The 56,684-nt window shown below is 73.2% G+C and carries 49 protein-coding genes and 1 pseudogene (1 of these 50 running past the window's edge); 17 read left to right on the forward strand and 33 right to left on the reverse strand.

Annotated elements, in window-relative coordinates; translation table 11 throughout:
- The 6 genes from BMW99_RS28720 to BMW99_RS28745 all read right to left on the reverse strand — a co-directional run.
- Positions 1-230: helix-turn-helix domain-containing protein (locus tag BMW99_RS28720; RefSeq protein WP_218159322.1), on the reverse strand; the 230-nt coding region annotated here is incomplete at its 3' end.
- A 316-nt stretch (positions 231-546) separates the two neighbouring features.
- Positions 547-1,923 carry an IS1380 family transposase gene (locus BMW99_RS28725; RefSeq protein WP_069462214.1) on the reverse strand — a complete coding sequence of 459 codons (1,377 nt, stop codon included), beginning with the start codon at positions 1,921-1,923 and terminating at the stop codon, positions 547-549.
- 122 nt (positions 1,924-2,045) lie between these two features.
- A complete protein-coding gene (locus tag BMW99_RS28730) occupies positions 2,046-2,429 on the reverse strand; it encodes a nuclear transport factor 2 family protein (protein ID WP_245791668.1) in 384 nt (127 codons plus the stop codon).
- Positions 2,430-2,799: 370 nt separating this feature from the next.
- Positions 2,800-3,144 carry a hypothetical protein gene (locus tag BMW99_RS28735; RefSeq protein WP_069462213.1) on the reverse strand — a complete coding sequence of 115 codons (345 nt, stop codon included), beginning with the start codon at positions 3,142-3,144 and terminating at the stop codon, positions 2,800-2,802.
- 46 nt (positions 3,145-3,190) lie between these two features.
- Positions 3,191-3,823, reverse strand: a complete 633-nt coding sequence (locus tag BMW99_RS28740; protein WP_069462212.1) for a TMEM175 family protein — start codon at positions 3,821-3,823, stop codon at positions 3,191-3,193.
- A gap of 264 nt (positions 3,824-4,087) precedes the next feature.
- Positions 4,088-4,402 (reverse strand): hypothetical protein, encoded by a 315-nt coding sequence (locus BMW99_RS28745; RefSeq protein WP_075017834.1) that lies wholly within the window; start codon positions 4,400-4,402, stop codon positions 4,088-4,090.
- Positions 4,403-4,672: 270 nt separating this feature from the next.
- Between BMW99_RS28745 and BMW99_RS28755 the strand changes: the two genes are divergently transcribed.
- Both BMW99_RS28755 and BMW99_RS42315 read left to right on the forward strand, forming a co-directional pair.
- A complete protein-coding gene (locus BMW99_RS28755) occupies positions 4,673-5,512 on the forward strand; it encodes a hypothetical protein (protein ID WP_069462210.1) in 840 nt (279 codons plus the stop codon).
- Between the two features lie 81 nt (positions 5,513-5,593).
- Positions 5,594-5,800, forward strand: a pseudogene (locus BMW99_RS42315) (transposase); the annotation flags it as partial.
- Here the strand turns inward: BMW99_RS42315 and BMW99_RS28765 are convergent.
- Together BMW99_RS28765 and BMW99_RS40885 are read right to left on the reverse strand one after the other, a co-directional pair.
- Positions 5,793-6,200 (reverse strand): hypothetical protein, encoded by a 408-nt coding sequence (locus BMW99_RS28765; protein WP_245791671.1) that lies wholly within the window; start codon positions 6,198-6,200, stop codon positions 5,793-5,795. The pseudogene BMW99_RS42315 and the gene BMW99_RS28765 sit on opposite strands and share 8 nt — an antisense overlap.
- Before the next feature lie 248 nt (positions 6,201-6,448).
- Positions 6,449-6,655, reverse strand: coding sequence for a hypothetical protein (locus BMW99_RS40885; protein WP_141726005.1), 207 nt, complete (start codon positions 6,653-6,655; stop codon positions 6,449-6,451).
- A 346-nt stretch (positions 6,656-7,001) separates the two neighbouring features.
- On the opposite strand from BMW99_RS40885, the gene BMW99_RS28770 reads away from it, so the two are divergent.
- On the forward strand, positions 7,002-7,490 hold the full coding sequence (locus BMW99_RS28770) for a hypothetical protein (RefSeq protein ID WP_075017836.1): 489 nt from the start codon (positions 7,002-7,004) through the stop codon (positions 7,488-7,490).
- A 294-nt stretch (positions 7,491-7,784) separates the two neighbouring features.
- Here the strand turns inward: BMW99_RS28770 and BMW99_RS28775 are convergent, their stop codons facing one another.
- The gene (locus BMW99_RS28775) at positions 7,785-9,134 is read right to left on the reverse strand and encodes a pentapeptide repeat-containing protein (RefSeq protein ID WP_079138188.1); all 1,350 of its coding nucleotides are present in this window, start codon (positions 9,132-9,134) and stop codon (positions 7,785-7,787) included.
- Positions 9,135-9,326: 192 nt separating this feature from the next.
- On the reverse strand, positions 9,327-10,223 hold the full coding sequence (locus BMW99_RS28780) for an alpha/beta fold hydrolase (protein ID WP_069462068.1): 897 nt from the start codon (positions 10,221-10,223) through the stop codon (positions 9,327-9,329).
- Positions 10,224-10,734: 511 nt separating this feature from the next.
- On the opposite strand from BMW99_RS28780, the gene BMW99_RS41510 reads away from it, so the two are divergent.
- Entirely contained in the window at positions 10,735-11,610 is an 876-nt protein-coding gene (locus BMW99_RS41510) for an alpha/beta fold hydrolase (RefSeq protein WP_069462067.1), read from the forward strand.
- 13 nt (positions 11,611-11,623) lie between these two features.
- Here the strand turns inward: BMW99_RS41510 and BMW99_RS28790 are convergent, their stop codons facing one another.
- Both BMW99_RS28790 and BMW99_RS28795 read right to left on the reverse strand, forming a co-directional pair.
- Positions 11,624-12,730: a hypothetical protein gene (locus tag BMW99_RS28790; RefSeq protein ID WP_075017837.1), complete on the reverse strand. Its 1,107-nt coding sequence runs from the start codon at positions 12,728-12,730 to the stop codon at positions 11,624-11,626.
- Positions 12,731-12,905: 175 nt separating this feature from the next.
- A complete protein-coding gene (locus tag BMW99_RS28795; RefSeq protein WP_075017838.1) occupies positions 12,906-13,892 on the reverse strand; it encodes an ArsR/SmtB family transcription factor in 987 nt (328 codons plus the stop codon).
- Between the two features lie 249 nt (positions 13,893-14,141).
- Between BMW99_RS28795 and BMW99_RS28800 the strand changes: the two genes are divergently transcribed.
- A complete protein-coding gene (locus BMW99_RS28800) occupies positions 14,142-14,714 on the forward strand; it encodes a hypothetical protein (RefSeq protein ID WP_075017839.1) in 573 nt (190 codons plus the stop codon).
- A gap of 266 nt (positions 14,715-14,980) precedes the next feature.
- On the opposite strand, the gene BMW99_RS28805 is transcribed toward BMW99_RS28800, so the two are convergent.
- The 7 genes from BMW99_RS28805 to BMW99_RS28835 all read right to left on the reverse strand — a co-directional run bounded on the left by BMW99_RS28805 (position 14,981) and on the right by BMW99_RS28835 (position 20,509).
- On the reverse strand, positions 14,981-16,351 hold the full coding sequence (locus tag BMW99_RS28805; RefSeq protein WP_069467286.1) for an 8-oxoguanine deaminase: 1,371 nt from the start codon (positions 16,349-16,351) through the stop codon (positions 14,981-14,983).
- Between the two features lie 34 nt (positions 16,352-16,385).
- Positions 16,386-17,294, reverse strand: coding sequence for a factor-independent urate hydroxylase (gene pucL, locus BMW99_RS28810; RefSeq protein WP_069467287.1), 909 nt, complete (start codon positions 17,292-17,294; stop codon positions 16,386-16,388).
- Between the two features lie 5 nt (positions 17,295-17,299).
- The gene (gene uraH, locus BMW99_RS28815) at positions 17,300-17,743 is read right to left on the reverse strand and encodes a hydroxyisourate hydrolase (RefSeq protein ID WP_079139059.1); all 444 of its coding nucleotides are present in this window, start codon (positions 17,741-17,743) and stop codon (positions 17,300-17,302) included.
- Positions 17,740-18,249, reverse strand: coding sequence for a 2-oxo-4-hydroxy-4-carboxy-5-ureidoimidazoline decarboxylase (gene uraD / locus BMW99_RS28820; RefSeq protein WP_069467291.1), 510 nt, complete (start codon positions 18,247-18,249; stop codon positions 17,740-17,742). Before uraD ends, uraH begins: the two co-directional genes overlap by 4 nt.
- A gap of 150 nt (positions 18,250-18,399) precedes the next feature.
- Positions 18,400-18,867, reverse strand: coding sequence for a helix-turn-helix domain-containing protein (locus BMW99_RS28825; protein WP_079139060.1), 468 nt, complete (start codon positions 18,865-18,867; stop codon positions 18,400-18,402).
- The gene (locus BMW99_RS28830) at positions 18,864-19,127 is read right to left on the reverse strand and encodes a hypothetical protein (RefSeq protein ID WP_069467288.1); all 264 of its coding nucleotides are present in this window, start codon (positions 19,125-19,127) and stop codon (positions 18,864-18,866) included. The genes BMW99_RS28825 and BMW99_RS28830 overlap by 4 nt, the downstream gene beginning before the upstream one ends.
- 47 nt (positions 19,128-19,174) lie before the next feature.
- The gene (locus BMW99_RS28835; RefSeq protein WP_075017840.1) at positions 19,175-20,509 is read right to left on the reverse strand and encodes an amidohydrolase; all 1,335 of its coding nucleotides are present in this window, start codon (positions 20,507-20,509) and stop codon (positions 19,175-19,177) included.
- A 323-nt stretch (positions 20,510-20,832) separates the two neighbouring features.
- Here BMW99_RS28835 and BMW99_RS28840 point away from each other — a divergent pair, with 323 nt between their 5' ends.
- Complete coding sequence (locus tag BMW99_RS28840) at positions 20,833-21,018, forward strand: thiazolylpeptide-type bacteriocin (protein ID WP_075017841.1); 186 nt, start codon at positions 20,833-20,835, stop codon at positions 21,016-21,018.
- A gap of 164 nt (positions 21,019-21,182) precedes the next feature.
- Here the strand turns inward: BMW99_RS28840 and BMW99_RS28845 are convergent, their stop codons facing one another.
- From BMW99_RS28845 to BMW99_RS28885, 9 genes are all read right to left on the reverse strand, one after another.
- Positions 21,183-23,225, reverse strand: a complete 2,043-nt coding sequence (locus BMW99_RS28845) for a TOMM precursor leader peptide-binding protein (RefSeq protein WP_079176218.1) — start codon at positions 23,223-23,225, stop codon at positions 21,183-21,185.
- The gene (locus tag BMW99_RS28850) at positions 23,222-23,977 is read right to left on the reverse strand and encodes an ABC transporter permease (RefSeq protein WP_069462064.1); all 756 of its coding nucleotides are present in this window, start codon (positions 23,975-23,977) and stop codon (positions 23,222-23,224) included. Before BMW99_RS28850 ends, BMW99_RS28845 begins: the two co-directional genes overlap by 4 nt.
- Positions 23,974-24,900: an ABC transporter ATP-binding protein gene (locus tag BMW99_RS28855; protein ID WP_069462065.1), complete on the reverse strand. Its 927-nt coding sequence runs from the start codon at positions 24,898-24,900 to the stop codon at positions 23,974-23,976. Before BMW99_RS28855 ends, BMW99_RS28850 begins: the two co-directional genes overlap by 4 nt.
- Positions 24,901-26,420: 1,520 nt before the next feature.
- Positions 26,421-27,488 (reverse strand): lantibiotic dehydratase C-terminal domain-containing protein, encoded by a 1,068-nt coding sequence (locus BMW99_RS28860; RefSeq protein WP_069463165.1) that lies wholly within the window; start codon positions 27,486-27,488, stop codon positions 26,421-26,423.
- The gene (locus BMW99_RS28865; RefSeq protein WP_075017842.1) at positions 27,485-30,493 is read right to left on the reverse strand and encodes a lantibiotic dehydratase; all 3,009 of its coding nucleotides are present in this window, start codon (positions 30,491-30,493) and stop codon (positions 27,485-27,487) included. The genes BMW99_RS28860 and BMW99_RS28865 overlap by 4 nt, the downstream gene beginning before the upstream one ends.
- Positions 30,494-30,507: 14 nt before the next feature.
- Positions 30,508-32,163, reverse strand: a complete 1,656-nt coding sequence (locus tag BMW99_RS28870) for a nitroreductase family protein (protein WP_075017858.1) — start codon at positions 32,161-32,163, stop codon at positions 30,508-30,510.
- Between the two features lie 104 nt (positions 32,164-32,267).
- A complete protein-coding gene (locus BMW99_RS28875; protein WP_075017843.1) occupies positions 32,268-34,349 on the reverse strand; it encodes a TOMM precursor leader peptide-binding protein in 2,082 nt (693 codons plus the stop codon).
- Positions 34,339-36,693: a TOMM precursor leader peptide-binding protein gene (locus BMW99_RS28880; protein WP_079138244.1), complete on the reverse strand. Its 2,355-nt coding sequence runs from the start codon at positions 36,691-36,693 to the stop codon at positions 34,339-34,341. Before BMW99_RS28880 ends, BMW99_RS28875 begins: the two co-directional genes overlap by 11 nt.
- A 5-nt stretch (positions 36,694-36,698) precedes the next feature.
- Positions 36,699-38,111: an AfsR/SARP family transcriptional regulator gene (locus tag BMW99_RS28885; protein WP_075017844.1), complete on the reverse strand. Its 1,413-nt coding sequence runs from the start codon at positions 38,109-38,111 to the stop codon at positions 36,699-36,701.
- Positions 38,112-38,694: 583 nt separating this feature from the next.
- Here BMW99_RS28885 and BMW99_RS28890 point away from each other — a divergent pair.
- The 4 genes from BMW99_RS28890 (at position 38,695) to gcl (ending at position 43,526) form a co-directional block, all read left to right on the forward strand.
- On the forward strand, positions 38,695-39,474 hold the full coding sequence (locus BMW99_RS28890) for a TIM barrel protein (RefSeq protein WP_407640332.1): 780 nt from the start codon (positions 38,695-38,697) through the stop codon (positions 39,472-39,474).
- 79 nt (positions 39,475-39,553) lie between these two features.
- On the forward strand, positions 39,554-40,453 hold the full coding sequence (locus BMW99_RS28895) for a 2-hydroxy-3-oxopropionate reductase (protein WP_069462484.1): 900 nt from the start codon (positions 39,554-39,556) through the stop codon (positions 40,451-40,453).
- 223 nt (positions 40,454-40,676) lie between these two features.
- Positions 40,677-41,423, forward strand: a complete 747-nt coding sequence (locus tag BMW99_RS28900; protein ID WP_069462485.1) for a hypothetical protein — start codon at positions 40,677-40,679, stop codon at positions 41,421-41,423.
- 318 nt (positions 41,424-41,741) lie between these two features.
- On the forward strand, positions 41,742-43,526 hold the full coding sequence (gene gcl / locus BMW99_RS28905) for a glyoxylate carboligase (protein WP_107451479.1): 1,785 nt from the start codon (positions 41,742-41,744) through the stop codon (positions 43,524-43,526).
- Here the strand turns inward: gcl and BMW99_RS28910 are convergent.
- Together BMW99_RS28910 and BMW99_RS28915 are read right to left on the reverse strand one after the other, a co-directional pair.
- Positions 43,510-45,162, reverse strand: coding sequence for an AMP-binding protein (locus BMW99_RS28910; protein ID WP_322899543.1), 1,653 nt, complete (start codon positions 45,160-45,162; stop codon positions 43,510-43,512). The genes gcl and BMW99_RS28910 overlap by 17 nt on opposite strands.
- Positions 45,159-46,841 carry an AMP-binding protein gene (locus BMW99_RS28915; protein ID WP_069462487.1) on the reverse strand — a complete coding sequence of 561 codons (1,683 nt, stop codon included), beginning with the start codon at positions 46,839-46,841 and terminating at the stop codon, positions 45,159-45,161. Before BMW99_RS28915 ends, BMW99_RS28910 begins: the two co-directional genes overlap by 4 nt.
- Positions 46,842-46,981: 140 nt before the next feature.
- On the opposite strand from BMW99_RS28915, the gene BMW99_RS28920 reads away from it, so the two are divergent.
- From BMW99_RS28920 to BMW99_RS28930, 3 genes are all read left to right on the forward strand, one after another.
- Complete coding sequence (locus tag BMW99_RS28920) at positions 46,982-47,818, forward strand: helix-turn-helix transcriptional regulator (RefSeq protein ID WP_069462492.1); 837 nt, start codon at positions 46,982-46,984, stop codon at positions 47,816-47,818.
- Between the two features lie 126 nt (positions 47,819-47,944).
- Positions 47,945-48,595, forward strand: a complete 651-nt coding sequence (locus BMW99_RS28925; RefSeq protein WP_069462488.1) for a LysE family translocator — start codon at positions 47,945-47,947, stop codon at positions 48,593-48,595.
- Positions 48,596-48,840: 245 nt separating this feature from the next.
- Positions 48,841-50,367 (forward strand): MFS transporter, encoded by a 1,527-nt coding sequence (locus tag BMW99_RS28930; RefSeq protein WP_069462489.1) that lies wholly within the window; start codon positions 48,841-48,843, stop codon positions 50,365-50,367.
- A gap of 192 nt (positions 50,368-50,559) precedes the next feature.
- On the opposite strand, the gene dmpI is transcribed toward BMW99_RS28930, so the two are convergent.
- Together dmpI and BMW99_RS28940 are read right to left on the reverse strand one after the other, a co-directional pair.
- The gene (gene dmpI / locus BMW99_RS28935) at positions 50,560-50,742 is read right to left on the reverse strand and encodes a 4-oxalocrotonate tautomerase DmpI (protein WP_069463485.1); all 183 of its coding nucleotides are present in this window, start codon (positions 50,740-50,742) and stop codon (positions 50,560-50,562) included.
- Positions 50,743-50,858: 116 nt separating this feature from the next.
- Positions 50,859-51,788 (reverse strand): LysR family transcriptional regulator, encoded by a 930-nt coding sequence (locus BMW99_RS28940; protein ID WP_069463486.1) that lies wholly within the window; start codon positions 51,786-51,788, stop codon positions 50,859-50,861.
- A gap of 252 nt (positions 51,789-52,040) precedes the next feature.
- Here BMW99_RS28940 and BMW99_RS28945 point away from each other — a divergent pair, with 252 nt between their 5' ends.
- Together BMW99_RS28945 and BMW99_RS28950 are read left to right on the forward strand one after the other, a co-directional pair.
- Positions 52,041-52,697, forward strand: coding sequence for a hypothetical protein (locus BMW99_RS28945; RefSeq protein ID WP_069467559.1), 657 nt, complete (start codon positions 52,041-52,043; stop codon positions 52,695-52,697).
- A gap of 356 nt (positions 52,698-53,053) precedes the next feature.
- Positions 53,054-54,604: an MFS transporter gene (locus BMW99_RS28950; protein ID WP_075017845.1), complete on the forward strand. Its 1,551-nt coding sequence runs from the start codon at positions 53,054-53,056 to the stop codon at positions 54,602-54,604.
- Here BMW99_RS28950 and BMW99_RS28955 read toward each other — a convergent pair.
- Positions 54,582-55,187, reverse strand: coding sequence for a TetR/AcrR family transcriptional regulator (locus tag BMW99_RS28955; protein WP_069467779.1), 606 nt, complete (start codon positions 55,185-55,187; stop codon positions 54,582-54,584). The two genes, BMW99_RS28950 and BMW99_RS28955, sit on opposite strands and share 23 nt — an antisense overlap.
- Before the next feature lie 107 nt (positions 55,188-55,294).
- Between BMW99_RS28955 and BMW99_RS28960 the strand changes: the two genes are divergently transcribed.
- Positions 55,295-56,428, forward strand: coding sequence for an FAD-dependent monooxygenase (locus BMW99_RS28960; RefSeq protein ID WP_075017846.1), 1,134 nt, complete (start codon positions 55,295-55,297; stop codon positions 56,426-56,428).
- Positions 56,429-56,582: 154 nt separating this feature from the next.
- A protein-coding gene (locus BMW99_RS28965) for an SAV_915 family protein (RefSeq protein ID WP_245791670.1) crosses the window boundary here: on the forward strand, positions 56,583-56,684 show its start. The gene runs 285 nt beyond the window's last position; only the first 102 of its 387 coding nucleotides appear in the window; it begins with the start codon at positions 56,583-56,585; the stop codon falls past the right edge of the window.

Raw genomic sequence — 56,684 nt, forward strand, 5'->3', positions numbered from 1 at the left:
ACCGTTGCCGGCATCTCAGGCCACTGCTCAAGCAGTTCACGGATCTGCGGCTCGACCACATCTACGATCGAACCCTTCGGCGCCCGCTGATACTTCGGCGGCGCATCGTCCGCGATCGCCCTGCGGACAGTGTTTCTCGCGATGGCCAGCTTCCTCGCGATCGCCCGCACCGGCATCTGCTCGGCGCGATGAAGCCGGCGGATCTCCGCCCAGTCCTCCACGCTGATCACCCATCCTCCCGGCCTGACTCAACGAGCCAGACCCTTGAAGGGGGTCAACTTTCAAGCGCCGCCACTGGTCCACTTTTCAGCCGTCGCCGACACAGCGGTCCTTGAGGTGGCCTTCCACTGCTTCCTGAGCCGGCCCAGGGCCCGCCCGCCGTCTAGCCTCGATCTTTCGTGACGGTCCGTGGGATTCTGTGGGGGCTGTTTCGGTCGTTCAGGCTGATCACAGGCAGGTCTGTAGCCCGACTGTCGCGTCGGGTGGGCTCCGGGTTCCACGGCTCCGGTCGGGGTGGCGCTGCTCGTAGGGACGGGGAGTTGCTGGTCACCCAGGGTTCGGCAGGGCCGCGAGCCGTTGTTGGGCTGCGGTGATCAGCTCGGTCCAGGGCCAGTGCCTGGCGAGGCGGAGGTAGCGGCGGCGGCTGGTGGTGACGAGCTGGGCTGCGGCTGAGAACAGCCGCAGCCGCAGGCGTTTGGGTTCCCACAGCCTGCTGGAGCCGGTGAGGGCGAGCATCGGCATCCAGGCCAGCAGGTCCAGGGCGAGCTGGACGATCTCCAGCCAGATCTGGTTCTGGGCGAAGCCGTGGAACGGGAGGTTGCGCAGGCCGGTATCGCGCGGGTTTCGGATGCGGTCCTCGCAGCGGGCGCGCTGGCGGTGCCGCAGTTCGAGGGCGGCGATCGCCTCACCGGGGGTGTTGGTGGCGAAGCAGGTCAGGCGCATGCCGTCGGCGTTGGCGAAGCGGAGCTGGGCGCCGGGGTGCGGTCGTTCCTTGCGGACGATCAGCCGCATCCCCTTCGGCCAGCCGGTCAGGCAGTCCCCGGCGAGTTCGGCGACCCAGGCGCTGTCGCGGACCTCGCCGCCAGGCTCGACGGTGGGTGTCCAGGCCGATGCCGGGACGTGGAGCACAGCGTGGTGAATGGCGTCGGTGATGGTCATGCCGACCGAGTACGACAGCCATCGTCCCCGAGCGGTGAGCCAGTTGACGAACTCGTGGGTTCCGCCGCCGGAGTCGGTGCGGACCAGGGTGCGGCGCCCGCGCCGGTACTTCTTCGGGAGCTGGGCCAGGGCCAGTCGGGTGGCGGTGATGTGGTCGGCGGCGGTGTTGCTGCCCGCATTCCCCGCTCGCAGCAGGCCCGCCACCGGCTCACCGGCGCCGCCCGGCCCGTGGTCGACGAATCCCATGAGGGGGTGGTGGCCAAACGTCCGCTTCCAGGTCGCTGCGGCGTCCTGCTTGTCCGAGTGCGAGATCACCAGGACTCCGTCCAGGTCCAGGGTCACCTGCCCGCTCTGGTCGGGGGCTGCGTCCCCGGCCAGGGCCCACAGGTGTTCGCGGACTTGGGCGCGGGCCCGGCGGATCGCGGTCAGCGCACGCTTCCCGCTGCCGGCGAGCGTGTCGACCAGGCGTGAGACGGTCGGGTCGGAGGCCACCGGCCCGAACACCGCTGGTTCGGCCCTGAGCACCTCGATGTCGGCCAGGCAGTCTCCGCCCAACGCCACCGCCAGCGCCACGTCCAGCAGCATTTTGCCCGGATCGTGCACCGCCCGCGCCTTGCGCCACGGCGCCAGGGCTGCTGATACCGCCGTATCCAGACCGCTCTTGCGGACCGTCTCCACCAGCAGCACAGCCCCGGCCTGCGAGACCGCGCCACGACCGCCGCCCTCGACACGGACACGTGGATACAACCCGATACGCTTGTTCACCTGGGGAGTGCTTCTTTCCTCGCAACCAACAGGACTCTCGACAAGCCCTATCGTTGCAGGTCAGGGGCACTTCCCGCTTTTATGATCAAGTCTCGGACAACCCACCTCGCGAAAGCGCGGGTTTAGGAAACATCCTTGCGCAACGACGCGATGAGGAGGTCAAGGTCCCCGCGCGCCGTGTACCTACGGATCGGGTCGATGTAGTCGCGGGACTCGATGATCTGACCGTCCCGGACACGCATGACGAAGACGCAGGGCACCTTGGCCATGGAGTCGTCCGGCAACGTGAATTCATAGGCGAACTCAGCGACGATCACCTCAGGATCGGCGGTCTCGTGAACGACGACATCGACGACGCGCCTCTTCGGCAAGGACTCCCGAACTTCCGGCGGCACCGTGAAGTGCTCCTGGAGCGCACGCCGACTCGTCAGCGGCTCGGACTCCGGCGTCGCCATCGGGTGCCGGACATCGGTGACCTCGCCGTACAGGTCGGGCAACTCGTTCACGTTTCCGTCGGCGACCCCATGAACAAGCCGGAGAAACACCTCGCGCGGACTCAGACTCACAAGATCTCCCCAAGTAATACGCACAGACAGCCAGTGATCATTACCGCCTGATGCCGGTCGGTCTTGCGGACCGTCTCGACCAGCAGCACCCCACCCGCCCCCCGAACGACGGCCCCACGGCCGTCGCCCTGGACGCGGACATGCGGATACAGGCCAGTGGCTTCACCTGGGAGGTGCTCTTTCGACAGCAACCGACAAGACCCTAGAGAGGTCCTATCGTTGCAGGTCAGGAACGCTTCTCGCATGTCTGATCAAGTGGCAGACGGCGCCGCTCGTGAAAGCCCGAGGCTAGTGCGGTGACCGCAAAGGTTCACCTGGTTTGCTGGCCTCCGGGCGGGGACTGCTTCTTGCGCTGGCTCTCGATCTCGGCAGACAGCACGACCATGTTGTGCAGATGCGTGTAGTACTTGGCCGCGTACTCGTCGTCGATCGCCGGAAGTACCTTCCCGAACGCCGACGTCAGCCGCGTCAGGCGTGCGTGGGCCTGTTCGCTGAGCAGGTCCTCGTGGACGCAGGCGGCGTAGGCGTAGGCGTCCGAGTCGAGCATCACCATGTCCCGGCCCTCGATGTCCAGGCCGCGGAAGCCGGGCGGGAACGGCCTGGCCATGTGCTCTGCCATCATCTGCGCAAGCGCGTCGGGCTTCTCAGCAAGCATGGGGAGATCGTGCCAGGCAACCCGGCGAACCTTTGCGGTCACAGCACTAACTGCCAGAAGACGCCGAGGGCGCGGCCTCCGCCTTGGTCGGCACCGGGACCTGGTTGAACGCGTAGTAGACGGCGATCAGGCCGTGGACCGCGAGCGTCAACGGGGCCGAGACGAACGACAGTCCCACCGTGATGGGGTACACGATCGAGCCCAGCGCGAACCGTCCCCGGGTGGCGCGGGCCGCCTCGACGTCCACGCGGTCGTCGAAGAGATGACCCGTACGCGTGAGGTGCCACCACATCGCCCCGAAGACCAACGCGTGGAAAACCAGGAACAAGCTGTACACGGCCAGGGCGACATGCGCCGCGTTGCCCTCCCGCAGATACGCCGCGACCACCGACGCCGGCCATGGCAACGCCGCCACACCCATCAACAGCATCAGGTTGAGGAACAGCAGCGTTCGGTCCACCCGGGCGATGTACTGGAAGATCGTGTGGTGGTTGACCCACATGATGCCGATGATCAAGAACGTCACGACGTACGCCGCGTATGACGGCCACATCGCGCCGATCGCTGACCACAGGTGATCGGCCGCACCCTCAGGGACCTTGATCTCCAGCACGAGAAGTGTGATCGCGATCGCGAACACCCCGTCGCTGAACGCCTCGACGCGTCCCGACTCGTTCATCCTGTCCCCCTGTTGGAAGCGGCACGTGTCGCGGCCGCTCAGCCTCGCGTGATCGCCTCCAGAACGTAGCGGCTATCGCCGCGTCCGGTGCGCGTTATGTGTGTGGCCAGCGCTGGCGCGACGGTACTGGGTGGGAGACGAGGCACCCAGTGACCTGCACTTCGGCCTGCCGGGGCTCAGCGCTGGTCACGTTCCGCCGTTCGCCCCTGTTCCCCGTGACTTCCCGCCCGATCTGGCGTGGTAGTGGCACGGGCACTCACCTCGTCAGTCTTGCTCGGTATCGCAGGGCTCAGCCGCGGCCCGACGCCGCGCGTTCAGAAGGAAGAGCAGCGCAACAGTGACCGCCAGCATGAGACTCACCGAGTCAGCTATATCGACAACGGTGAAGGATGCCCCCAGCAGGTGCGGCACCTTGGCGATCATCATGCCGAAGCCCATGAGGAGGGGAGGCCACGCCGAGGAGTGGCGCATGACCTGGCCAGGACTCGCGCGTTTCTTCGCCCTCGCCCGCTGCCACCAGAAGAGGCCGGCAGACAGAAGGACCAACACACAACCCATCACGACGACAGACCAGTCCATGAACCCGAGCATCGATTCCCCTCCCTCGGGACGGCTTCCTCCTGCGGAGTATGACGCTGTAGGAGAAGCCCAACAGTGGTGGCGGGCCGTGGACGCACCCCACCTCGTCGCCCTCGCGCGCGCCGGGGCCCGATTCGAACGCGGAGTCCTGGTCGAGGACACCGGAACTCTGGTTGCCTGAGGAGGACGGCCGCGATGCCCCCGGAGGCGCGACTTGCGGCGGGCCCGTTCGTCGCTGGGATGTCAGTGGCATGAGGTTGACTGTCGGCCGTGGGAACCAAGGCATTCGTCGACAGCTTCTGGCGCCTCATCAACGGGAATCCCCCTAATCTGGATGCACCCGTCATCCTGGAGGCCCCGCCGGGCACTGACCTGCATGAACTCGTCGCGGAATTCGGCCGGTGGGCGGGGCAGCACCGGAATTTGGCAGCGGCCGGGTTCGTCGATCCGTCGCTCAGCAAACGCACCGGCCTGCCGCTGGCCGAGCCGTTCGGGGCTGGGGAATTGCTGGAGATGCGGGGCTGGGTCTACCGGAACCGCTGGGTGGGGTGCGGCCTGGTCGCGTCCCCCGACTGCCCACGGGCTGTCGCCGTGATCGCCCACCGCGAGGACCCGGCGGCTGCCGGTTTCCCGCAAGGCGCGTCCTGGGCCGAGAAGCTGCGCATCGTCACCGGTTGGGAACCGATACCAGGGCCGCGTGCGGACTGGGCCGCCATCGAGGCCGATCTCGACACAAGGCTACCCAGCGACTACAAGGAGATCGTCGACCTGTTCGGCGCGGGCAGCTTCGACGAGTACTTCGAGCTCGCCGTGCCCGGCGGCCCCGGCGCCGGCCGCAACCCGTGGAACAGGTACGGCCCCGACCTGGCATCCGGTGAACTCGTGCCTTGGGGCTGGTCAGAATACGAGCTCGGACTCATGTGGTTGACGGGCTCGACCGATCCTGACGAGTGGACTGTGGTCACGCAGCCGGAAGGCGACGACGAGCAGCAGTTCGATTGCGGAGTTGCTGAGTTCATCTTGCGCATGCTCACGGACGTGCAGTTGGGATACCCCATGAGCCTCGCCTCCGGGCACTTCTTCGTGAGCTATGGCCCGCTGCACTCCTGACAGCGATCCCGAGCCGGGCGTTGTTCCGGGATCGGCGGGGCGAACTATCCACAAGATTTGACTAATGTTCGTTGATCCGATGTGTCCGTCCGGTTATTGATCAGTGATGCGATGTGGGACCGGATCGAGCCGCTGATGCCGGCCGATCCGGTCCGTGGTCGGCGGTGGGCCGATCACCGCCGGACCTTGGAAGCCATCGCGTGGAAGTACCGCACCGGTCGCACTCCACCTCGCCGCCATCCTCATGTGGGCACGGCGATGACGACGAAGCGACGGCGATTCAGTCGTAGAAGAAGAGCTCAAGGTCCTCGACGGATCCCGGCCCGGTGAGAAAGCCCTCAGCCTTCGCGATCTCCCCTTCTGGCGGCAGCTCACCCTTCAGGAGCTGCCGCATCCAGATTTCTCCTTGCTCGCCAACCGCGTAGATGCCAGACAGCAGCTCGGCCATGCCAGCAGGGTTCGGCGGGACGTGTCCGGCGACGGGTTGGAGCACCCATCCACCTGATCGGGCAGCGAGCCGCAGTACCCCGGCCCAGTTCGCGATCCTCCCGATACGTACGTGCCACGAGTCCTCGGTGAACGGGTCCATCCGTCCGTCACGGAGAGGGTTCGTGGCGGCGCCGATGTCCTTGATGACTCGCCGTTCGACGGCGTCACGGACCCAGCGCCCCTCCTGCGCTTCTTCCATCGCGGCCTCCCACCACTTCCACCCGCCGTTGAGTCGGTCCGCGAATCTATCCATGTGGACAGGCTTCCATCCACGATGCCGCAAGCTTCAAGGGGGCGCAGATCAGTGGATCGCCCCATCAAGGAGACAGGCTCTATGGGGCCGACGGTCGACGGCGGTCGTTGACGTCGTCAACGGTGTGGGCACGGCTTCTCTGCATCACTGGGAGTCGGTGCGGTTGCTGTACTTCGCTGCTGTACCGCAACGGGTCAGGGCGCGCTCCTTTCCTTCTCGAACTTGCGTCCCAGGAAGTACGCGGCTCCGATCCCCGTGGCTGTGAGGATGACGCGGATGGCTTTGTCATCTTCGGTCACTGCCATCAGGAACACCACCGCAACGTAGGCGGCGTGCCACCCACGCCGGATCTGCCGCATGGGAGACCTACGGACTCGACCACGCCGCTTCAGTTCGATCAAAGCTGCCCACCTGCTTTCGCTCGCCGCACACCCTAGCCACAGACAATCCCTGGCCCGCGCGCGAGGAAAGCGGGCCGCGATGACGGCCCGGCCGGCTCAGGCGATACGGCGTCGGGCGGTGGAGCGCGCAGCGTCGCGCTTCCCCACACGCATCAGTGACCGAAGCGCGCAACGGTTGGCCCGGCTCTTCCGCAGTGATGGGGCAGGGCCCGGATAGGGGGACGCACACCGCAGCCTGGTAGAGACGCGCTGAGCGTGCCGGGAGAACTTGCTGGAGTCCCCCCACCCACCACCCTCAACTCAATCGGGGTGACCGGCGGGTCCGCCGCACTGTAGAACCCGACGTGTGACCGTCTTCTACTGCGCCAAGTGCGGAACCGAGCTCACCGAGGAACTGGTGGCATTGCCGGTCGTCCCGGACGTCGACGACGCGGATGACGGCCGGGACAAGGAGACCGGTCGGGCTCGTTCCACCGTCTCACGCGGCCACTACGCCATCGATCCCGGTCCGTGGGGTGCCCCGTTCGTCGCAGGAGCCGCACCTGGTCGGCCCGCCCGGGGCACCGGCCGCAAGCTGCTGCGAATCGGCTTCGGGGCGACCATATCCGCCGGCTGGCGTGACAGCGTCGTCGTACACCCGGACGATGTCCTGCCACGCCTGGAACCCTTCATACTCGGGGACAACTGGTCTGGGTGCTGCGGCCCTACCGCCGCCCACGGCCCCAACCTGGCGTGCCTCTGTGGATCTCGCCTGGCTACCTGGGCCGCCGACTGCATAGGCCCCCACGAACTCCACCTCGATTCGTTGCGCGTGTACGCCTGGCATCAGGACTGAGCAGCCAAGGACCCCCGAAGGTCGAACACGGCCATTGGACAAGGCCGCACCAGAGCGAGGCGGGCTCGATGTCCACCCGCTCATAGTCGAAGACACGGCCCTTGTACCGCGCAGGGCCGATGGTGACCGACGAGATGAGGAAGCGCAGGATGGCGTTGCGCCTCTCGTCGGTCATCGACTTCGCGAACCAGGCGTCGCGGGCTCCGGGACCGGTGGCCCCTCCAGGACCTCGAACGGCCTGACAACCGCGCGCCGCTGGAGCTTGGCAATCCGCAGCAGCTTCCTGAACCGTTGCTACCAGCCGGACGCGAGAACAAGCCCCGAAGGCAGGGGACCTGGACTCGACGAGGGCAGCCCCGCCGGCCGAGCACCCGAGACGCTGTCAAAGCTGACGGTACCGCCGCCGAACAGAGCCCTGTCAAAGCTGACTGCGCCGCCGCCGAACACCGCGCGGCCAAAGCTGACCGTGCCACCGATGAACTGCGCGCCGTCGAAGTCGATGGTGCTGCCGGCGAACTGCGCGCCGTTGAAGTCGATGGTGCTGCCGTCGAACTCTGCCTGGTCGAAGCTGACCGCGCCCCCGGTGAACGCTGCGTCGCCGAACGCCACCGTGCCACCGGTGAACGCCGCGCCGTTGAAGTCCACCTTGCCCTCGGCAAACTGCGTGCTGCCGAAGATGACCTTGCCACCCGCGAACCGGGCGAGGCTGAACGTGACCCGGCTACCGGCGAACTGCGCGAGGGTGAACGAGACCCTGCCACCCGTGAACTCGGCACCGATGAAGCTGACCAGGCCAGCAGTGAACCGCGCGCTTTCGAAGCTCACCGTACCGCCGGCGAACCGCGCTTCGTCGAAGTCCCCGCCGTCGAAGACGACGCCGGTGAAGTCCAGGTCGTGTCCACTCCAAGACCGGCGGGCGTCGGTGTCGAGGCGGAGGTGGTCACGGATGAGGCGGATGACGGTGTGGCGGACTTCGCGGTTGGCCAGGAAGTCCTGACGCAGGGCGGGATCCCCGGCGGGAAGGTCGGCTTCTGCCGTGTAGGGCAGGCGCAGGTAGGCACACAGGACCTCGATGCAGGTCTGCCGCAAGTCCCGGCTGGGCGCGTCGTCTGCGAGTCCGGCCAGCGCGTGCACCCCGCCCAGCCGTACTGCGGCGCTCGTGTCGCCGAGTTGGGAGACGGCGGCGGTGAAGCGTTCGGTGTGCAGGCGGGTGGCCTCACGTAGCGCCCCGTCCTCGTCCACGATCTGTTTGCGGAAGGCGACGACCAGGGCGACCAGGGCGCCGGAGCCGGCGACGACACCGAAGGCGAGCTTGACCAGGTCGAACAGGGTGTCGGAGGACAGGCGGTGCTGCGGTTGGAGGCCGTGGGCGTGCAGCAAGTGCCAGCCGGCGTAGAACACGCCGGCGGCTACGGCGATGGCCACCGCGAACGCCCCCAGCAGGACCGGGCCGACCGGGGCCAACGGCAGTTTCGGCGAGTCGGTCCGACGGCGAAGGAAGCGTTGCCTCACCCCCACAAAGACCTCCGGGACGCATTCACGGTTGCGGTTGCGACTGACGTCGGGGCAGCCACTGATCGGGGCATGCCCGGCCGCTCCAGAAGTGGGAAGTCTACGAGGCGTCGGCCGGCTGGTCGACGGCATGTGCGTGCCAGCCCGGGGCTATAACGGGGACCGTCCACTGCACCTACCGCCGGCCGGACTCCGCAGTCGGCGGCGGCGCGAGGCGACCGACGCAGAGCCCAACTCCCTGATGCGCTCCGGGCCGTCGGCATCGACAGGACACCCAACCGACGCCGCCGGCTCAAAGGTGACGGGGCCCGTGGGCCGGGCCGGTTACGCCCCACCGCCGGTGAATTCGCGCAGCTGCTGCACGACCTGCTCCGGCTGTTCTTCGGATATCCAGTGGCCCGAGTACTCGATGGGTCGGACGGTGACGTTCTCCGCGACCTCCGAGAGCATGTCCTCCGCTACGGGCAGGAAGAAGCTCGCCGTCCCTCCGATCGCGAGCACGGGCATCTTGAGCTTTCCCTGCTCCGACAGGATCCGCTGGTTGTCCCGTGCGTCCTGCTCGAACGCCCTGAAGAGCTCAAGACCGGCCCGCATCGCTCCGGGAGCCGTGTAGTCGGCTACGTAGTGCTCCGCCTCCTCTATCGGTATCGCATCGGGATTCGCGCTCAACTTGACGTAGAACGAACGGATGTACGCGAACTCGCTGCCGGCGATCAGCTGCTCGGCGGCGTTCCCGGGTGCGCCGTGGAAGTGGAAGTGCCACAGCGGGTCCTGACTGAACGTGGTTGTGGCCAGCACGCTCTCGTACGCCTGGGTGCCCGGGATCGGGGCCTCCGAGACCACGAGACGCTCGACTTCGCTGGGGAAGAGGGTGGCGTACGCGTAGGTGACCAGCATGCCGAGGTCGTGGCCGAAGAGCGTGACCGGGTTCTTCACACCGAGATGGTCGAGCAGCGCCTTGAGATCGCGTGCCATCGTCTGCTTGTCGTAGCCGCCCTCCGGCTTCGACGAGCCGCCGGCTCCCCGCACGTCGGGGGCCACCACGAACCAGCCGTCGGCCTGGAGGGGCTCCATGATGAGCCGGAACTCACGCCAGGTCTGGGGCCATCCGTGGACGAGCACGATGGTCCGGTCCTTGCCGCCCTCGCCCGGTGTCGCGCCCGCCGTCACGTAGTGGGTACGCACGCCGTCGTGGTCGAACATGTTGTGTCGCAGTGCCATGTCGCTGCCTCCGACGAGAACGGGCAGAAACGCGCGGGCCGACGTCGGCGGACCTCTGTCAGGGCGCCCGGAGACCGCATGCCGGATTCGAGAGCGGCATCATCGAATCTCCGACGGCAACCGCGCTGGCACATACGATCCAGGTCCGGCGCTGTCTGCCCTCCGGAGAGATACTTCTCCCCGCTTCGTCGAAGGTACCTCCGGAACAGCGCGCATGCGCGCGGGGAGCCCGCGCGAGAACTCACGCAACCTGCGCGGCATGCGGAGAGTCCTCACGGTTTTACACAGTGTCGCTGCTCAAGTCGTCGCTCCGAGAGGCACGGTGAGCGACGCCGGGTGTAGCCGTCCCTGCCCCGTCCGGGGCCACATGCGGGTCCTGTTCACCCGGGCTAGCGTGGTGAGAGCGGCCGGCCCCGGCGCGGCACCGACTCGGGACGGATGGCGCTGCGACGGGTCGACTCGCCCAAAAACCCAAAAACCCAAAAAGAGGTCAAGCGAAGAGGCGAGCACGATGCCGTTTTCTCAGCCCACTCAGGGCTTCCGGCTCCACTACGAGCGCTCGGGCCGAGGGACTCCCGTTGTGCTCGTGCACGGCAACCCGGGGGATCACATGGAGTACTCGCGGGTGATTCCCCTCCTCGGGGACCATGTGGACGCGCTGACTCCTGACCTCCGCGGTTACGGAAAGTCCGACAAGCACCTGGGGGAGGACATCGGCAACGCCTACTCGCTCACCGGCCAGGTGGACGGTGTCATAGCGCTCATCGATGAACTGGGCGTCAGCAACGCGGTCCTGTGCGGGTACGACGTGGGCAGCTTCACCGTCCAGACCATCGCGATGAAGCGACCCGACCTGGCGCACTCGCTGGTCATCGCACCCCCGACGTTGGGCGTCGGCCGTCGCATCCTTGAGGAGAAGGCCGTCAACGCCTTCCTGCACGCCATCCTCTACAAGACACGGCTGGTCGAGGACCTGATCGACGGAAAGCCCGAGGCCGTCCGGGCCGCCCTGCGTGAGAATCTGGAGAGCTGGTCGCCTCCTGGTTCGCCTGCGCCGGAGGCGCTCCTCGACCACCTCACCGAGAACCACTCCGCACCCGGCGAATTCGTTGCCAGCGCCATGTGGTTCCGGTACCCGGAAGGAAACCCCATCACCTTCTACGCCAACGAGACGAAGCCGGCGCCGGCAGACCGATTCTCCAAGAACATCACGATCCTCTGGCCGGACAGCGACGCACTCTTCCCGACGGAGTGGAGCGACGCGCTGGGTGACTACTACAGCGACTACGATCTCCACACCATGGAGAACACCGGCCACTTCAGCCCGGTCGACTCCCCGGAAACGTGGGCCGCGCACATCCGCAAGCATGTCGAGGCTGTGTCGTAGGCCCACGCCAGGGTCAGTCCAGGGTCCACGCGTGCAACGTCCTGCCGGCGTCGGCGAAGGTGTACCAGCTGCCCTCGCCGATCGCGAAGGGTGGGCTCGTGACCGTGAAGGGGTACTCCACCTGCACGGGCGCTCGTTCCAGGGACACGTCGATCAGCCAGTGCCGTCCCTCGCCCCACTCCTCGTCGCTCTCGACCGTCCCGGCGATCACGGTCGTCTCGTCGAGGAAGCCGCCCGCCCAGTCCCAGGCCGCGTACACCTCGTCGTTGTCGGCCTCGGCCTTCGGGTGCCGCGGGACCGAGGACTCGGCGAACGCCTCCGCGAGCACGGATCCGTCACGGGTGCGGTGGACCGCCAGACGGTCCTGGTCGTGCGTGACGCTCAGCAACAGGTCGCCCGACGGGCTGAGCCCGGTCAGCGCCAGGTCCTCGTCCTCGAAGCGGTACACGGTCAGGCTCTGCCCGTCCCAGCGCCCCCAGCGGGCCGGAGCGCCGTCCTGTCCCTCACCGATGCTCAGCCCCATCTGCCGGGGATCGGGGTGGGGCACGTGGACGCTGCCCACGGCCGCCGCCCGGGCGTCCGTCCGTGCGAGGACCCGGCCGTCACCCGCGTCCAGCACCACCCACTCGTCCAGCGTGTCCATGTCCAACCTGCCTGTGGGCAGCGGCCCGCGGACATGCGCCCACACGAGCGTCCCGTCCGCCGCGAACCCGGCGGAACCACCTCCCGCGTAGCGATGGTCCGGATCGTCCGCGTACTCGTCGAACGAGAGGTGCGTCTCCCGACAGGATCCGTTCCAGCAGCCGTGGCGCAACTGCCAGCGCACCGAACCGTCCGGGGCCACGGCTCGTAGCTCGTGAACTCCCGCGAAGACGGCGAGACGTCCGTCCGGTGCCACCGCACTGGTCCCGTAACGCGCCGGCCAGGGAGCGGGAAAGCGGGCCAGTTCCTCCGCCTTCCGCACGGGAGAGGCGCCCAGACGCCAGGCCACCAGCTCGGTGTCGCCGCGCTGCGCGAGTATGCGGTGTCCCGGCAGGCCCGTGACGGCCAGAGCGCTGGGCTGCGACGAGATCTGCGGGTCAGCGACCAGCGTGGCGGCGAGCTTGGCGGTGGAAGGCATGGGGCAACTCCCTGAGCGGTGACGTCGGTTGCAGACTACGCACGCCACCGACGGCCCCGGCCACCACGGTCCGCCGACGCCGTGCGCAGTCCGGTCGCGCGCCGTTCCGGCGGGGGGTCGGCGAGACAGGTAACGGCCGTTGTTCACGGGTACGGAGTGCGGGGGTGGGGACGTCTCACGCGGTGGCGCCCGCGAGGAGGAGGCGGCCGAGGGGGGTGCAGGTGTGGCGGACCTGTTTGCCGTCGCGGACGGTGGCGATCAGGCCGGCCGCGCGCAGCGTCTTGGCGTGGGAGGAGGCCGAGGCGGGACTGACGCCCAGGGCGTGGGCGAGGCCCGTCGTGGTGTGGGCGTCGCTGAGCACGTGGAGGGCGTGCGCGCGGGTGGCGCCGAGGAGCGCGGCGAGGCGGTCGGCGGACGGGCCGTCGGGCGCGGGGACCATCGGCAGGGGCGTCAGGGCGCTGTACACCAGCAGCAGTGAGCCGTCGGGGTGGCGGACCCGCAGCGGAACGCCGCGCCACAGCAGGGACGGCATCAGGGTCAGCCCGCCGCCGTCCAGGGGGACCGTCGCGGGGCGCCGGCCCGGCAGCAGCAGGTCGGCGCCGGACCATGTGGCGCCGGGTACGAGGCCGGCGAGCATCGCGCGCAGCCCCTGCTCCTGGAGGACGCGGCCGCGCCAGGCGACGTCGGCGGCGTAGCCCTCCCGCAGCCGCTGCCACCAGGGGTCGAGCAGTGCCCGCCGGCTCTCGGCGAGCGACCTCGTCAACTCCCGCCAGGCGGAGGCGTCATGGCTCTCCACCGCGGCGGTCCACGCGCCCGTGGCGGGCCGCCGGTGCCCGTGCCACAGGCGCGCCAGTTCGGCGGCGGCCTGCCGGCGGCCGGTCGCGGCGACCCGGTCCAGCGCCTCTCCGAGGTCGGCCACCGGCGGGTCGAGGAACGTCGGGCCGAGACCGTCGGGGCGCAGCAGCCCGAGCATCCGGCCGGCGGACGAACCGGCGCGGGCGGACAGCCTGTGCGTGGTGGTCGTGCGCCATCGCGCGAGGGACGGGTCGGGGCTGCCCGCCCGGAGCACCGCCAGCGCGAGGCCGGTCTCGATCAGCGGCGCGGGCTCGGGCGCGAAACGCACCCGCAGCAGGTCCTCGACGGTGAAGCGCAGGGTCGTCACGGCCCCTCCCCTCGGCCCTCCGGCACGGCCCGGCGCCCGACGCGGCCTGCCTCGTTTCCGGCTGGGCCGAAAGGTTGGCCGCCCTGCGTCCGGCGCGTCACGCTCGACCGTACCGGACCCCGTCCGGCATCACCGCGGGAAGGTCCACATCCGCTCGCGCACGCGCCCGCGTCAGCCGCGGGCCCACTCGGCGACCGGCCACGACCCCGCGAGCGAAGCCCAGCACCCCGAAACCCCTCGGAGCCACGTATGAGACCTCTCCACCGGACGGCCGCGCTCACCGCGTGCGTCGCCGCTGCCCTGGCCGCGACCCTCGCGCCCGCGGGCCCCGCCCAGGCCGCGACCCCCGCACCCCAGGTGACCGGCACCCTTCCGGGACCCTGGCAGCCGTACCGCAGCAAGCCGTTCGTGGACGCCGCCGGCGACGTCTGCGACTTCGCCCTGCGCGGCGACGTCGTGGAGGACGGCGAGCAGATCAGGACCCTGGCCGTGGACGCCGCGGGGACGCCCACCGCGCAGGAGGTCACGGGGCCGCTCGTGCTGCGGTACACCGACGAGGCGACCGGGGCGTTCGTGGACCGCGATCTGGCGGGCACGGCCTGGCTGTTCCACCACCCGGACGGCAGCCAGACGTGGCTGGTCGCCGGCCATCTCGGCCTGGGCATCCATGCGGCCAATCCCTACCAGCCGCGTGGCTACTCGGTGGTGGGCGGTGTGCTCGCGCTGAGTATCGGCACCGACCACTTCCCGCACGTCACCGCGCACGCCGGGCCGACGGAGGACGTGTGCGCGACGCTCACGTCCATGCCGCCCTCGTCGTAGACCACGACCACCCGCACGACCGCGGTCGTCCGAAGGGACCGCGGTCGTCCGAAGGGACCGCGACCGCATGTCGCCCCCGGCCGCGGGATCCGGTCGAGGATCCGCTGCCGGGGGCGACGGGGCCGGGCCCCGTTTCAGGCGCGGGGTCCGGCCACCGGCCGGGGGCCGTCCCTCCCCGGCCGGTCGCTGGTGGCCGCCGAAGTGGCGGGTCGCTGGTGGCCGCCGAACCGGCGGGTCGCTGGTGGCCGCCGAACCGGCGGGCCGGATCAGGCGATTCCGGCGATCTCCGCGAGCCGCCGCGCTTCCGCGCGGGTGAGCCGGGCCAGGTCGTCCTCGTCGACGCGGGTCAACCGGTCCTGCTCCACCACCGGTTCGCCGTTGACCAGCGACAGGGTGACGGGGGCCGCGGCGCCGAGGACGAGGGCGGCCACCGGGTCGGCGATGGAGGCGTGGGCGATGGTGTCGAGCTTCCACAGCACGAGGTCGGCGAGCTTGCCGGCCTCCAGGGAGCCGATCTCCGTCGCACGGCCCAGGACTTGGGCGCCTCCGTAGGTGCCCAGGCGCAGCGCCTGGCGGGCGGTGAGGGCCTTCTCGCCGCCACCGAGGCGGTTGATGAGGAGGGCGTTGCGCAGTTCGGTGTGCAGTTCGCCGGACTCGTTGGAGGCGGTGCCGTCGACGCCGAGGCCGACCGGCACACCGGCCCCCAGCATGGCCGGTACCCGCGCGATGCCCGCGGCCAGACGGGCGTTGGACGACGGGCAGTGCGCGACGCCGGTGCCGGTGCGCGCGAAGGCCGCGATGTCGGAGTCGTTCATGTGGACGCAGTGCGCCATCCACACGTCGTCGCCGAGCCAGCCGGTGGACTCGAAGTAGTCGGTGGGGCCCATGCCGAACAGCTCGTGGCAGAACTTCTCCTCCTCCACCGTCTCGCTGCCGTGGGTGTGCAGCCGCACACCTTTGCGCCGGGCCAACTGCGCGGCTTCCCGCATCAGTTCGGTGGAGACCGAGAACGGCGAGCAGGGCGCCGCGGCGATCTGCAGCATCGAGCCGAACGAGGCGTCGTGGTAGGTGTCGACGGCCTGTTCGGTGGCCAGCAGTGCCGCCTCGGTGGTCTCCACCGCGAAGTCCGGCGGGAGTCCGCCCTGGGACTCGCCGCGGTCCATGGAGCCGCGTGCCGCCGTGAAGCGGACGCCCAGCTGTCCGGCGGCGCGGATCTCCGCGCCGAGCAGGTCGCCGGCACCGCGCGGGAAGACGTAGTGGTGGTCCATCGCGGTGGTCACGCCGCCGCGGGCCATGACGGCGAGCGAGCCGGCCGCGGCCGCGTACACCATCGGCTCGTCGATCCGCGCCCACGTCGGGTACAGCTCCACCAGCCAGTCGAACAGGTTGCTGTCCTGGGCGAGCCCGCGGGTGATCCACTGGTAGAAGTGGTGGTGGGTGTTGACCAGGCCGGGGGTGACCAGGTGGCCGGTGCCGTCGATCCTGCGGACGACGCCGGTCAGGCCGGCGGGTGCGGGTCCGGCGCCCACGGACTCGATGACGTTGCCCGCCACCACCACGTGTCCGGTGGCGTGTTCGGTGTCGTGGGCGTCGACCGTCGCGATGGCGGCGTTGTCGATGACGATGCGCTGGGTCATGTGCGGTGTGCCTCTCGTCCTCGTCCGTCGCGGGTCAGTCCGTCACCGGGATCCGGGCGTCGGCGCCGTCGCGCAGCACCGTGCCCTCGATGAGGCCGTAGGGGCGGTCGGCGGCGTGGTAGACCTCGTTCTCGTTCTTCAGGCCGAACGGCTCCAGGTCGACGAGGAAGTGGTGCTTGTTGGGCAGCGACAGCCGCACCTCGTCGATGCCCGGGTGGCTCTCGATGACGCGCGAGCCCATCGCGTACAGGGTCTGCTGGAGCGACAGCGAGTAGGTGCCGGCGAAGGCGTCCAGGAGGTGGCCGCGGACCTGCTCGTAGGACTCCTCCCACGCGGGCGGTTCGGCGCCGGCCGGGTCCCCGGTCCAGGAGAACCGCCAGCGGGCGGTGACCTCGGTGGCCAGGATCCGGTCGTGGGTTTCCCTGAGCGTGGTGTACGGGTCCTTGGCGTAGCCCCAGAACTCGGAGTCGGTGGAGTTGAGCACCACCAGGTCCTTGAGGCCGGAGACGACCTGGAACCGCTCGCCGTCGTAGGCGACTTCGGTGGTGGGGGTCTCCTGGCCGCCGCGGGCGAAGGAGTGCCCGGTGGTGCCGATGCGCTGCCAGGCGTACTCCTCTATCCGGATGCGGGCCCGGTGGATCTGCTCCTGGCTGGTGACGAAGTGCCGGGCGAGGTGGATGCCGAACGCCTCGGCGGACGCGATGCCGTGCTCCTTGGCGAAGGCGAACACGGTGTTCTTGGTGGTGTCGGTCGGCAGCACGTTGGCGTTGGAACCGGAGTAGTGGACCGCGTCCATCTCGCCGGACAGGGCGACGGAGACGTTGAGGTCCTTGATGCGGTGCGTCGCGCCGTCGCGGACGACCCGCACCACGCGGTTCTCCGCTTTGCCGTACTGGTTCTGGCCGAGAAGGGTCGGGCGGGCAGGGCGGGGATCGGCGGTCATCGGTGCTAGCTCCCTCGGTATACGGAGTAGCCGAACGGGTTGAGCAGCAGCGGCACGTGGTAGTGCTCGCCCGGCGTGACGGCGAAGACGACCGCCACTTCGGGGAAGAACACCGCGGTGCCGCCGTCCCTTGGGCGGGGGGCGTCCTGCTGGGCCTCGGCTTGGTGGGTGAGGTACGGCTCGACGGCGAAGTCCAGCCGGGCGTGCGTGGTGTCTTCCGGCGGGGCGGGCAGGTCCTTGCAGCGGCCGTCGGCGTCGGTGGCCGACGTGCCGTGCGCCGCCCAGGGGGTGCCGGCCCCGGCGCGGACCGACAGGGTGACCGCGACGCCCGCCGCGGGCCGGCCGCGGCTGGTGTCGAGGATGTGGGTGGACACGGACGCGGTGTGCGGCGGGTGCGCGGGCGCGGCGTCCGCGCGGGCGGTGTCCTCGGGCTGGGGCGCGGCGGTCATGCGGGGTCCTCCTCGGGCGCGGCGAGCCGGGTGAGCCGGATCCGGTTGATCTTTCCCAGTTCGGTGCGGACGATCTCGCGCTCGGTGTCCGGGGTGTTGCCGATCCGCTCCTTGAGCGCGGCGAGCATCTGCGCGCCGGTGCGCCCGGTGGCGCAGATGAGGAAGACGTGCCCGTGGGCGTCCTGGTACGCGAGGTTGAGCCGCAGCAGTTCCTCGCGCTCGGTGTCCGCCACGCCGCGCTGTTCGCGGGCCGAGGTGGGGTCGCCGGGCTGGGGGCGGCCGATCGGGGGGTGTCCGGCCATGGCCTCGCCGAGGTCGTCGGCGGTGAGGGCGGCCATGGCGGTGTCGCTCGCCGCGAGCAGGTCGTCGAGGCGGGCGTAGGGCCGGCCCGCGGCCACCGCCGCGCCCCAGGCCGCGCTGCCGCACACGTCGTGCAGGAGGGCGGTGGCCTCGGGAGCGGTGGCGGCGTTGAGCCGGGACAGTCCCGGCGGTGCGCTGGAAGTCACACCGGCAACGTAGGAGCCGCCGCCGCGCAACGTCAACAGTTTGTTGAAAAAACGTGGCCGGAGGGAATCCTCTGAACGTCGCACGGGGAGGCGGCCCCCGCCGCCGTCCGGGGCACGGCGGGGCCGCCGTGGCGCCGCCGCGGGCTCCGGTCACCGCTCGTCGCGAGCGGCGTTCTCCCTGTTCAGGTAGTTGTAGACGGTGAAGCGGCTGACGCCGAGCGCGGACGCGACGGTCTCCACGCCGTGCCGCACGGAGAACGCGCCGCGCTCCTCCAGGATGCGCACCACGTTCTGCTTCTCTTTGCGGCCGAGCTGGGCGAGCGGGCCGTGGCGGCGCTCCATGTCGGCGAGGATGTGGTCGAGCGAGTCGGCCAGGTGGGGCAGGCGTACCGCCACGACGGGCTCCCCTTCCCAGTCGAGCACCACGTCGTCGCCGCGGGCCTCGGCGGGCGCCACCAGCTCGGCGCCGATCGCGTCCGCGAGCGGCCGCACCGCGTCGGTGAACGGGTGCCGGGCCGGGGCCGCGGGGCCGCCGCGGGCGCCGCGCCCCCCGGCGGCGGACGCGGAGCCGGAACCGGCGGCGGACGCGGCGGCGGGCCCGGAGGGGGAACCGGTCATGCGAGCCCCTCGCCGTCCCGCTCGGGCAGCGCGTTGACCTGGAGGGACACCCGGGTGGCGCCCGCGGCGAGCGAGCGCCGCAGCACCTCGGCGACGGCGTCGACCACGGCGTCCACCGACCCCTCGGCGGTGTTGCCGAACGGGCCGACGTCCACCGCCTCGAGGGCGCCGCTCTCCACGACCTCGCGGGCGGCCAGGGCGTGCTCCGGCGGCTCCTCCAGGTCGAACGGCTCGGTCGTGAATTCCAGCCTCAGTCTCACCAGGGCCCCCAGGCCGGGCTGCGTGCGGGGCAGCCGGCGACTCGCTCTCAGCCCTCCACCGCGGAGGGCGTCTGAGAGGCGACCTTAACCGACCCGGCGGGAGCCGCAAGGTGGGTGAGAGCGGCCGCGGACAGGGCCCGGACGCCGGTGCGCAGGGTGAGCCCGACGTGCGGCCGGAACCGCGGGGAGTGGTTGCCCGGCACGGCCGCGAGACGCTCGGCGGCGGTGGCACCGGCCGCCGCCCACTGCTCGGGTCCCACCGCGCCGAGCATCCAGTAGCAGGTCCTGATCCCGGCGACGCCGTGCAGGTCGCGGCCGGCCGGTCCGAGCAGCGGGAAGTCCTCGGTCGCGGTGGACGGCTGCCAGCGGGCGACGCGGCCGGCGCCGAACGCGTCCTCGTGGGCGCGGCGCACGGCCGTCGCCGCCTCGGGGTCGTTGACGGTCGTGCCCGAGCGGTTGACCACCCGGATCCCGGGTGCGCGTCCGGAGCCGGACGCGGCCGCCTCGGCGTGCACGATGCGGTGCACCGCGGCGAGCGCACGGTCCAGCGTCTCCGGGGCGAACGCCCGCAGCGTCACCTCCAGTTCGGCCCGGTCCGGGATGACGTTGCCGGCGCCGCCGGCGTGCAGCCTGCCGACGGTGAGCACCAGCGGCTCGCCGGGGCCGGTCTCCCGCGACACCACGGTCTGCAGCCGCAGCACCAGCGCGGCCGCGGCGACCACGGGGTCGACGGCCAGCTGCGGGGCGCCGGCGTGTCCGCCGCGGCCGTGCAGCACCACCTCGACGGTGGCGCCGGCCGCGAGCACGGGGCCGTCGCCATGGGCGACCATCCCGGCCGGGAGCGGCACGGTGTGCTGGGCCAGCACCACGCCGGGCGCCGGAAAGCGCCGGTACAGGCCGTCGGCGAGCATGGCGGCCGCGCCGGTCAGCGTCTCCTCGGCGGGCTGGCCGACCACGACCAGCGTGCCGCTCCAGCCCGAGGCGGTGCGGGACAGCAGCGCGGCGGCGCCGGACAGGCAGGCCAGGTGCATGTCGTGGCCGCAGGCGTGCATCACCGGCCGCGGCGCGGTGACGGCGCTGGCGTACGGCAGACCGGTGTCCTCCCGGACGGGCAGCGCGTCGAGTTCGGCGCGCAGCAGCACGACGGGCCCCGGGCCGTTGCGCAGCACGCCGACGACGCCGTGCCCGCCGACCCCGCGGGTCACCTCGTAACCGTCGGACGCCAGCCGCTCCGCGAACCGGCCGGCGGTGCGCGCCTCGACGCCGGACAGCTCGGGGTGGCGGTGGACGTCGAGGTAGAGCTCGGCGGCCGGACCGAGGACGTCGGCCAGGCCGGGGAGTTCGGCCGACGACGGGGTGGTGGTGCCGGGTTCGGCGGTCAACGGGCCCTCCGGTGCGGTCGGTTCGGAGCGGGGCTGCGGTACGGGGGACGGCGCGCGATGCGGTGGCGGAAGGGGCGACGGTGCGCGGTGCGGTGGCGGAAGGGGCGACGGTGCGCGGTGCGGTGGCGGAAGGGGCGACGGTGCGCGGTGCGGTGGCGGAAGGGGGAACGGTGCGCGGCGTGGGGGCCGGAGGGCCGGCCGGGGAGTGCGAGCGGAACGGTGCGGACGTGACAGCGGGATGACAGCGGATGTGCCAGTGGACGCGCGTAGAAAAGGGTGCGCAGCCCGGACCGGGCCGCGTTCCCTGCCGGAAAGGGGTCACCATGGCCGACATCAAGACCACCGCGCCGCTCGCCTCCCTCGCCCAGGAGATCCTGGAGCTGGAGTCCGAGACCTTCGAGATCACCGACTACTCCGACGCGAGCGAGGTCATGCTCGGCTCGTCGACCAGCTGCTCCAGCACGAGCACCTGCTCCAGCACCACCAGCACCACCAGCTGCACCGCCTGATCCCAGGATCGGCCGTCCGGGCCCGTGGCCTCGCCCTCGCGAGGCCACGGGCCCTTCGCCGTGCGCGCGCCGGGCACCGTGCCCGCGGCGGCGAGAAGGCCGCCGCGGGCACGGTCCCTGCGCGGCCGCACCGGGGAGAGCCCCGGGGCGGGCCGCGGGGACGGTCACGGGAACGGGTGCGGGACCCGGCGCAGGTCCTCCTCGCGCAGGTCGCGGTCGCGCAGACCGCCGCGCCGCTGGGCGGTCAGCAACCGGGGCATGGTCAGGGCGCGTTGGCGGGCCCAGCCGAAGTCGATCGGCAGCAGCCCCGGCACGATGGTGCACACCGTGTGCAGGCCGGCCGCCCGCTGCTCGGGGGCGGTCTGGTCGACGACGATGACGTCGAAGCCGGCGTCCGCCAGCTCTCCGGTGAGCCACCGCACGTCCTCGCGCAGGTCGGTGCCGCGTGGCCGGTCCCGTTCCCAGGAGGCGTAGGCGTCGGCGAGAGTGCGCACGGCGGGCGGCTCCAGGTAGCCGCGGACGTGGGCGGCCATCTCCGGCAGCCCGAACAGGGCCGCGTGGTCGGGGAGTCGGCGCACCAGGCTGAAATCCTGCGCCATGGCGGCGAGTTCGGCGGGACGTTCGGCGACCTGGCGGGGCAGGTGCGGCAGATAGGTCAGGATCTCCGACACCGCCGACTCCACGGCCGTCTCCGGGTCCAGGGCGGCGCCGGCCGCGAACGCCAGCGTGCCGGGCCCACCGTCGCGGCGCACCGCCAGGCCCGTGGCGACCGGCACCGGCAGGTCGATGCGGTTGTCGTAGACGTGCACGTCGTAGCCGCACAGTGCGGCGCGGTCGGTCATCGCGCGGATGACGGGGCTGCCGCAGGAGGCCAGGTCGATCTCGTCGAGCGGGGCGTCGCCGTACCAGGCGAGCAGGAAGGCGTCGCGCTCGACGAGTTCGAGCAGGCCGAAGAGGACGGCCTCCTCCAGGCAGCTGCCGGTGGCGCAGCCGTTGGAGCACTCGAAGACGAAGTGGTCGGCGTCGGTGCCGGCGCTGTAGTAGACCAGCCGGGCGGGGACGAGCACGGGGCGGCCGTCGCGCAGCGAGTGCCCGCGGACCCAGGGAATCGGGCGCGCGGGGTCGAACGGCGCGATCATCGGGTCGTCGCGATACGTCTCGGGCGCGTACAGGCCGCAGGTGCGCGGGTCGAGGGCGCGGTCGCCGAGGTCGTCGTAGGAGGCGGTGACGATGCCGCCGAGGTGCCGGCGGTGGGTGCCGGCGTACCGCTCCAGGCCTTCCAGGAAGGCGAGTTCGCGGCTGGCGGCGAACGAGTTGGCCTGCCCGCTCCAGGTCACGTCGGTCAGTCCGGCGTAGCCGCGCATGAAGACGGTGCCGGCGACGGGCGCGGTGGTCGGCGAGGTGACGTCGTTCCAGGTGCCGGCGCCGAGCACCCCGCACACCGGATTGGCGAGGGCGGCCGTGGGCAGCGCGTAGTCCGAGGGCGCCCGCAGCCGGTAGCGGTCCGGCGCCGTCTTGGGGCGGGGGGACAGCGTGAACGGCGTCTCGCCGGTGAGCGCGCCGGGCACGTCGGGCCCGTGCGACCCGTCCGCCCCGTCCGAGCCGTCCGACCCGTCATGGTTGCCGCACAGCGGCTCGGGCAGCAGCGGCACGGTGTGCACCAGGCCGCTCTCCAGGTCGTAGCGGGTGACGCGGGCATGGCCGTCGGCCGCCGGGGTGCCGCCGCGTCGCATCGCCCACGCGTACAGCGCCGCCACGGCGTCGACAGCGTGGGCGGGCAGCACGGGCCAGGTGCCGGCGGGGGTCGGCGGGCGGCCGGTCTCCAGCGCCTCGCGTTCGGTGCGGGTGCGCAGCCGCTGCCAGCGGACGCCGAGGCATCCGCCGCACGCGGTGCCGGGCGCACCCGGTGCGCCGGGGTCGCCCCAGGGCCCGATGAGGACGGACTCGGCCGTCAGGTGGACGGTGGCCGCGGCCCGGTGCCGGGCGCGCTCGGGAGGTTCGGGACGGAGCACGTCGCGGGCGCCCAGGACGGCGACGGCCGGGGCGGGCAGTCCGGCCGCGGCGGCCGGGCCGGCGAGGACGCGTTCCAGGTGGCGCCCGGCGCGCTCCAGCGGGGAGTCCCCCGCCGGGTCCGGGGACGCCTCCGCGCCGGGGGCGTCCTGCGATCGGCCCGCGCCCGTGGCGCGTTCGGCGGTGTCGAGGGTCATGTCCGGTTGCTCCAGCGGAAGGTGCGGGCGGCGATGAGGCCGAACAGGGCGGTGAACGCGGCGAGGCCCAGGCAGTCCAGGGCCAGCGGACCCGGATCGCCGCGCCCGGCGAGGACGTTGGTCAGGCCGTGGTCGAGGTAGCGCAGCGGCAGCACCCAGGAGGCGTCCTGGATCCAGCCCGGCAGCAGGTCCGCCGGGTAGAACGCGCCGGACAGGAACGCCATCGGCACCATCACGCAGTTGGCGATCGCGGCGACCGCCTCAGGGGTGTCGGCCAGGCTGCCGACCACCAGGCCGATGGAGAGGAACGCGGCGACGCCGAGCACCAGCAGCGGCAGCGCGTACGGCCATTCGCCAGACAGGTGCAGCCCGAACACCGGCAGCAGCGCGACCGCGGTGAACAGCACGGCCTGGGCGAGACCCACGCAGACCGCGACGACGAACCGCGAGCCGAGCACCGTGAACAGGGGCGTCGGGGTGCGCCACACCAGCCGCAGGATGTCGTCGCGCCGCCAGTGCATCAGCGCGAACGCGGGCCCGAACAGCGCGGCGTTGCCGACGCCCCACGCCAGCACCCCGGGCGCCACGTAGTTGATGTACGGCAGGCCGCCGTTGACGTTCTGGCCGCGGAAGAGGAGCCCGAACACCAGCAGGAACACCAGCGGGAAGGCGAACGTGAAGAAGACCGTGGTCTTGTCGCGCACGGACGCCAGGGTGGCGGCCCTGGTCAGCGCGGCGTAGGCGGTGCTCATCGGGCGTGCTCCGATCCGGTCAGCCGCAGGTAGGCGTCCTCGAGGGTCGCGGTGCGGGTCTGGACGGCGTCCATGTCGACGTATTCGCCGACGGCGACGAGGACGCGGTTGGCGGCGTGGGTCTCGATGACCAGCTCGCCGCCCTCGACCAGGACGCGTTCGACGCCGTCGATGGCGCGGGCCTGCTCGGGGGTGATGCGGTCGGCGGGCACCAGCAGCCGGGCCGGCGCGGCGAGCGCGCGGATCAGTGCGGTCGGCGTGTCGAGCGCCACGACCTTGCCCCCGGCGATGATCGCGACCCGGTCGCACAGCGCCTCGGCCTCGTCGAGGTAGTGGGTGGTGTAGACGATGGTGCGGCCCTGCCCGCGCAGCGCCCGCAGCACGTCCCACAGCGAGCGGCGGGCCTCCGGGTCGAGGGCGGCGGTCGGCTCGTCGAGGAAGATCAGGTCGGGCTCGTGGACGAGGGCGGTGGCCAGGGCGAGGCGCTGCCGCTGGCCGCCGGACAGGTCGTCCACCCGGCTGCGGGCCTTGTCGGCGAGGCCCACCATGTCCAGCGCCCGGCGTGCCGCGTCCTTGCCGATGCCGTGCAGCGCGGCGACGGTCTCCAGGTGCTCCCAGGCGGTGAGCCGGGTGAAGAACGCCGAGGACTGCGTCTGCACGCCGATCCGCCGCAGCAGGCCGGTGTTGCGCGGCCAGGGGCTCTCGCCGAGCACGGTGACGGTGCCGGCGTCGGCCCGCCGCATGCCCTCGACGATCTCCACCAGGGTGGTCTTGCCCGCGCCGTTGGGGCCGAGGATGCCGAAGAACTCCCCCTGCCGCACGCTCAGCGACACCCCGTCGAGGGCCCGTACGTCGCCGTACGTCTTGCTGACGCCGGAGAGTTCGACGGCCCAACGCGTAGGCCGCGTGCCGTCCTCGTCCATCGGCCGCGTCGGCTCGGTCCGGTCCGGCCGGTCCGTGGGGTCCGGCCGGTCCATGGGATCCGTCCGGTTCTTGGGGTCCGGCCGGTCCACGGGATCAGTCCGGTCCTCGGGGTCCAGGCGGTCCGTGGCGTGTCGCGGGTCCATCGGCGCCTCCGGCGCGGAGTCGGTTCCAGTACGGGGTCCGGCTGCCGCCGGGGAGGGTGCGGCCGGCGCGGCGCCGGCCGACGGGCCGGTTCCGGTGGGGGCGGCGGCCGCGGCGCTCGGGGGGCTCGCGGTCGCGGGGGTGCGGGCCGCGCGGCGGGCGGCGGCGCGGGTGCCGAGCACGCGCAGGGTCAGCGCGACGGCGACGGCGGCGGCCGGCAGCCAGGGGGCGGCGGCCGACCAGGAGGAGGGCAGCGTCGCGCGGCAGGCCAGGCCCAGACCGGCCAGCACGGCGGCGGCCAGCAGGACGCACACGACGGCGTAACCGCCGTAGACCGCCCGCAGCTTCGGCGGGTAGGCGGCCCGTCCGGCGCGGCTGCGGGCCTTCACCGCGAACACCCGGCTCTCGGTGGCGAGTCGCAGGGTGCCGAGCGCGTAGCCGAGGGCCTTGTAGCCGTCGAGCGGCGGCAGCGGCAGGAGGTTGAGCAGTGCCATGGCGGTGCCGAGCAGCAGCAGGCCGCCGAAGAACGGCACGGCCTGCGCACGGTCGGGCAGCAGCAGCCAGACCGGCCAGAACGGCAGCAGGAACACCAGGTTGGTCACCGCGCCCGCCGCGGCGACGGCGATCTGCCGGCCGCGGCCGGGCAGGAACTGCACGTCCTCGACCTCGCAGTACAGGTAGGTCATGAAGCCGGTGTGGCGGCGCAGCCCGATCTCCCTGACCCGCAGTCCGTAGGCCCGGGCGACCAGTCCGTGCGCCAGCTCGTGTGCGGCGAGACTGAACCACAGCACCACGCCGACCGCGCAGAGCGTCACCGGCTGGTCGAACAACCGGTGTGTGGCGTGCGCGAGTTCGCGGTACGCGAAGCCCTCCCACACCAGGAGCGCGGCGCACAGCGCGAGCAGCGGCAGCAGGACCGCGCGGCGACGGCCGAAGGCGGTCGCGGTGTGCAGCCGGTCCATCAGCGCGGGCGCGTCGGCGACCATCTTCGTCCGGCCGGACAGCAGTGACCCCCGCCGCCGTTCGGGGCCCGCGGGCGCCGGACCTGCCGCTCCGGACGCTCCGGACGTGGCGGCGGCCCTGGACGGGACGGCGCCGCCGAGCAACTGCCGTACGGACAGCAGCCGCAGCAGGTGCTGCCACTGCGCGGGGCCGAGCCGCGTCCCGAAGTGCGCCGCGTAGGCGGCGCCGATCTCGTCGAGGGTACGGGTGCCGTCGAGGCGCACGATCACGAAGTGCTCCTTGGCCCCGACCTCCATCCGGGCGCCGCTGACCGGGTCCTTGACCAGGTGCACCGGCACGGGCCCGCGCATGAGGGCCGGCCCGACGAGGATGTCGGTACGGACCGCGGGCCGCATCTGGAGCAGGTCGGCGGTGGTCACGGCGCCGCCGAGGGCTGCGGCTCGGCGTCGGCCTCGCGCAGCGCCCGGCCGAGGACGTACGACAGGTACGCCTCGTCGCGGACGCTCACGGACAGGCGGTTGTTGGTCATGTGCATATAGGGCGAGGCGAGCATCGGCAGCGCCTGGCCGGGGTCGGTGACGTGCAGGTCGCGGGTGCCGTCCCAGGAGCGGAAGACCAGGTCGCCGCCGCGGGCCAGCGTCTCGACGCGGCCGCGCAGTTCGAGGCAGTGCTCGGCCCAGCCCTGCAGGAAGCCCGGGAGTTGCCCGGGCACCTCGGCGGTGACGGCCCGGCGGATCTCCCGGAAGCGGCGGGTGAGCGTGGCGTCCATGCTCCGGTACGCCCGGTCGTAGCCGTCCTGCGCGGTGAAGTTGGTGCCGGAGAACGCCGAGTTCCAGAACGCGTGGTAGCGGTCGAGGAACTCGAGCAGGACGTCCTCGTCGGGCAGCAGGGAGCCGCCCATCGTCATCATCAACTGCGCCGACACGCCCAGCAGTACGGTCCGCAGGTGCAGGTTCATCGTGGCGGCCGCGTCGATGACGAGGTCGCTGGAGCGCTGGAAGTGCCACTCGGCGAGCTCCACGCCCGCCGGGCCGCCGTACTTGCCGTACTCGGGCTCGTAGGGTTCGGGGCTGAAGGAGTTGTTGGACCGCAGCCGCATCCGCCCGGCGGCATCGGTGTACCGGTCGCGCTCCCCGCCCGGGTACTCCAGCTCGAACAGCGTGTTGTACAGCTCGGCGAGGAACCCGTCCTTCACCTCGTACAGTGCGGGCCTGCGGCGCAGGAACTCCGCGATGGCGGCGGTGGCCCGCTCGGTGACCTCGTCCGCGGCCCGCGGCGAGGACGGGCGCAGCCGCAGCCTGATGTGCGGCCCCTCCAGCCAGTAGTTGATGAAGAAGTAGCCGGCGAGCAGGCCGTCCCGGCTGAGTTCGGCGACCAGCGGGCGGGCGCACTGGAGGAGGAACGGGCGGGTGCTGGCGGCGTAGAAGACGTGGTACGCCTGCCAGTCGCCGCGGGGGTCGGCGGTCGGCCTGGGGGTGGTCATGCGCGGGGGTCCTGCCTTCCGTGGCGTTCGGGCCCGGCGGCGGCCTGGTCGGCCGGTTCCCGGGGCGCCGTGGGGACGATCTCCAGGGCCAGTTCCGCGACGTGGCGGCCGCGCGGCGAGCGGACGTGCAGCGCGTCCTGCCCGGGCAGCATCTCCTCGAACACGGTGCGGGCGGGGCCGGCGGCCAGCAGCCCTTCGAGGGCCAGCAGCGACAGCGGGCTGGCGAAGTCGACGTACTGCGGTTTGACGCCGCCGCCGAACGCCGCCGCCGCGCCGTCGCCGCTCTCCGCGGCGCGCACGGTCGCGAACACCCGCTCGGGCAGGCCGTGCCGGCGCCGCCAGCGCTGCCACGCCAGGAACGAGGCGGCCTCCCCCGTGCCCGGCTCGCGGACCGGCAGCGCGCCGGGCGCGGCGGTCCAGCGGCGGCGGTGCAGCACCAGGCTGCGGTAGCGCACCCGCGGGCGGGTCGTGACGCCGTCGACGGCGGGCGCCTCCGGTACGCCGCGCCACGCGTCGGGCCGGGAGCGGGACGTGGGCGAGAACAGCAGCAGGGTGCGCGGCACTTCGGGCAGCACCATCGGCACCAGGTAGCCGAGGTAGAGGGGCACGACCTCGCGGCCCAGCCGCCGCGAGCGCAGCACCAGCCGGTCGGCGGCCTCGTCGTGCTCGGCGTAGAGGTCGTCCAGGTCGAGGCGGGCCTCGGGCGGCGCGGTGCTGCTCTCGCCGGGGCAGACGATCTCGTGGTCCGTGAGCCGGCCGTGCAGGTTGAGGTTGGTGGTCGCGGAGCCCGCGGTGACCTCGGCGAAGACGGCACCGGGCGGCTGCCAGGCGCGCAGCGCCTCCCGCAGCCCGTCGGTCATGGCCGTGGCGCCGGGGTCGCCCTCCGTCGCGTCGCCCTCCGTCGCGTCCGCCGGGCCGGCGGCGAGGGTCTCGGCGGTGGGGGCGGCGGGCCGGGCGGGGCCGTCGAAGCAGTGGGTGAAGCGGGTGAAGGGGAAGCTCAGACCGCCGTAGGAGTTGTTGAGGACCACCAGGGGATCGCCGACGCGGTCGGCGAGCTGCACGAAGTGGCTGTGCGGGGCGAACGGGGAGCCGAGCGGTGCCAGTTCGGCGGCGACCGCCGTGACCGTCTCCTCGTCGAGGGCGAGTTCCGCGGCCCCCTCGGGGTGGGCGGCCCACAGGCCGCGCATCCGGCCGGTGAACGCGGCCCGGGCCCGGTCCAGTGCCGTCACCTCGGGCATGCCCAGCCAGTTCTCCTCGGGCGCGTGCGAACCGTCCTCCAGGTAGGGCGACTTGAGGGAGGTGAACTGGAGGTACTGGGTGAAGACGTCCTCGTGGAAGTCGTGCACGAGCCGCAGCAGGTCGTCGCAGCGGCCGCCCCGCCCGTAGCGGGCGAGGAAGAAGCCCTTCAGCACCAGCCGCTGCGGCAGCGCCACGTCGAAGGCGGGCAGCATCCGGTCGAGTGCCCGCAGCGGCGCCGCGGCCAGGTCCGTCCAGCGGTCCAGGTCCGCGGTGACCGGCTGGGCACTGACGTCCTCGTACAGCAGCGTCTGCGGCAGCGACGGGTCCTCGGCGCCCAACTCCACCTGCACGGTCAGGAGTTCCGCGCGCAGGCGGCGCAGCAGGGCCCGCCGCTCGGCGGCGCCGGCCGCCGGGTAGTCGCGCACGCACGCGGCCGCGGCGTCGAGGCGCAGCGCGGTCGCGTCCGCCCAGTCCCGGTCGAGCGCGCGCAGCGCGTCCTGGAAGGCGCGCAGCGGGTCGGGGGCGTGGACGTCGGTCTCCAGGCCGGTCATCCGCAGGATGCCGAGGTCCAGCAGGGTCGCGGGGTAGCGGGCGGCCTCCTCGGGCGGCGCGCCGGTCTCGGCCGCGAGCCACTCCCGCAACTCGCCGTAGCGCAGGGACGCGCCGCCCGCGAAGAGGCCCAGCATCCGCTCCAGGATGCCGTGGCGCCGCAGGAAGAACAGCCGGTCGTGAGCGGCGTCGAAGCTCACGGCGGCGTTGTCGTCGCCCGCGGTCACCGACCGGCGCACGTACCGCACCCGGTCCTCGTCCAGCTCCCAGCCCGCCGACACGGCGACGGGCAGGGCGGCGCGCCGCTCGGGGTCGGCGGCGATCAGCTCGGCGAGGCGCGCGAGCACCACGACGTTCAGCCGGGGGTGGCTGGTCCACGGGCCGCCGGCGCCGCACTCCGGGCCGGCGTCGTCGGTGAAGCGGCCGTCGGCCACACCGGTGAAGGTGCTGAACGGGCTGGTCTTGCAGGCCGTGCGGTACAGGTACGCCAGGAGCGAGCGTTCCTTCTTGCGGGCCCGCTTGTCGGGTACGGGCGCCGGGTCGGCGATGAACGCGTCGAGCTGGGCGTCCAGGGTGGGCGAGGCCAGCACGAGTCCGTGCCGCAGACGCTCCTCCCCCGCCGCGGTGCGCAGCGCGGCCCGGGTCCGGGCCAGGCCGTCCGCGAGGAGCGGGCCGCCCTCGTCCTCCAGCGCGGCCAGCGCGGTGCGCCACTTCAGCCAGCCCAGCAGCAACTCCCCCGTGGTATGCGCGTTTTCGCCGGCGGCCTCGCTGTCGTTCCCGCTGGCGCCGCCGGGGACGTTCGCCGCGTCGGCGTACTCCGCCACGGTCCGTACCGCCTGCGGGTCACGCGGCAGACGCCCGTTGAAGACGTCGCGCCGGACGGCCAGCACCTCCCGGCGCCGGCGCGGGTCCTCCACGCCGGTCACCAGGGCGGTGAGGGGCTCGTCCAACGCGACTGCCAGCGAGGCGAGTTCGGCCTCGGCGTCAAGGACGCGCACGGCCCAGTCGCGGGCCGGCTCGTCCCGCAGCCCCGCCACGGCCTCGACGGGCAGGCCCGCCACGCGCAGCAGGAAACGCCGGTGCAGCTCCCAGGACCCGGTGTCGCCGGGGTCGTTCGCGCCCCGGGGGCCCATGCCGGCGGTCGTGCCCGTCGTTCCCGAGGCGACCGTGGTGTTCGTGGTACCCGTGGTGTCCGTGGTGTCCGTATGGCTCGTCATGGCCGTCCCCGCCGTCAGGCGATCTCGGAGCGGAAGTCGGCCGGGCGCGGGCGCTCGTGGCCGATCATCATGGTCAGCAGCGGGATCTCGCCGGTCGCGTCGAGCCCCAGCTCCTCGGTGTACGAGATGGCGTCGAAGCCGAGGGCCACGCCGCAGGACAGGCCGGCCGCGGCCGCCGCGGTGTAGACGGCCTGGGAGACGCCGCCGACCACCGCGTTCACCAGCCGGTACCCGCGGTCGCCCACGGCGTCCAGGACGCTGCGGGTGCGGGCCGCGGGCACCATGACCGCGGCCGCCTGCTCCAGGTTGTAGTTCGCGAGGAAGTAGTTGCGCTGCAGGAACTCCCCGGGCGCGCCCGCGCGCAGCAGCCGCAGCGATCCGTCGGCGGCGTCGTACACGTAGCTGCCCTGGTCGATGCCGGCGACGTGGTTGACGAACACGTACAGCCGGGTCAGCGGGCGGTCCCCGGCCGGCTCGGTGTCGCTGTCGAGGCGTCCGGCCGCGTGCGCCGCGGCGAGCACGGTCGACAGGTGGCGCGCCGGCATCGGGGTGACGGCCTGGAAGCGGCCGAAACTACTGCGCCTGCTGCGCAGGGCGGTCCGTACCCCGAGGTCCAGCGCGTCGGGCGCGGGCAGCGCGGTGCGCTCCCCGCCGGGTTCGACCGGCAGCGCGAGCGCGGGGTCGAGGGCGCCGGGAGCGGGCCGGGACGCCGCGCCCGCCAGCGTGGCGTCGTGCATGGCCTTGACGGTCTCGAACGCGGTGACCGAGCGGGACCGCTCCCGGTCGGCGTGTGCCACCCGTACCGGCCCGGAAGGCGGGCCGTCCACCGCGCCGGCCGGCGAGCCGCCCGGGGCGGTGGTGTCCGGCCCGGCCTCGGTGCCCTGCGGGAGGGGGTCCGGGTCGCCGGCCCAGCGCAGCGGCACGACCGCGAACACCCCCTCCTCGTCCGCGTCCAGGCCGAGGAGCCCGCCGAGCGCGGGCTCGTCGAACCACAGCGCGGGCCCGATGTGCAGGCCGTGGGCGCGGGCCCAGATCCGCCAGGTCTCCAGCAGGGCGCCGGTGTCCATGGTCACGACGTGGTAGCTGAAGCTGTTGTACTTGAAGGCGTTCTGCCAGAACCGCACGCCGAGGACGAGGAACTGCCGGTGCCCGGCGGCGGGTTCGCCGACGGCGGCGCGCACCTGCGGCGTGACGTCGCCGGTCAGCAGCCGTCGCACGGCGTGCTGCTGCGTGTCGTAGTAGTGGACGCCGGGCGTGAGCGGGCCCCCGGGCCCGGCGATCCAGTGGACGCCTACGGGGTAGAGGCCGCCGCCCGACGCGCTGCCGCGCGACCAGTTGGCCTGCGTGTACATCGGCAGCGTGCCCAGGTCGGAGTTGGCCTGCACGGCGAGCCTACGGCCGGTCAGGCCGTAGGAGTCCTGGAGCATCCCGGCGAGCAGCGGAAGCGTGAACGCGCCCGTGCCGCGCGGCCCGTGGAGTCCCCGCTCGACGGTGGCCCCAGTGGCTCCGGCAGTCGGCGTCGGACCGGACGGCAGCGGGAAGAGCGGCGCGTCCGGGAAGTACTTCCCCTTGCGCGGCCGGTCCGCCCAGTCCGGCACCCAGTCGGCGGGCTCCATGGGATAGCGGCCCCGCCGGACGATGGCGGTCGCGTACTCCTGGGCGTATCCCACGGTCGGTCCTCTCTGGTCTGGTGCGGTGGTGGCGGCCGCGTCGGCGGCGGAGCCGGTCTCGGCGGTGGCGGATCCGGTGTCGGCGCCGGCCGTGTCGGTCGGCGTCAAGGGAACGGGTGGGGGGCGGAGTTGAGCTCGTCGGAGCGCAACTCGTGGTCGGCCAGGCCGGCCTGGTGGAGCGCGGTGCGGGTCCTCGGCATGTGCAGGGCACGCTGGCGGCTCCACCCGAAGTCGATGGGCAGCAGTCCGGGCACGATCACGCCGGCGGTGTGGAAACCGAGCCGTCGCTGTTCGGGCATGGTCTGGTCGACGGCGATGGCGTCGAACCCGGCCCGGGCGAGCTGCCCGACGACCTGTTCGACGTCGTCGCGGAGGTCGGTGCCGGGGGTGAGGGTGTCGCGGGCCAGACCGGCCACGGTGGTCAGGGCGCGCGGGCCGCCGCGCAGCAGGAAGTCGGCGTGGCGGGCCATCTCCGGCAGCCCGTAGAGCAGGGGATGGTCGTGCAGGACGTGCACCCGGCCGAAGTCGGCGGCCATCGCCCGCAGTCGCCGCTCCTCGCGCACCGTGCGGCGGCGCAGGTTCACCGCGTCGGTGGCGATCTCGCAGAGTCCCGCGGCGAGCGCGGCCTCGGGGTCGAGCCCGGCGCCCGCGCCGAAGCACAGCCGGCCGAGGCCGCCGTCGACGCGCTCCGCGACGGCGGTGACGACGGGTACCGGGAAGCTGATCCGCGTGTCGAAGAACCGGGCGCGGTACCCGTACATCGCCAGCCGGTCGATCATCGCGCGGGTCTCGGGGCTGCGGCTGGTGGTCGCGTCGATCTCGGTGAGCGGCGCGCGGGCGTACCAGGCGAGCAGGAACGCGTCGCGTTCGATGACCTCCATCAGGCCGAAGTACACGGCCTCGGCCAGACTCCCGCCGGAGGCACAGCCGTTGGAGCTCTCCTGCACGAAGCGGTTCTCCAGCCCGCCGGGCGCGTGGTAGTAGGCGATGATCTCGGGCACCAGCACCGGCCGCCGGTCGCGCAGGCTGAAGCCCCAGACCCAGGGGATGGGCCGCGCCGGGTCGAACGGGCGGACACCGGGTTCGGCGCGGTGGAACTCCTCGGTGTACAGACCGCAGGTCCGCGGGTCCAGGGCCTGCTCGCCCAGCTCGTCGTACGAGGCGGTGACGCTGGTGCGGCGGGCCCGGGGACGCATTCCGGCGCTGCGCTCCAGTCCTTCGAGCAGGCCGACGCGCACGCTGGAGCGGTAGCGCGGGGTGTGGCCGCCCCAGAAGCATTCCCGCAGGTAGTCGCCGGAGCGCAGGAAGAACGAGCCCACGACCGAGGAGGTGGACGCCGACGCGAGGTCGGGCACGACGGACGGGCCGAGCATGCCGGCCGCCGGGTTGACGTAGGCCGCGAGCGGCACGTCGTACGCGTCGGCGGGCCGCACCCGGAACTCGTCCGGTGCGCGCTTGGGCGAACTCGGCGGCTCCACCCGGGCGGTCTCCGCGCTGTCGGCCACCACGTCGCCGCACCGCGGGCATTCGGCGTCGGGGACGACGGTGAACGGCGTGACGGCCAACGTCTCCAGGTCCACGAGGTACGCGTACGGGAACACCGCCGCGCCGCCCGCCGGTCGGCGTCCGTGACCCGTTCCGGCGCCGCCCGGCGTCGGGTGCCCGGGCCCCGCTCCGGCGCCGCCCGCGTCGCTGCCTTGGCTCGGGTTGCGGGTGGTGCGGCGCGCGGCGACGAGGGCGGTCAGCGCGTCGGTGACGAACGGCACGGCCCAGGGCGGGCGTCCCGCCGTCCGGCCGCCGCCGCCGAGTTCGAGCGCCTCGCGCAGACCGCGGGTGCGCACCGCCTGCCAGCGGCGGACGAGGCAGCGGCGGCAGCCGGGCGTGCCGTCCGGCTCGAACGGTCCGACCAGGGCGTGGTGGCCGTACACGTGCACGCCGACCGGCGCGGACGCGTTCCCTTCGCCGTCCTCGGCCGGCTCGGCAGCGGAGACGGCCAGTTCGTCGCGCAGGCCGAGCCCGGCGACCGCCGGGCCCTGCGCGCCGGCCGCGGTGCCGCGCAGGGCGGCGGCCAGCGCGCCGAGGGCGGCCTCCGCCTCGCCGGCGCCGCCGGACGCCGCGGGACCCGGCGCTCCGTCCGCCGCCGCCCGGCCGGGCACCGGCGGGCGGGACTTGAGGTCAGCGGGCATCGACGGCTCCGCCGCGGGTCAGCAGGACGCGGGTGGCGTGCAGCAGGCCGGCACCGAGGTCGGGGGCGTGGACCGGCGCGGCGAGCAGGTCCCGCCCGGACGCCCGCAGGGACTCCGCGACGCCGGCCCAGGTGGTGCCGGCGTCCACCGCGGGCGCGGCGCTCCCGGTCACGCCGAGCGAGGCCGGTGCCAGCTCGGCGAGCAACGGGTCTCCGGTGTCCGGGACTTCGGGTGCCTGCGGCTCCGCGGCGAGTTGCACCGCGCCCAGCAGGTCGCGCAGCGCCTCCAGCGCCGCCTCCCGCCACCGCAGGGCGCTGCCGACCGCCCAGCGCCCGCCGGACCGGGCCAGCACCACCGGCACCGCCCGGGCGCCGGGCGCGCCCAGGTCGAGGATCTCGACGGGCACCGCGAGCGTGGCCGCCGACCGTACGAGGAAGGTGAGTTCGGGGTCACCGGCGTCCTCCAGGGCCGCCGGGTCGACGGAGGCGACCGGCACGCGACCGTGCAGGGCCTCCCGCAGCGTGTCGTGGGCGAGGGCGGTCAGCACGGCGCGGGCGGTGGCCTCTTCGGGCGTGCGGCCCGCCCCGGTGCCGGCGGACGTCGGCTCGACGACCCGGTCGCGGTTGTACGGTCCGAACGGGCGCAGCGCGGCGGCGGGCACGAGGACGGTCTCGCCGCCGAGCAGCGAGGCGGTCGCGCACCACGCGGCGACGTCCTGGACGCCGAGCCCCGAGTCGACGGCCAGCCGGTCCGCCGCGGCGGTCGCCCACTTGGCGCGGGCCGCGTCCAGCGCGGCTCCGGTCAGCACCTCGGGCAGCGGCACGACGTGCTCGGCGTAGACCTCGGCGGCGCGGCACAGCGCCCGCAGCCGGGCCCCCGCGACATGGTGGACGTCGAAAGCGGTGACCGGGCGGGCGGCGCCGTGCCCGGTACTGAGCACCACCGTGCTGACCTTCAGCGGGGTCTGCGCCCACACCTCGTCGTCGAACGACCGGAAGACGCCCGCGGCCTGCTGCACCAGGACGGCCCGGTCGGTGATCTCGGCGAGTGCCGCCTTGGCGGCGTCCTCCTCGGCGGGTTCGCCCTCGGTCCGGTCCGCGCGGTCCTCAGCGGCGTCGAGCGCGTCGAGCGCGTCGAGCCGGAACGCTGCGGCGGCCGGGGCGGGCGGGGCCGCGCAGTCGGGGCACGCCGGGTGCGGCAGCAGGCGTTCGGCGACCGTGTCGAGGGAGTCCAGGTCCTGGACGACGACCTGACCGCGGGTCTCGGCGGGCAGCGCACCCGTGGTGAGCCGGAAGACCTCGTAGCCGAGCAGGTTGCCGATCATCGCGGCGACCGGGCCGCGCGCGGTGCCGGGCGCGGGGCGCGGGGCGCCGGGGGCCAGCGCGCTCCACAGGTCGGCGGCGTGTGCGGGGTCGCCGTTGGCGGACAGCCGCAGGGCGGCGCACCTCCAGCAGCCCGGCGAGTCCTCGGCCGTCAGCGGCCCGACGACCATCGCACCGCCGAACTCCCAGGCGGGCACCAGCATCCGGCCGGCCGGGACGGCCGCGGACAGCGCGGCACTCTGCCGGGCCGCCTGCTCTCCGGTGACCAGCACGACGTCGTAGCCATCGAGGTCGTCCCAGCCGAAACCACCCGGGCCGGTGCCGGGTTCGAGGACCCGCAGCTCCACCGGACAGCCGTCGGCGGCGAGTTCGGCTGCCTCGTCGCGTACCTCGGAGAAGCGGTGGCCGGGGGTGTCGACGCCCGCGGTGACGGCGACGGCCGCGCAGCCGTTGCGGATCAGGGAGAGCGCGGCCCAGCGCGCCACCTCGTCGTCGCCGAGGACGGCGACCCGGCTGGTGCGGAACCGCAGGAAGCGCTCGGCGGCACCGTCGGTGTAATGGTCGACGTAGTCGATCTGCGGGGCGAACCGGCGTGCCACGTCGGCCTCCGGGACCGGTGCGCCCTCGGCGGGCGGCACCGCGTCGCGGGCGAAGCCACGCGCGTAGAGCGTGCTGACGAGCCGGGTCACCATGTCGCGCTGTTTGGTGCCGAGCCCCTGGCACAGGCCCTCGACGGTCGTGTCGCCGGTGAGGTGGGGCACGATCAGCGAGGCGAAGCGGTAGGCGGACGGCATGACGACGCTGAAGCCGCCGCGGGCGTTGTGGAAGTGCACCCCGGTGGGCGTCTGCGTGTAGAGGACGTCGCGCCGGATGCGCGGCCGGGTCCCGGCGATCTTCGCGTAGGCGGCGTCGGCCGCGGCGGCCGCGCGCGCCGGGTCGGCCGGGCCGCCTCCCGTGGCGCTGCCGGCCGGGGCGGTCCCGCTCGCCGCGTTCTCCGTGGTCGCCGTGTCCGGTGACACCATGTCAGTCACGCCTCCGTCGGGTGCAGGTCCACGGCGCCGTGCCGGGGGGTCGGGGTGGTGGTGCGTGCGGTCCGCGCGGTGCGGGCGCCGACGCCCTCCGCGGCGGCGGCGCGGGCGAAGGCCCGCAGCAGCTCGTGCATGCGGTAGTGGCCGCGCGGCCCCTCCTGGAGGAGGCCGGCGCCCACCAGGCGGTCGAGCACTCCTTCGCCGCTGATCAACGCGCCCTCCGCGGTGCCGGGTTCGGCGTCGTCGGGGGCGGCGGCGGCCGGCGGGTGACCGCTACGTGCGGCCGTTCCGGACGGGGCGGCTCCGAGCGCCGTTCCGTTCCGCGCTGTAGCGCTCGGCCCTGTACCGGCCGGCCCTGTACCGCTCGCCCCTGTCCCGGCCGGCGTGCCCGCGGCGGCGCTCGCGGTGCCGGGCGGGCGTTCCGTGCCGGGCGCGTGCGGAGTCCGGGGGGCGGCGCCCGGACCGGCCGGGGTCCCGACGCGACGGTCCGCACGGTGGCCGGCGGGTGCGGCCGCGGCGGATCCGTCGGAGTGCGCGGGGGCGGAGGCGGAGGCGGGCTCGGAGGCCGGATCGGGACTGCCGCGCAGGATCTCCAGCTCCAGGCGCTGGAGTGCGGGCCCCGGGTCCACGCCGAGCTGGTCGGCGAGGTGCTCCTTGGCCTTGCGGTACTCCGACAGGGCCTCGGCGCGGCGCCCGGCGCGGCGCAGGGCCTCCATCAACTGCTCGGTGAAACGCTCGTGCAGCGGATGCGCGCGGGCCGCGGGCCAGATCTCGGCGAGCGCCTCCCGGTGCCTGCCGCACGCCAGTTCGAGGTCGAAGACCCGCTCGATGGCCCGCAGCCACTCCTCTTTCAGCCGCGGGACCTCGTCCCGGTGCAGCAGATCGGAGTGCACATTCGCCATGAGCGGCGGTTTCCAGAGGGCCAGTGCGGCGCGGAGCAGGCGCAATTCGGTGTCGGCGTCGCCGGCCGAATAGGCCTGGACCAGGAGCTCCCGGAACTCGACCAGATCGAGGGTCTCCGCGTCCGCCGTCAGGCGGTAACCGCCGGGAACAGCCTCGATGGCATTGCCGGACACACCGTATTTACCGAACAGGCGGCGGAGCCGCAGGACACAGCTGTGCAAAGCGGGTTTCGCCTGGGCCGGAGTGGCCTCGCCCCAGATAACTCGCTGCAGGAATTCCGTGGAGACCGCGGAATTCGCGTGCAATAACAATGCGGCGAGCAGTGACGCGGGCCGGGACGGCTGCAGGGCGACCGAGTCGCGGCCATCGGTGACGCTCAGCAGACCCAGCACGGTGAACCGGGTACGTCCCTCACGTGGCACCGCCGTGGCGGCATCTGCCGAGGTCAGCACGTTGTTCTCGGACTTCTCGCGCGCGTTCTCACGGTTCGCGCGCGCATCGTGTCGCACTCCACCACACACGTCACCGTTCCCGTAGCCCCGTGCGACCGCCGGGTGCAGGGCAGGGGTGTGCCGAGCAGAGCAGCGATCGACCTACCGCACACATCGGCGATCGGGGACGACAGTACGACAGGGCCTTTATGTTGTCCAGAGCAAAGTGCAGCTCAACCGGGCTCCGCGGGCACCCCGATGGTAAGCAAACGGACATACTTCGCAGTATTGCGGGAGTGTGAATGCCGGTTTTCCGGGCGCGACCCCCGGGGCGTCTTTCTTTTGCCGCCCCGATCACCCCGAGGAAGTGGTGCCGGAAAGGTTTAACGGCCCGGTTCCCCTGGTTTACCCGGCGGTCGCCGAGGTGCGTATGCCCCCCGCGCCCCCATCCGTACACCCGCCGGCTCGGGTGGCGCTCGCGCCCGGGTCGCACCTGGGTCGCGTCGCAGTTCGCGCGAGGCGCGAGCGGAACGGCCGGCACTTGACAGCGCACGCCCGCCTGATTTCACTGTTCCACAAGACAGAAACTAACTTCCGCAATACGGAAGGGGAGCGGACTCCCGTGAGCTTCACCGATGCGCGCTTCGACGTGAACCTCTCCATGCTGTTCACCGAGTTGCCGCTGCTGGAACGACCGGCCGCCGCGGCCGCGGCGGGATTCGACGCCGTCGAGTTGTGGTGGCCCTGGGTCGACGACCCGACCCCGCCGAAGGCCGAGCTGGACGGGCTGCGGGCCGCGCTGGAGGCGGCCGGCACCCGCCTGGTGGGTCTCAACTTCTACGCGGGGCGGCTGCCGGGGCCCGACCGGGGTGCACTGTCCCTGCCGGGCGCGGAGTCCGAGCGGTTCCGCGCGAACGTCCCGGTGGCCGCGGAGTTCGCCGCGTCCGTCGGCTGCACCGCGCTCAACGCGCTGTACGGGAACCGGGTGGACGGCGCCGATCCCGCGGAGCAGGACGAACGGGCGCTGGAGAACCTGGCGTTCGCCGCCCGGGCGGCCGCCGACGCCGGTGCCGTCCTGCTGGTCGAGGCGCTCAACGCGCCGGAGTCGCCGCACTATCCGCTGGTCGGCGCGGATGCGGCGGTCGAGGTGGTGGACCGGGTCAACGCGGCCACCGGACTGGACAACACCCGCTTTCTGCTCGACCTGTACCACCTGTCCAGGAACGGCGAGGACCTTCCCTCCGTCATCGAGCGGTTCGCCTCGCGCACCGGCCACGTCCAGATCGCCGACGATCCGGGCCGCGGCGCCCCGGGCACCGGCACGCTCCCGCTGGCCGAACTCCTCGGCCTGCTCCGCGCGGCCGGCTACACCGGCTGGACCGGCCTGGAGTACAAGCCGTCCGCGGCCGGCAGCGCGGCGAGCTTCGGCTGGCGCCCCTGAACCGACGGCCGGCCCCCGGCCCGCCGTTGGTTCAGGGCCATGTCCCCGGCCTTCCCCGTACATCCCCTGAGAGGAACTCATGACCACCAACCTCCCCAAGGTCGCCTGGATCGGGCTCGGGATCATGGGGTCGCCCATGGCCGAGAACCTGGTCCGCGCCGGGTACCAGGTGACCGGCTACACCCTGGAACCGGAGAAGCGGGAGCGGCTGGCCGCGAACGGCGGGACCGCCGCCGCCTCGGTGGCCGAGGCGGTGAAGGACGCCGACGTGATCTTCACGATGGTCCCGGCCTCCCCGCAGGTGGAGGCCGTCGCCTACGGCCCCGACGGCATCCTGGCGCACGCCCGGCCGGGCGCCCTGCTCGTCGACACCTCCTCGATCACTCCGCAGACCTCCATCGACCTGGCGAGGGCCGCCGCGGCCAAGGGCATCCGGGTGCTGGACGCCCCGGTCTCCGGCGGCGAGGCCGGCGCGGTCGAGGCCGTGCTGTCCATCATGGTCGGCGGCGAGCAGGCCGACTTCGAGGCCGCCCGGCCCCTGCTGGACGTGCTCGGCAGGACGGTCGTGCTGTGCGGTCCGCACGGCGCGGGCCAGACCGTGAAGGCGGCGAACCAGCTGATCGTCGCGGTGAACCTCCAGGCGTGCGCGGAGGCCGTGGTCTTCCTGGAGAAGTCCGGCGTGGACCTGGCGGCCGCACTCGAGGTGCTGGCCGGCGGCCTCGCCGGTTCCACCGTGCTCGACCGCAAGAAGGACAACTTCCTGCGCCGCGCCTTCGCACCGGGCTTCCGGATCGACCTGCACCACAAGGACATGGGCATCGTCACCGACGCGGCCCGCACCGTCGGCGCGGCCCTCCCGGTGGGCGCGGTCGTCGCGAACCTCGTGGCGTCGCTGCGTGCCCAGGGCGACGGCGGCCTCGACCACTCGGCGCTGCTGCGCGGGGTCGAGCGGCTGTCGGGGCTGCTGGTCGAGGACTGAGCCGCCCTCCCGAACACCGCCCGGCGGTGCGTGACACTCCTGTCGCGCCGAGCGCACCGCCGGGCGGTACCACACGACCCGCGCCGGCCGGGCTTCTGAGGGGTGGTCAGGGCGGCGCGGGTTGCGGTCTGTCCCGATCCGGTCACATGGGCGTCGTCTTCCTGCACTATGGGTGCAGACAGACCGCGGCTCAAGGCGTCGCGTCCGACCGGGAGTTCGATCGATGGCAGAGAGCGTGCTGGTGCGCTGCCCGGCCTGCGGCCAGGAACACAGCTACACCGCCCCCACCTTCCCGTGCGCCTGCGGGTCACCGGTCGCCCCGCCCGTCCTGGTCGGCGGGCTGCCCGTCGAGGTCAGGCACCGGTCGTGGGACGACTCCTGGGTGCGGTTGCGCTGCCCGGACTGCGGACGCTCCGACCAGTGGCCGCAGCCGGAGTTCGACTGCGCGTGCGGTGCACTGGTGCGACTGCCGGTCAGCAGCGAGCCGGGCCTCGCGGCCGGGAACGCGCACACGCTGCCACCCCCGCACGAGGCCCCGCCGGTGCCGGCGGGTCAGGCCCCGCCGCCGCCGACCAGCCGCCCGCCGTTCCGCCCGGTCACCATCCGTACCGCGCGCGACGCCCTCACCGCGGCGTCCCAGTACCTGAAGTGGCTGGGCTTCGCGGGCGTCCGGCTGGCGGGCGACCGCAGCGCCAACGGCATCGACCTGCGCGGCGACCACCTCGTCGCCCAGGTCGACCCGACGACGCTGCCCACGCCGCTGCGTGACGTCGAGTGCCTGTGGCTGAACTGCGCGAACGAGGACGCCACCGGTGCGTTCTTCTCGCTCGCCGGGTACGCGCACGACGCGCGGCTGCGCGCCGACCAGTTGTGCGTCCCGCTGTTCGTGATGGACCTGACCGGCACGCCGCAGCCGGTGAACGACGCGGCGGACGAGTTGATAAGGCGCGGACCCTCCGCGAACTGCTGAGCTCCGGGCGCCTTTTCGCGCTCGCGCGGGCCCCGAGCCCGCCCCGGCCCGACCTTGCTCCCCACGCGGGGGCCACTCCCCCGGTTCCCTCCTCGCCGCCCGGCCGCACCTCGCGAGCCGGGCGCTGTCGTGTGGGCCCGCGGCACGACCCGCGCCCCAGCACCGGCCCGCGGCGCGGCCCCGGGGGCCGTGCGGCCGTGCGGCCGGGGTCCCTTGACGCCCGGCGCCGCCCCGACCTATGTTCCTTTCATATAGCAGAATTTACTTTCCGCATAGTGGAAGCTAGGCGGAAGGCAGCTTGCGAGAGGGAGTGTTCCGATGCCCCGTATGACCGCCGCCCGAGCCGCCGTGGAGATCCTCGAACGGGAGGGCGTGGACGTCGCGTTCGGCGTGCCCGGCGCCGCGATCAACCCGTTCTACGCGGCCCTGAAGGAGCACGGCGGGATCCGCCACACGCTGGCCCGCCACGTCGAGGGCGCCTCGCACATGGCCGAGGGCTACGCCAGGACCCGCCCGGGCAACATCGGCGTGTGCGTCGGCACGTCGGGACCGGCCGGCACCGACATGGTCACCGGCCTGTACTCGGCGACCGGCGACTCCGTCCCGATCCTGTGCATCACCGGCCAGGCGCCGACCGCGGTCATCCACAAGGAGGACTTCCAGGCCGTCGACATCGCGGCCGTCGCGGGCCCGGTCACCAAGAAGGCCACCACCGTGCTGGAGGCCGCGCAGGTGCCGGGCGTCTTCCAGCAGGCGTTCCACCTGATGCGGTCGGGACGGCCCGGCCCGGTGCTGATCGACCTGCCGATCGACGTGCAGCAGACGGAGATCGAGTTCGACCCCGAGACGTACACGCCGCTGCCGGTCTACAAGCCGGCCGCCTCCCGCGCCCAGATCGAGAAGGCGCTGTCGTACCTGCTGGCCTCCGAACGTCCGCTCATCGTGGCCGGGGGCGGGGTGATCAACGCCGACGCGGCGGACCTGCTGGTGGAGTTCGCGGAGATCACCGGCACGCCCGTGGTGCCGACGCTGATGGGCTGGGGCGCCATCCCCGACGACCACCGGCTCAACGCCGGCATGGTCGGGCTGCAGACCTCGCACCGCTACGGCAACGCCACGTTCCTGGAGTCGGACTTCGTCCTCGGCATCGGCAACCGCTGGGCGAACCGCCACACCGGTTACCAGCTCGACGTCTACCGCGCGGGCCGCACCTTCGTGCACGTCGACATCGAGCCCACGCAGATCGGCAGGATCTTCCCGCCGGACTACGGCATCGCCTCCGACGCCAAGGCCGCCCTGGAGCTCTTCGTCGAGGTGGCGCGGGAGTTGAAGGCGGCCGGGCGGCTGCCCGACCGCTCGGGGTGGATCGCCGCCCACCTGGAGCGCAAGGCCACGCTGCACCGCCGCACCCACTTCGACGACGTCCCGATGAAGCCGCAGCGCGTCTACGAGGAGATGAACCGCGCGTTCGGGCCCGAGACCCGCTACGTCACGACGATCGGGCTGTCGCAGATCGCCGGCGCCCAGCTGCTGCACGTCTACAAGCCGCGGCACTGGATCAACTGCGGCCAGGCCGGCCCGCTCGGCTGGACGGTTCCCGCCGCGCTCGGCGTGGCCGTGGCCGACCCGGACGCCCAAGTGGTGGCGCTGTCAGGGGACTACGACTTCCAGTTCATGATCGAGGAACTGGCCGTCGGCGCGCAGCACCGCATCCCCTACGTGCACGTGCTCGTCAACAACTCCTATCTGGGGCTGATCCGGCAGGCCCAGCTCGGCCTGGGCATCGACTTCCAGGTCAACCTGGAGTTCGAGAACGCCAACTCCCCGGAGATCGGCGTCTACGGCGTCGACCACGTCAAGGTCGCCGAGGGACTGGGCTGCAAGGCGATCCGGGTCACCGACCCGGCGGAGCTCGGGAGCGCGTTCGAGCGGGCGAAGAAGCTCGCCGCCGAACACCGGGTGCCGGTCGTGGTGGAGGCGATCCTGGAGCGGATCACCGACATCGCGATGTCGACCACCGCGGACATCTCCGACGTCCGGGAGTTCGGCGAGTTGGCCACCGAGCCCTGGCACGCGCCGACCGCGGTCATCCCGCGGGGCTGAAGCCGTCCCGCAGTTCCACCTTGCGGACCTTGCCGCTGACCGTCATCGGGAAGGCGTCCAGGATCCGCAGGTGGCGCGGCACCTTGAAGTGCGCGAGCCGGCCGGCGCAGAACGCCGCGATCTCCTCCAGGGTGGGCGGGTCGGCCGGGTCGCGCGGGATCACGCAGGCCAGGATCTCCTCGCCGTACCGCTCGTCGGGCACGCCCACGACCTGGACGTCGGAGACCTTCGGGTGGGTGTAGAGGAACTCCTCGATCTCCCGCGGGTAGACGTTCTCGCCACCGCGGATGATCATGTCCTTGATCCGGCCGACGACGGCGAGGTAGCCGTCGTCGCGCATCACCGCCAGGTCGCCGGTGTGCATCCACCGCCCGGCGTCGACGGCCTCCGCGGTACGCTCCGGTTCGTCCCAGTAGCCGAGCATCACCGAGTAGCCGCGGGTGCACAGTTCACCGGCGGTACCGCGCGGCACGGTGATCCCCTCGACCGGGTCGACCACCTTCACCTCGATGTGCGGCAGCACCCGGCCGACGGTCTCGGTGCGGTGCTCCAGGTCGTCGTCCCGGCGGGTCTGGGTGGACACCGGCGAGGTCTCCGTCATCCCGTAGCAGATGGACACCTCGGCCATGTGCATCTCGGACATGACCCGCTTCATCACCTCCACCGGGCACGGCGAGCCCGCCATGATCCCGGTGCGCAGCGACGTCAGGTCGTACGACGCGAAGTCGGGCAGGCCGAGTTCGGCGATGAACATGGTGGGGACGCCGTACAGCGAGGTGCAGCGCTCCTGCTGGACGGCGCGCAGCGTCGCCGCCGGGTCGAAGGACGGTGCGGGGATGACGATGCACGAACCGTGCGAGGTGGCCCCGAGGTTGCCCATCACCATGCCGAAGCAGTGGTAGAAGGGCACGGGCAGGCAGACCCGGTCCTGCTCGGTGTAGCCGACGGTGTCGCCCACGAAGTAGCCGTTGTTGAGGATGTTGTGGTGCGAGAGCGTGGCGCCCTTGGGGAAGCCGGTGGTGCCCGACGTGTACTGGATGTTGACCGGCTCGTCACAGCTCAGACCGGCTTCCGCGCGGGCCAGGAACCCGTCGTCCAGGTCCGCGCCGGCGGCCACGAGGGCGTCCCAGGACGGGTCGCCGATGTGCACGACCTGGCGCAGCCCCGGGCAGGCGCCGCGCACTTCGGCGGCCATCGCCCGGTAGTCGCTGCCGCGGTGCTCGGTGGAGGCGATCAGCAACCGCACCCCGGCCTGGTTGAGCACGAACTCCAACTCGTGCAGCCGGTACGCCGGGTTGATGTTCACCATGATCGCGCCGAGCCGGGCGGTGGCGTACTGGACCATGACCCACTCGGGGCAGTTGAGCGCCCAGATGCCGACCCGGTCGCCCTTGCACACCCCGGACGCGGCCAGTCCGCGGGCCAGTTCGCCGACGGCGGCGCCGAACCCGGCGTACGTCCAGCGACGGCCGCTGGACACGTCGACCAGCGCGTCACGGTCGGGGTGGGCGGCGATGGACCGGTCCAGGTTGCGCCCCACGGTCTCGCCGAGCAGCGGCGTGCTGCCCGTGCCGTGCGCGTACGACGGCTCCGCCGGAGCCGGCACGCCGGCCGCTATGTCTCCCGCGTCGTTCACCGGTAGTCCTCCTCGTGGAACTCACGGCTGCCGTCGTGCATGGTCGCCTCGCGGAGCTGGACCCGGCGGATCTTGCCCGACACGGTCTTGGGCAGTTCGGCGAACTCCAGCCGCCGGATGCGCTTGTAGGGCGCGAGCACCGCCCGGGAGTGGGCGAAGAGCGCCTTGGCGGTCTCGCCGTCCGGCGTCCAGCCCTCGGCGAGCACCACGTACGCCTTGGGCACGGACAGCCGCAGCTCGTCCGGAGCCGGCACCACGGCCGCCTCGGCGACGGCCTCGTGCTCCAGCAGCGCGCTCTCCAGCTCGAACGGGGAGATCTTGTAGTCGGAGGACTTGAACACGTCGTCGGCGCGGCCGATGTACGTGATGTAGCCGTCGGCGTCGCGGCGGCCGATGTCGCCGGTGCGGTAGTAACCGCCGCCCATCGCCTCCTCGGTGAGGTCGGGCGCCCCGGCGTACCCGGTCATCAGGCCGACCGGCCGCTCGCTGAGGTCGAGGCAGATCTCCCCCTCGCTGCCCGGCACGCCGCTGACCGGGTCGATGAGGGTGACGGTGTAACCGGGCGTCGGCCGGCCCATCGACCCGGGCTTCACCGGCTGGCCGGGGGTGTTGGCGACCTGGACGGCGGTCTCGGTCTGCCCGAAGCCGTCCCGGATGACGACGTTCCAGGCCCGTTTGACGTGCTCGATGACCTCGGGGTTGAGCGGCTCGCCGGCGGCCACCACGGCACGCGGCGGCGTGGCCAGCGCGCCGAGGTCGGCCTGGATGAGCATCCGCCACACCGTCGGGGGCGCGCAGAAGCTGGTCACGCCGGCCCGTTCCATCGCCGCCATCAGGGCGCCCGCGTCGAACCGGGTGTAGTTGTACACGAACACCGTCGCCTCGGCGTTCCACGGCGCGAAGAGGCTGGACCAGGCGTGCTTGGCCCAGCCGGGCGAGGAGATGTTCAGGTGCACGTCGCCGGGGCGCAGCCCGATCCAGTACATGGTCGCGAGGTGGCCGGCCGGGTACGACAGGTGGGTGTGCTCGACGAGTTTGGGCTTGGCGGTGGTGCCGGAGGTGAAGTACAGCATCAGCGGATCCGCCGACCGGGTGGGGCCGTCGGGGGTGAAGCCGAGGTCCGCCGCGTGCGCGTCCTCGTAGGCCAGCCAGCCCTCGGGGGCGCCGCCGACCGCGATGCGGGTGTAGTCGCCGGGCACCTCGTCGAACTTCGCGGTGTCCGCGGACCGCGCGACGGTGTGCCGGACCTCGCCGCGCTCGACGCGGTCGCGCAGGTCCGCCGGGCCCAGCAGCGGCGTCGCGGGGATGATCACGGCCCGCAGCTTCATGGCGGCCAGCGCCGTCTCCCACTGTTCGGCCTGGTTGCCGAGCATCACCAGCACCCGGTCGCCGGCCCGCACGCCGGCTGCCCGCAGCCAGTTCGCGACGCGGGAGGAGCGTTCGGCCATCTCCCGGAAGCTGATCCGGGTCTCCCGGCCGTCCTCCTCGACGATCCACAGCGCGGTCCTGGCGCCGGTCTCCGGCTCGGCCGCGACGGCGTCGAACCACTCCAGCGCCCAGTTGAACGACTCCGGCCGGGGCCAGCGGAATCCGTCGCGGGCGGCGGTGTAGTCCTCGCGGTGCCGCAGCAGGAAGTCCCGGGCGGCGCGGAACTCCGCGGTCGCCTCCGATGCCGGCATGTGCCCTCCTCGTGTACTGCCCCTGAGTAGCATCGTGCGTGAGTGACGTGGGTCTCACTACCCCCGGACGGGGGTGAGGGGGGTGGAGCGTGGACGCAGTTCGTGGTGAATCGGTCGTGGTCCGGGCGGCGCTGCTGCGGATGCGCAGGTCAGGGCTGCTGCCGGTGGCCTTCGGCGGGCTGGTGCCGGTGACCGCGGCGCAGGGGCAGCAGCAGGCACCCGGGCGGGTGTTCCGCATCACCGAGCTGTCCGGCACCGGCACCGACTCCCTTCGGGGCCTCGCCATCACCACCGGCAACGGCCTGGGCGGCAAGGCGCTGGCCATGGCCCGCCCCTACGCCGTGACGGACTACCGCAGCTCGCGCGTGATCAGCCACGAGTACGACGCCGCGGTGGCCGCCGAGGGCCTGCGGTCGGTGCTGGCGGTGCCGATCGTGGTGCACCGCAGGGTGCGCGGGGTGCTCTACGGCGCGCTGCGCCAGCCGTACGTGCTGGGCGACCGCCCGCTGTCCGTCGCGCAGGACGCGGTCCGGGAGCTGGAGCAGGCGCTGGCCGTCCGGGACGAGGCGCACCGGCTGCTGTCCTACGCCCACCAGCCGCTGGGCGGCGACCGGCGGGCCTGGGAGCAGGTCCGCGAGGCGCACGCGGAGCTGCGCGCGCTGGCCGGGCGGATCGCCGACGTGCATCTGAGGCAGGAGCTGCTGACCGCGTGCGCGCGGCTGGCCGCGGCCTCGGGTCCCGAGGCCGCGCCGCAGCCCACCGCCGCCCCCGCGGTGCCGGCCGCGCACCTGACCCCGCGGGAGCTGGACGTGCTCGCCTCGGTCGCGTCGGGCGCGACCAACGCGATGGCGGCGTCGCGGCTGCGGCTGCGGCCGGAGACGGTGAAGAGCTATCTGCGTTCGGCCATGCGGAAGCTGGGGGCGCACACCCGCCTGGAGGCGGTCGTCGCCGCCCGCAGGGCCGGTCTGCTGCCCTGAGCCCGGCGGCGCGTGGCGCCGGGCCCCCGTGGCCCGGTGTGTGCCCGGAAAACCGGCGGCGCGGCGCGGCCCGGCGGTCGTACGCTCCGGGCACATCGGTGTGGGAGCGGGGCGGAGGAGGACGGGATGTCGGTCGACCGGCTGCTGGGGTTCGCGGCGATGTCGGTGGTGCTGGTGCTGATTCCGGGGCCCAGCGTGCTGTTCGTGCTCGGCCGCGCGCTGGCGCACGGGCGGCGGACCGCTCTGGGCAGCGTGCTGGGCAACGCCACGGGTGCCTGCGCCCTGGCCACGCTGGTGTCCGTCGGGCTCGGCGAGGTGGTGGCCCGCTCGGTCGCGGTGTTCGTGGTGCTGAAGCTGGCGGGCGCCGCCTACCTGGTGTTCCTCGGGACGAAGGCGTGGCGGAACCGGCGGGCGCTGTCGATGAGCGGGGTCGGTACCGGCCCGCAGCCGCCGGCGCCGCACGGCGACCTGCGCACCCTCTGGGAGGGCTTCGTGGTGGGCGTGACGAACCCCAAGACGATGGTGTTCTTCGCGGCCGTGCTGCCGCAGTTCGTCGATCGCGGCGCGGGCCGGGTGCACCAGCAGATGCTGCTGCTGGCGCTGGTGTTCACGGTGATCGCGCTGGTCTTCGACAGCATGTGGGCGGTGGGCGCGTCGGCCGCGCGCGCCTGGTTCGCCAGTTCCCCGCGCCGGCTCGCCGCGATCGGCGGCACCGGCGGTCTCGCCATGATCGGCCTGGGCGTCGTGGTGGCGGTCACCGGGCGCGCCGACAACTAGGGTCCGTCGCTGTCTCCGGCGGGCGACCCGCGGGACGGCGGGCGGGATTCCGGGGACGGCGGGCGGCCTCAGGGACCGCCGGCGGCGCGCGGCGACGCGCCGGCGGTCCGTGTGAGCAGGGGCACACCGCGAGCCTGAGCGAAACGTTTGCGTTTCGATAGGGGCGGCCGTACCGTTTTTGGAGTACGAAACCGTTTCGTTCTTCCTGCGGTCAGCCGCAACCGTCCCACCTCAGGAGTCCTCCCATGTCACAGAGCTCCACCGACGCCCCCTCCGGAGCCGACGCGCTCCGGAAGGCGCCGGCTGTCCCGACGCAGAGCGGCGCCCCTGAAGGCGAGAAGCCCAGCCACCGGTGGTGGGTGCTCGGCGTCATCGCCATCGCCCAGCTGATGGTGGTCCTCGACGCCACCGTGGTGAACATCGCCCTGCCGTCCGCACAGCAGGCCCTCGGCTTCTCCGACGGCAACCGCCAGTGGATCGTCACGGCGTACTCCCTGGCCTTCGGCTCCCTGCTGCTCCTCGGCGGACGGCTCGCCGACCTCATCGGCCGCAAGATCGTCTTCCTGACCGGCGTGATCGGCTTCGCCGGCGCCTCCGCGCTGGCCGGCGCCGCCCAGAACTTCGAGGTGCTGGTCAGCGGCCGCGCCCTGCAGGGCCTGTTCGGCGCGCTGCTCGCGCCCGCCGCCCTGTCGCTGCTCAACACGACGTTCACCGACGCCAAGGAACGCGCCAAGGCGTTCGGCATCTACGGCGCGATCGCCGGCGCGGGCGGCGGCGTCGGCCTGCTGCTCGGCGGCGTGCTCACCGAGCACCTGAGCTGGCGCTGGACCCTGTACGTCAACCTGATCTTCGCGGTCATCGCCTTCGCCGGCGGCCTGGTCTTCCTGCGCAAGGGCGCCCCCGCCGACCGGCCGAGGCTCGACCTGCCCGGCACCGTCCTGGTCACCGCCGGACTGTTCGGCCTGGTCTACGGCTTCTCCAACGCCGACAGCCACGGCTGGGGCTCCGCGATGACCTGGGGCTTCCTGGTCCTCGGCGGCGTGCTGCTGGCGGCGTTCAGCTGGTGGCAGACGAGGGCGGAGCACCCGCTGCTGCCGCTGCGCGTGCTGCTCGACCGGAACCGCGGCGCGTCCTTCACGGTGCTGGCCATCTCCGGCGCCGGCATGTTCGGCGTGTTCCTCTTCCTGACCTACTACCTGCAGGCATCGCTGCACTACTCGCCGGTCAAGACCGGCCTGGGCTTCCTGCCGATGATCGGCGCGCTGATGGTCGCCGCCCAGCTCGTCACCAACACGCTGCTGCCGCGGCTCGGCCCCCGTCCGATCGTGCCGCTCGGCATGGCGATGGCGGTCGGCAGCATGGTCTGGCTGACCGCGCTCGACCTGCACAGCAGCTACGCCACGGACGTGCTGCCGCCGCTGCTCGTGATGGGCTTCGGCCTCGGTCTGGTGATGCCCGCGGCGATGTCCGTGGCCACCGAGGGCATCGGCGAGCAGGACGCGGGCGTGGCCTCGGCCGCGGTCAACACCATGCAGCAGGTGGGCGGTTCGATCGGCACCGCCCTGCTGAACACCCTGGCCGCGAGCGCCGCGACGCACTACCTGTCCGGCAAGAAGCCCACGCCCGACGTGCTGGCCCAGGCCCAGCTGCACAGCTACTCCACGGCCTACTGGTGGTCGGCCGGCCTCTTCGCGGTCGGCGCGGTGCTGGCGCTGCTGATGTACCGCAAGGGCCGGGTGCAGACCGGCGAGACGCAGGCCGTCCACATGTGACGGTCCCACCGAACCCCCCGGCCGGTCCTGAGCGGAGAGCGGCCGGGGCGGGGGCCGGCAACCCGGGTCATCGTGGGGACGGGACACCCGGGAACGCCGGCCCCCCTTTCTCTGCGGCGCCCTCCCCTCCGGGTGGGGCGCCAGGGCCGTTCCGGCGGTGCGTCACCCCCGTACGCACCGCCGGGACGGCCCTCACTTGTCGGCGACGAGCGTGCCCGCCGCGGCCCAGCTGTCGGCGGGTACTTCGTGGATCCAGACCTGAACGGTCTCCGCGGGGATCTGGTAGGCGTCCACGAACGCGTCGGTGATCTTCCGCACCAGGTCCCGCTTGAGCTCGACGGTGCGCGGGCCCTGCTGCACGGTGACGATCGGCATGACGGAACTCCCAGCTCGGGGGCGGTGGTTCGGGACCTTCCCGGCCGCCCTTCGGTGTGCCCTCAGTCCATCGCGCCCGGCCGCCCGCACCAAGGAGCACTCCGCGAGCGCAGCGATCAGGAATCGCGATCGCTCTCCGGCGCGGCGGCCCGCAGCAGCAGCCGCAGGTGCCGTGAGCGGCGGTCGCCGCGGACCGCGAGCCCGGTGGTGAGCGCCAGCCCGTCGCCCCGGAACGGCAGGAACGCCACCCGCGGCGCGTTGAGCAGCGCCGCCTGCGAGGCGTAGACGACCGTCCACATCGCCGACCCCGTCCCGATCGCCGCGAGACTGTCCTGCAGCGACCCGCCCGGCGGCCCCGGCACCGGCTCGAACCCCGCGTCGTGGCAGGCGGTCACCACCAGGTCGACGAGGGGCGGATTGGCACGGCGGGCGACCAGCCGCAGCGGAAGGGCCGCGAGGTCGCGCAGCGCGACGTCGGGAGCGGCGGCGAGCGGATGGCGGGCGGGCAGCACGGCCAGCAGCGGATCGGGCCACAGCGGCAGGACCTCCACGCCGTCGGCCTCCTCCCCCGTGCTCGGGCCGGTGCCCGGCGCCCGCGTCCAGTTGCCGCGCAGGAACGCCGCGTCCAGGTCGCCGGCCGCGACCATGGCGAGCCGGTCCCTGGCCGGTGCGGACACCAGGTCGACGGCGACATCGGGGGCGAGGGCGGCGAACGCGTCCAGCACGCGGTCCAGGTGCACGCCCAGGCCCGTGCTGGTGCCGAGCCGCAGTACGGCGGCGTCCGCGTGGGCGAACGCGGCGACCGCGGCCCGCGCCCGGTCCGCCGCGGCCAGCACCGCGCGCGCCTCGGGCAGGAAGCGGGCGCCCGCCCCGGTGAGCCGGACGTGCCGCGGGGAGCGGTCGAACAGGTCGGTGCCCAGCTCCCGTTCCAGCCGCCGCACCTGCTGGCTGACGGCGGACTGGACGATGTGCAGCCGCTCCGCGGCCCGCCCGAAGTGCAGCTCCTCGGCGACGGCCACGACATACCTGAGCTGGCGCAGTTCCATCCGCAGATCGTACGGACGCGCCACGGCCGCGGGCGGCGCGGTCCGGGAGACGGATACGGCGGCGCCCCGGCCGCGGGCGCGGTGATGGAAGCGCGCGGCCGCGGGCGCGACTTGGGGGGCGTGCGGCCGCCTGCACGCGAGCCCCGGTCAAGCGGGTGCATTTACCGGCGTACCGCAGCCACGTCGCGCCCGGCCGCGGTACCCGCGCGGCAGGCTGCTGGGATCGATCACCGCCACCCCAGGAAGGCCCTGATGACACCCCGTCGCCGCCCCCGCCGACGCGCCCTGCCGCGCGTCCTGGTCCGCGTTCCCGGCTGCCTGGCCCTCGTCTGCGGCCTGCTGCTGTGCGGCACCGGCCCGTCCTCCGCCGCGCCCGCCTGGGCCGACCCCATGGCGCCGCGTGTGCTGCCGCTGCCGCCGAGCGGCGTCCGCTCCCCCGGCGCCGTGGTGACCGCCCGGGTGGACCCGGCGGCCGCCGTGGTGGGGCAGGACGAGAACGGCGAGTTCACGCTCACCCTGACCGACGTCGGCGACGCGACGGCGTACAACGTCCGGGTGCTGCTGGACGACGCGCAGCCGGGCAACGCCGTCGGGTCGGCCGACGGCCGCTGCCTGAGCCGCCTCGACGCCTCCTCGCCCGCGGACCTGTGGTGCGAACTCGGTGACGTGGCACCGGGGCAGACCGTCTCGGTGACCGTCCACACCTTCATGAACACCTGCGTGTGGTCCGATCCGGCCACCATGGCACCGCGGTTGCCCGCCGCGGCCTTCCGCTGGCGGATCGCGTACCTCGACGTCGACGAGCCGCGGACGGTGAACGGCCCGGTGGCGCGCTGGAGTTGCGCCGGCGACGCGGCGGGCGGGAACGCGGCCGGCGAGGTCCGGGCGGTGGCACCCCGCTCGTCCTGAAGCCGCGGCGAGCCCCGAACGGGGCCCGGGGCAGCGGTCGTTGGTGCGCCATCGGCCCCGCACCCGATGGCCGGGCGGCGGTGGTCGTCAGGCAGCCGACGAGCCGTCGCCGGCCGCCGCCAGGGACCCGGGCGGTCGACCCGGCCGTCAGCGGGTTCCGCCCGCCCGCGGTCCTGGGCGCACCCCTGGCGGGGGTCTTACCGCTCTGCTACCTTGCGTCCATGCCTCTTCTCTGTGCGTAGGCCGGACTCGCGCCGCCTCGACCCCGCCGACGGGCGCCCCCAGTGGGCGGTACCGGTGGGTGGGTGTGCGCATCGGTCCGTCCCGATCCGGCCTTTCGCAGAGAGAGCACTCCCATGTCCTCGCCGTACCCGGCGGCACCTTCGTATGCCGCCGTCCTCCGCCTGCCCCACGCCCGACGCACCTTCGCCGCAGCCCTGTTCGGGCGTTCCGGGTACGGGGTGGTCTCCCTTTCCCTCGTCCTGGCCCTGTCCTCGGCGACCGGTTCGCTGGCGGCCGCCGGGCTGTTCGGCACCGAGTTCGCCGCCGTCTCCGTCGTGCTCGCCCCGGCCAGGGCCGGGCTCATCGACCGCTGGGGCGCGCGCCGCGCGCTGCCCTCACTCGCGCTGCCGTTCGCGGCCGCGCTGTTCACCCTGGCCGCCTGCGTCCACACGGCGGGCGCCCCGCGCTGGCTGCTCGCCGTGCTCGTGGCGGCCGTCGGCTCGTCGTGCCCGCCGCTCGGCCCGACGATGCGCACACTGTGGTCGGCGCTTGCGCCCGACGAGGCCACGCTGCAGCGGGCGTTCAGCCTGGACACGGTCGCCGAGGAACTGATCTTCCTGGCCGGCCCGCTGGTGGTCGTGGCCGTCCACCCGGTGCCGGGCCTGGTGCTCTCCGGCACGGTGATCGCCGTCGGCACACTGGTGATGGTGAGTTCGCCGGCCACCAGGCTGATCGCACCGGCGGCCAAGGCCGAACCGGCGCCACCGCTGCGGCTGTTGTCGCCCCAGGGAGCGGGAGTGCGCCGGGCCGCCGTCGCCGCGTTCGGCGTGGGCGTCTGCCTGGCCGCCGTCGAGCTCTTCGTGATCGCGGCGGCCGGCCGCGCCCACACACCGGCGGCCACCGGGTGGATCCTGGCCGCGCAGTCCGCGGGCAGCGCGCTCGGCGGCCTGCTCTACGGGCGGGTGCGCTGGACGCGCGACGCGGCAGCCCGGCTGCCGTACCTGCTGCTGGTGCTGGCCGCGCTGGTGGCCGCGACGGCCGCGGCACCCTCGCTGCTCCTCCTCGGGCTGTGCGTGGCCGCGTCCGGCTGCCTGACCGCGCCGGCCCTGTCCACCGCCTACCTGGCGGCCAGCCGCCAGGCCCCGGCGGGCACCGCGACCCGGGCCACCACCTGGGCCAACTCCGCGATCAACGCGGGCTCTTCCGGAGGCGGCGCGCTCGCGGCGCTGCTGGTCGACCGGGCCACGCTGCCGCTCTGCTTCCTGGTCGCGGCCGCGGCCCCGGCGCTGGCGGCGGTCGCCGCCCGCAGCCGGCCGGCGGCGCGGCGCGCGACCGCGGGAGCGTCCGGGAGGCGCGCCCCGGCGGCGCCCGTGACGCCGATCGCAGAGGTGCGTCAGGCGCGCGCGAGCGCCTCGCCCGGCCAGGCGGACGGGTCCGTCGACTCGGTCGGGGAGGACGGGACTGCCGGCCCGATCGGGACCGACGGCGCTCCGCGCGCCATCGGCGCGGGCACCACCGCGGACGGGTCCAGCGCGAGCACCACCGCGAACGGGTTCGGAACGGACGACGCTGCCGGTGCCGTAGGCGCGGGCACCACCGCGGACGCGTTCGGCGGGGGCAGCGCTGCAGGCACCGTCGGCGCGGGCACCACCGCGAGCACGGTCAGAGCGGGCGTCCGGGAGTGAGCACTGCCGCCAGTGCGGGCGCGTACAGCTCCTCGACCTGCTCGGGAGCGAGCGCCAGCACGGGCGGCAGGCGCAGTAGGTAGCGGGCCAGCGCGAGCCCCAGCAACTGAGCCGACAGCAGGGCCGCCCGGGCCGGAGCGTCCGGTCCGGGCGGCAGCGCGGCCAGCACCGCGGGCGCGACCTGGCGGGCGAACACGTCCCGCATCCGCGCCGCCGCCTGGTCGTTGGTGACCGCCGAGCGCAGCAGCACCAGCAGCGCGTCGTCGGTCGGGTCGCCCTCCCAGCGGTCGAGGAAGTGCCGGACGAAGAGCGCCGGGACGTCGTCCGGCGGCACGTCGCGGACGTCGGGCAGCTTGAGGTCGATCGCCAGGGCGGCCTCGAACAGCTGCTCCTTGCTGCCGAAGTAGCGCATCACCATCGACGCGTCGATGCCGGCGTCGCCGGCCACGCCCCGGATGGTCGTGCGCTCGTAGCCGTGTTCCGCGAAGCGGGCCCGGGCGGCGGCCAGGATCGCGGCCTTGGTCGCCTCCGAGGTGCGGCGCGGCCGGTCGGCCGGGGGTTCCGCCAGGGGTTCGGACGTCATGTCAACAACTGTAGGCCAACACCCGTTGACACGCCAGACCCGGCCGATCCACTCTGTCAACAGACGTTGGCCAACGAGCGTTGGCCTCACCGCGAAGGGGGCATCCCATGACCAGCCGCACGCTTCCCGCCACCACCCGCGTCGCGATCGTCGGCGCCGGCCCGACCGGGCTGGCCCTCGCCGTGACCCTCGCCGGGGCGGGGGTGGACTTCGTCCTGCTCGACCAGCAGGCCGAGGGCGCCAACACCTCCCGCGCGGCCGTCGTCCACGCCCGCACCCTGGAGGTGCTGGACACGCTCGGCGCGTCGGCCGAGCTGATGCGGCGGGGCCTGGTCGTCGACCGCTTCACCGTCCGCGACGGGCGCCGGGCGCTGGCCCGGCTCTCCTTCGCGAAGCTGCCCACCCCGCACCCGTACACGCTGATGGTTCCGCAGAGCGAGACCGAGGACGTGCTGCTGGGGCGCCTGCGCGAGCTGGGCGGGGACGTCCAGCGCCCGTACGAGGTGGCGGCCGCCGAGCAGGACGCGGACGGCGTCACGCTGACCATGGCGACCGGCGAGACGCTGCGGGCGGCGTACGCGGTGGGCGCGGACGGCATGCACAGCGCGATCCGGGCGGCGGCCGGGATCGGCTTCACCGGCGGCTCGTACGGGCAGTCGTTCGTGCTCGCCGACGTCATCATGGACTGGGCCCCCGGCCGGGACGAGGTGTCGCTGACCTTCCACGCGGACGGCCTGGTCGTCGTCGCCCCGCTGCCGCACGGCCACTACCGGATCGTCGCGGTCGTCGACGAGGCGCCGGCCGCGCCGGACCGCGCCTACGTGCGGGCGCTGCTCGACGCCCGGGCGCCGGGGCAGGCGCGGGTCGCCGAGGTGGTGTGGGGCTCGCGGTTCCGCGTCCACCACCGTGTGGCCGACGCCTACCGCGCCGGGCGCCTGCTGCTGGCCGGGGACGCGGCGCACGTGCACAGCCCGGCGGGCGGCCAGGGCATGAACACCGGCATCCAGGACGCCTACGCCCTCGGGCGCGCGCTCGCGGAGGACCGGCTCGACGGGTACGAAGCGCTGCGGCGGCCGGTCGCCCAGCGGGTGGTGGCCTTCACCGACCGCATGACGCGGCTGGCGACGGTGCGGCGGCCCGCGGCGCGGGGCGTGCGGAACGTGGTGCTTCCCGTGGTCAGCCGGGTGCCGGCGTTCCGCCGTCGCCTGACCACGGAGCTGGCCGAGCTCAACTACCGGTGAGGAAGCCGACCTTCACCCGATCGGGTGAGCCCGGGACGGCCCTGGCCGGGCCCGCCGGGGCCGTGCTCGAGAAGGGCTCGCGAGCCGGGGGTCGCGCGGCCCACAAGGTGGACAGGTCGGATGCGGACCCCCGGCGCCGGGTTACCGTTGCCGCATGCACGTGAGCCAGCACCAGCCGTCGAGCGGGCCCGAGCCGAAGCCGGGTACCGACGGGAAGCGCTCGCTGTACGTGCCGGTCAGGCGGGGGCCGGCGGGT

The sequence above is a fragment of the Actinacidiphila rubida genome (assembly GCF_900110255.1).
Taxonomy (GTDB): Bacteria; Actinomycetota; Actinomycetes; order Streptomycetales; family Streptomycetaceae; genus Actinacidiphila; species Actinacidiphila rubida.

Excerpts from the sequence above, each read along its gene's own strand:
- BMW99_RS28735 (WP_069462213.1), bottom strand. The coding sequence starts at position 3,144 with ATGCTTGCTGAGAAGCCCGACGCGCTTGCGCAGATGATGGCAGAGCAC.
- BMW99_RS28740 (WP_069462212.1), bottom strand. The coding sequence starts at position 3,823 with ATGAACGAGTCGGGACGCGTCGAGGCGTTCAGCGACGGGGTGTTCGCG.
- BMW99_RS28745 (WP_075017834.1), bottom strand. The coding sequence starts at position 4,402 with ATGGACTGGTCTGTCGTCGTGATGGGTTGTGTGTTGGTCCTTCTGTCT.
- BMW99_RS28765 (WP_245791671.1), bottom strand. The coding sequence starts at position 6,200 with ATGGAAGAAGCGCAGGAGGGGCGCTGGGTCCGTGACGCCGTCGAACGG.
- BMW99_RS28775 (WP_079138188.1), bottom strand. The coding sequence starts at position 9,134 with ATGCCGTCGACCAGCCGGCCGACGCCTCGTAGACTTCCCACTTCTGGA.
- BMW99_RS28780 (WP_069462068.1), bottom strand. The coding sequence starts at position 10,223 with ATGGCACTGCGACACAACATGTTCGACCACGACGGCGTGCGTACCCAC.
- BMW99_RS41510 (WP_069462067.1), top strand. The coding sequence starts at position 10,735 with ATGCCGTTTTCTCAGCCCACTCAGGGCTTCCGGCTCCACTACGAGCGC.
- BMW99_RS28790 (WP_075017837.1), bottom strand. The coding sequence starts at position 12,730 with ATGCCTTCCACCGCCAAGCTCGCCGCCACGCTGGTCGCTGACCCGCAG.
- BMW99_RS28800 (WP_075017839.1), top strand. The coding sequence starts at position 14,142 with ATGAGACCTCTCCACCGGACGGCCGCGCTCACCGCGTGCGTCGCCGCT.
- BMW99_RS28805 (WP_069467286.1), bottom strand. The coding sequence starts at position 16,351 with ATGACCCAGCGCATCGTCATCGACAACGCCGCCATCGCGACGGTCGAC.
- pucL (WP_069467287.1), bottom strand. The coding sequence starts at position 17,294 with ATGACCGCCGATCCCCGCCCTGCCCGCCCGACCCTTCTCGGCCAGAAC.
- uraH (WP_079139059.1), bottom strand. The coding sequence starts at position 17,743 with ATGACCGCCGCGCCCCAGCCCGAGGACACCGCCCGCGCGGACGCCGCG.
- BMW99_RS28825 (WP_079139060.1), bottom strand. The coding sequence starts at position 18,867 with ATGACCGGTTCCCCCTCCGGGCCCGCCGCCGCGTCCGCCGCCGGTTCC.
- BMW99_RS28840 (WP_075017841.1), top strand. The coding sequence starts at position 20,833 with ATGGCCGACATCAAGACCACCGCGCCGCTCGCCTCCCTCGCCCAGGAG.
- BMW99_RS28845 (WP_079176218.1), bottom strand. The coding sequence starts at position 23,225 with ATGACCCTCGACACCGCCGAACGCGCCACGGGCGCGGGCCGATCGCAG.
- BMW99_RS28850 (WP_069462064.1), bottom strand. The coding sequence starts at position 23,977 with ATGAGCACCGCCTACGCCGCGCTGACCAGGGCCGCCACCCTGGCGTCC.
- BMW99_RS28855 (WP_069462065.1), bottom strand. The coding sequence starts at position 24,900 with ATGGACGAGGACGGCACGCGGCCTACGCGTTGGGCCGTCGAACTCTCC.
- BMW99_RS28860 (WP_069463165.1), bottom strand. The coding sequence starts at position 27,488 with ATGACCACCCCCAGGCCGACCGCCGACCCCCGCGGCGACTGGCAGGCG.
- BMW99_RS28865 (WP_075017842.1), bottom strand. The coding sequence starts at position 30,493 with ATGACGAGCCATACGGACACCACGGACACCACGGGTACCACGAACACC.
- BMW99_RS28875 (WP_075017843.1), bottom strand. The coding sequence starts at position 34,349 with ATGCCCGCTGACCTCAAGTCCCGCCCGCCGGTGCCCGGCCGGGCGGCG.
- BMW99_RS28880 (WP_079138244.1), bottom strand. The coding sequence starts at position 36,693 with ATGGTGTCACCGGACACGGCGACCACGGAGAACGCGGCGAGCGGGACC.
- BMW99_RS28890 (WP_407640332.1), top strand. The coding sequence starts at position 38,695 with ATGCTGTTCACCGAGTTGCCGCTGCTGGAACGACCGGCCGCCGCGGCC.
- BMW99_RS28895 (WP_069462484.1), top strand. The coding sequence starts at position 39,554 with ATGACCACCAACCTCCCCAAGGTCGCCTGGATCGGGCTCGGGATCATG.
- BMW99_RS28900 (WP_069462485.1), top strand. The coding sequence starts at position 40,677 with ATGGCAGAGAGCGTGCTGGTGCGCTGCCCGGCCTGCGGCCAGGAACAC.
- gcl (WP_107451479.1), top strand. The coding sequence starts at position 41,742 with ATGCCCCGTATGACCGCCGCCCGAGCCGCCGTGGAGATCCTCGAACGG.
- BMW99_RS28915 (WP_069462487.1), bottom strand. The coding sequence starts at position 46,841 with ATGCCGGCATCGGAGGCGACCGCGGAGTTCCGCGCCGCCCGGGACTTC.
- BMW99_RS28920 (WP_069462492.1), top strand. The coding sequence starts at position 46,982 with ATGCGCAGGTCAGGGCTGCTGCCGGTGGCCTTCGGCGGGCTGGTGCCG.
- BMW99_RS28925 (WP_069462488.1), top strand. The coding sequence starts at position 47,945 with ATGTCGGTCGACCGGCTGCTGGGGTTCGCGGCGATGTCGGTGGTGCTG.
- BMW99_RS28930 (WP_069462489.1), top strand. The coding sequence starts at position 48,841 with ATGTCACAGAGCTCCACCGACGCCCCCTCCGGAGCCGACGCGCTCCGG.
- dmpI (WP_069463485.1), bottom strand. The coding sequence starts at position 50,742 with ATGCCGATCGTCACCGTGCAGCAGGGCCCGCGCACCGTCGAGCTCAAG.
- BMW99_RS28940 (WP_069463486.1), bottom strand. The coding sequence starts at position 51,788 with ATGGAACTGCGCCAGCTCAGGTATGTCGTGGCCGTCGCCGAGGAGCTG.
- BMW99_RS28945 (WP_069467559.1), top strand. The coding sequence starts at position 52,041 with ATGACACCCCGTCGCCGCCCCCGCCGACGCGCCCTGCCGCGCGTCCTG.
- BMW99_RS28950 (WP_075017845.1), top strand. The coding sequence starts at position 53,054 with ATGTCCTCGCCGTACCCGGCGGCACCTTCGTATGCCGCCGTCCTCCGC.
- BMW99_RS28955 (WP_069467779.1), bottom strand. The coding sequence starts at position 55,187 with ATGACGTCCGAACCCCTGGCGGAACCCCCGGCCGACCGGCCGCGCCGC.
- BMW99_RS28960 (WP_075017846.1), top strand. The coding sequence starts at position 55,295 with ATGACCAGCCGCACGCTTCCCGCCACCACCCGCGTCGCGATCGTCGGC.